Below are 55263 nucleotides of genomic sequence, written 5' to 3'. Positions count from 1 at the left end.
ATGCGGCGCACGCGCGGCCGGCCGGTGGCGGCGGGGCGCGTTCGGAAAAATGATGCGATGGCCTATGGCGTCATCCTGAGCCTGTTTTCGGTCATGCTGCTGGGGATGAACGCCAACTGGTTCGCGGCGGGGCTGCTGGCCCTGACCATCGTCTATTACGCCGGCTTCTACACCCTGCTGCTGAAGCGGCGGACGCCTCAGAACATCGTCATCGGCGGGGCGGCGGGCGCCTTTCCGCCGGTGATCGGCTGGGCGGCGGCGACGGGCGAGGCGCCGTGGCAGGCCTGGCTGCTGTTCCTGATCATCTTCCTGTGGACCCCGCCGCACTCCTGGGCCCTGGCCCTCTATTCGGCCGGAGACTACGCCAAGGCGGGCATACCGATGATGCCGGTGGCGCGGGGGGCCAAGTCCACGCGGCTGCAGATCCTGATCTATTCGCTGATCTTCGTCGCCTCGGCCGTGGCGCCGGCCCTGGTGGGCATGGGCGGGCTGATCTACGCCGTGGTGTCGGTCGGCGGCGGCCTGGCCTTTCTGGGGCTGGCCTGGCGGCTTTACCGGTCGCGCGCCGGCGACGAGTCCGACAAGGCCGACACGGTGGGACGCGAGGCCGCATTGTATGAGGTCAAGGTCCAGGCCAAACCGGCGCGGGATCTGTTCGCCTTTTCGATCCTGTATCTGGTCGCCCTGTTCTCGGCCTTCCTGGTCGAGGCGATAGCCGGCCTGGGAGTCTGAGCCATGCGTCTGACGCCTGAAGAATTGCGCGCCCGCAAACGGCGCAACGTCTGGATCGCGGCCGCCCTGGTGGCCTTCATCGTCCTGGTCTTCGCCACCACCGTCCTGCGTCTGCAGCAGAATCAGGCGGCCGAACGCGCCCTGTTGGAGGCGGCGACGACGGCGGGGCCGCAATGAGGAAGCCGGGCCGTCAGAATCTGATCGCCATCCTGTGCGTCCTGGGCGTCATGGGGATGACGGGCGCGGCCTTCGCCGCCGTGCCGCTTTATCGGATGTTCTGTCAGGTCACAGGCTTCGACGGCACGGTGCGGCGGGCGGACAAGGCGCCGGACACGGTGCTGGACCAGACGGTGCTGGTGCGGTTCGACACCAATGTGCGCGGCGGCCTGCCGATGACCTTCCGCGCCGAACAGACGACCCAGAGGGTGCGGATCGGGGCCACGGGCCTGGCCTATTTCGACGTCACCAACACCTCGGACCAGCCGATCCAGGTGCGGGCCGGATACAACGTCGTGCCGGAATACACCGGCCCCTATTTCCAGAAGCTGCAATGTTTCTGCTTCCAGGATCAGACCCTGGCGGCGGGCGAGACGCGCCAGTTCCCGGTCCAGTATTTCATCGCCCCCGAACTGGCCACCGACCGCGAGGCCAAGGGCGCGCGCGAAATCACCCTGAGCTACACCTTCTATCCGTCGGTCGATGCGCCGACGGGGCCGAACGCCTGATGGCCCGTCCCGGCGTCGACTTTCCCGGCGTCGGCTGCGGTCTGGTGATTCAGCGGGCCGACGGACAGGTGTTGCTCTGCAAACGAGTGAAGGCGCCAGAGGCGGGGCATTGGAACATCGTGGGCGGCAAGGTCGATCAGGGCGAACGGTCCGCAGACGCCGCTCGGCGTGAGGCGGAGGAGGAGAGCGGCCTGACGATCGGCGCCGTCGACTTCCTGTGCTGGACCGAAGAGATCATCGCGACGGACGGGCAGCACTGGCTGTCGCTGATGTATGTCACGCGCGATTTCGCCGGCGAGCCCCGGCTGACTGAGCCGGACAAGCTGTCGGACATCGGCTGGTTCGCGCTCGACGCCCTGCCGCAGCCGCTGTCGGTGTTCGCGGCCAAGGCGTTCGCCGCCCTGGAGGCGCGGCCTTAGCGCCACCCCCAACCCCGTGACCCTAGGACTCGTCCCGATTCCGGCGGAAAGGCGGCGATCCACTGGCGTGTTGCAAAGGCCGGCGTTATAGCTGGCCAATAAGGCGAGTTCATCGCCAGCCCAAGATAGAGATGAAACGCATGGCCGACGCGCACGCCGCTCCGCATCACGACTATCACCTCGTGCCGCCCAGTCCGTGGCCGCTGGTGTCCTCGATCGCCGCGACGATCATGTTCATCGGCGCCGTCATCTGGATGAAGGGGCTGGCCCCGGCCGAAAACGGTCCGATCGCCGCCAACTTCCTGGCCGAGGGCAAGCCGGGCGTCTTCTTCGCCGGTCTGGCGGGGGTGCTGGTGTCGATGTTCGGCTGGTGGTCGGACGTGATCAAGGAATCCAAGGGCGGGGACCATACGCCGGTCGTTTCGATCGGCCTGCGCTACGGCATGATCCTGTTCATCGCGTCGGAGGTGATGTTCTTCGTCGCCTTCTTCTGGATGTTCTTCGACATGGCGCTGTTCCACGAATCGCGCGCCCTGACGCCGGAAGTCGGCGCCTGGGCCGACACCGCCAAGGCCTGGTCCACCTGGCCGCCCAAGGGGGTCGAGGTTCTGTCGCCGTGGCAGCTGCCGCTGCTGAACACCGTGACCCTGCTGCTGAGCGGCTGCACCGTGACCTGGGCCCACCATGCGATCCAGGTCGGCGACCGCAGCGGCGCCAAGCTGGCCCTGGTCCTCACGGTGATCCTGGGCGTCTTCTTCACCTGCGTTCAGGCCTACGAATACAACCACATCCTGCACGAGCACCTGTTCTTCAACGAGGAAGCGGTCAACTCGGGCCTTTATGGTTCGATCTTCTTCATGGCGACGGGCTTCCACGGCTTCCACGTCCTGGTGGGGACCATCTTCCTGACCGTCTGCCTGATCCGTCTGCTGGGCGGCGACTTCACCCCGCAGAAGCATTTCGGCTTCGAGGCGGCGGCCTGGTACTGGCATTTCGTGGACGTGGTCTGGCTGTTCCTGTTCGCCTTCGTCTACGTCGTCTTCGGTTGATCCCGGACACCACGGACAAGATCCCGGCGGCGGGGGGCGAGCCATCGTCTCCCGCCGTCGCCGTTTCCGCCGTGCGGGCGGGGCTGAAAGGGCGCTGCCCGCGCTGTGGTCAGGGGCGGCTGTTTGCGGGCTTTCTGAAGGTGCGGCCGGGATGCGACACCTGCGGCCTCGACTTTTCGACCATCCAGACCGGCGACGGCCCGGCCAGCTTCATCATGCAGATCGCCGGCTTCGCGGTCGGCTTCTCGGCCCTGGTCGTTGAGATCAAATACCATCCGCCGATGTGGCTGCATCTGGTCGTCTGGCTGCCGCTGGTGGTCGTCCTGTCGCTGGCCCTGATGCGGCCGGGGCGTGGGCTGATGATCGGTCTGCAATACAGGAATCAGACGTGAGGCGGTTTCCTTGGATACTGACGCTGGCGACGGCTGCGGCCCTGGTCCTGCTGATCGGCCTGGGTCTGTGGCAGGTCGAGCGGCTGAAGTGGAAGGAAGGGCTGATCGCGGCGGCCGAGGCGGCGGCGGCCAAGCCGCCTGAGCCCCTGGATCAGGTGCTGGCGGACGGCGACCTGGAGTTCAGGAAGGCGCTGATCGTCTGTCCGGGTCTGGCGACCGCCCCCTATGTCGAGCTTCAGTCCATCCATGAGGGCCAGGCGGGGGTGCGGCTGATCTCGGCGTGCAAACCGGCGGGAGCGGCTTTCAGCCTGCTGATCGACCGGGGCTTCGTCGCCGACGGGGTCTCGGCCCGTCCGCGCGTGATCGAGACCAGCCTGCCCCTGGTGCTGATCGGCGAGTTCCGCCGCTTCGATCCGCCGGGCGGGCTGACGCCGGCCCCGGCGAACGGGCGCTTCTATGCGCGCGACACCGCCGCCATGGCCCAGGCTCTGAAGGTTCAGGGGTCGGTGCGGCCCGAGGCGGTGTTCGCCGTGACCCAGACCAATCCCGAGTTTGCGGCCCTGACGCCCTCCGCCCCGCCCGCGGCCTTTTCCAACAATCATTTCGGCTACGCCCTGACCTGGTTCGGACTGGCGGTCGCGCTCCTGGGCTTCTATGTCGCCTTGCTCCGACGTCGGAATAAGAAGGACATCTCCTGACCGCTTCCCTGCACACCCTGTCCAACGGCGTCCGCGTCATCTGCGATCCTATGCCCGGCCTGAAGACCCTCGCCGTCGTCGTCACCGTCAAGGGCGGGGCGCGGTGGGAGCCCGAGGATCGCTCCGGCTGGTCGCACCTGCTGGAGCATCTGGTGTTCAAGGGCGCCGGCGACATGGCCGCCCGCGAGATCGTCGAACGGATCGAGGCCGAGGGCGGCACGATCAACGCCTCGACCGGCTATGAGCGGACCAGCTTCGAGGTGCGGGGGCTGGACGGGTCGCTGCCGCTGGCCATGCAGGTGCTGTCGGACCTGGTGTTCCGCCCCACGCTCGACCCGGCCGAGATCGAGCGCGAAAAGGACGTGGTGGCCCAGGAGATCGCCGAGGCCTTCGACACGCCCGACGACCATGTGTTCGAAATGGCCCAGACGCGAGCCTTCGCCGGCCAGCCGCTGGGGCGGCCGATCCTGGGCTCGGTCGACAGCCTGAAACCGGCGGACAGGGCGGCGGTCGAGGCCTGGCGCGCGCGGCTCTATTCGCCCGACCGGATGGTGGTGTCGGTGTCGGGCGCGGTGGAGGAGGGCGAGCTGCTGGCCCTGGCCGAGCGCTGGTTCGGCGAGGCGGTAGCGACCCCTGTCGAGGCGCCGGCGCCGGCCTTGTTCGTCGGCGGCCATGCGGCCCTGACGCGCAAGATCGAACAGGCCAATCTGGTGTTCCAGCTGCCGGCCCTGTCGGCGACCGATCCGGCCCTGTCGGCCATGCGGCTGTTTGGCGAAATCCTGGGCGGGGGCATGGCCTCGCGCCTGTTCCAGAGCGCGCGCGAGGAGCGGGGCCTGGCCTACGCCATCGACGCCTATCAGGAGCCCTATGAGGACGCCGGGGTGCTGGGCATCTACGCTGGGGCGGCGGCGGACCGGGCGAAAGAGCTGGCCCAGGTGGCGGCGGGCGAGGTGCGGGCCCTGGCCGAGACCGGGCCGACCGAAAAGGAGCTGTCGCGCGCCAAGGCGGTGATGAAGGCCGGTCTGTGGATGTCGGACGAAAACCCGATGAGCCGGGCCGGCCGCAACGCCGCCCAGACCCTGATCTTCGGCGCGCCCCGCTCCAGCCTGTCCATGACCGAACAGCTGGAAGCGCAGACGGTGGCGGACGTGCGGGCGGCGGGAGCACGTCTGTTGGAGGGACGACAGGCGGCCAGCGCCGTCCTGGGACCGAAATCGGCGGCGCCGGCGGGCGAGGCCTTCGCGGCGGCGCTGTTCAGGGCCTAAGGGGAACATCCTGCGTCGTCATCGGTTATGCTGACGCTTGACCCTCACAATCCGGAGCCGCCCCATGTCCGTCCGCGTCGCCTTGATCGTCGGCAGCCTGCGCAAAGGCTCCTATTCGCGCGCCGTCGGGCTGGAGATGAAGGCCATGGCCGCGCCCGAGCTGGAGGTGGAGCCGGTCGAGATCGGCGATCTGCCGCTGTATAATCCCGATCTGGAGACGGAGACGCCGCCGGCCGCCTGGACCCGGTTCCGGGCGGATATGGCGGCGGTTCAGGCGGTGCTGTTCGTGACGCCGGAATATAATCGCTCGATCCCTGGGGCGCTGAAGAACGCCCTGGACGTCGGCTCGCGCCCCTATGGCGACAGCATCTGGGCGGGCAAGCCGGCCGCCATCGTCAGCGTCTCGCCCGGCGCCATCGGGGCCTTCGGCGCCAACCACCACCTGCGCCAGCCCCTGGTCTTTCTGAACATGCCGACCATGCAGCAGCCCGAAGCCTATGTGGGCAATGTCGCCGGCCTGCTGAACGAGGAGGATGGGAGGCTGAAGAACGAGGGGACGCGGGAGTTCCTGAAAGGGTTCCTCGACGCGTTCGCGGGGTGGATCGAGAAGACCAAATAGTCTCGCCCGGATGACGGCGTTTAAAGAGGGCGGACGCCCCAATTGAAAACGGCGGCTCCTTTCGGAGCCGCCGTCGCCATATCAGCTGTGAAGCTGAAATCAGCCGATGGTTTGCAGCTGGCCAGCGGATTCCTTGCCCGAACGCTTGTCGCGTTCCAGCTCGTAGGAAACCTTCTGGTTTTCATCCAGGCCGCGCAGGCCCGCGCCTTCGACGGCCGAGATGTGGACGAAGACGTCCTTGCCGCCGTCGTCGGGTTGGATGAAGCCGTAACCCTTGGTCGGGTTGAACCATTTGACAGTGCCGGTAGCCATTTTGAGACCTCCGTTAGAAGTTGACCGAGGGAACGTCCCTGCGGCCTGTCGGGTCTGAATGGGATCGGCCTGGACTCATGCGTTCGCAAGGAGAGTGGGCGTTACGCAGAGAGATCGACGAGGCTTATTAGCGCAGGCTTTTCCGACAAAAGCAAGGCGGGGCGAATTATGGCGTCTGAGCGGCGGAACAGCTGCGCTTCCAAGGCGTTGTTACGGCTCACGAAAGGTCTTCCGTCATGAATCGCACCCATGTGGTCGAGCGCGCCTATCAGCTTGCCCGCACCCCCGAATGTCTGAACACCGGCGATGTGGTCAAGGCCCTGTCGGCCGAGGGCTATTCCAGCGCCGACATTTCGCACTTCCAGGGCAGTTCGATCCGGGCGGACCTGAACCGCATCTGCAAGCAGACGACGCCCGAAGCGGCCTGACAGAAGCGGCCTGACAGAAGCGGCCTGACATCAGGCCAGGCCGTCGACCGCCGGCGCCTCGGCGGCGCTGTCGGGAAAGACGTGCGTGTCCAGCTGGGCGCGGTCCACGCCCAGGTGATCGCGCAGCACGCCCTTGAACACGGCGCGCACGTCCAGGGTGGGCGCCAGGTCGCGCCCCTCGAACAGACGGTTGTCGGCCAGGCCGGGCCAGTCGCCGATCAGGCCGCCCGGTCGAACGGCGCCGCCCGCCAGGATCAGCGAAGACGCCGTGCCGTGATCGGTGCCCCCCGTGCCGTTGGCGCGGGCGGTGCGGCCGAATTCGGTGGCCACCGCCACGACCGTGCGCCGCCAGTCCTCGCCCAGCCCGTTCTCCAGCCCGGCGATCAGCCGGTCCAGGCCGGTGAGCCGGGTCTGGAGCTGCGCCCTCTGGCCGGCGTGGGTGTCCCATCCGTCCAGCGACAGGGCGACGACGTTCGCCCCCTCGGTTCCGGCCATCAGCCGCGCCACCGCCTGACCCAGGGCCTGGGCGTCGTTGCGACCCACGCGCCCGCCGTCGCCGTCGAGGGCCGCGCGTTCCTCGGTCGCCAGGCCGCGCGCCAGGCTTTGCCCCAGCAGCGGATCCTCGACATAGAGGTCTTGCAGCAGGCCGGCGATCCGGTCGTCCTCATGCACTCGTCCCCCCGGCGCCCAGCCGGAGACGGGCGCCTCGCCGCGCAGGATCAGGGGCGTCTGAGCGCCGATCGACAGGCCTTTCAGCCTCTGGCCGCCCGCTGCGACGATGGCGCGGTTCAGCCAGCCGTCGTCCTGACGGCGCAGGGCTTCGCCGCCGTTCTCCAGAACGTCCTGGGCGTCGAAATGCGACCGGACCCGCACGGGCAGGGCCACGGCGGGGGCGAACCTCATCTGGCCGCGGCCATGGAGGGCGTGCAGGGTCGAGAGGGCGGGGTGGAGGCCGAAGCCGTCGCTCAGCGCTAAAGCCCCGTCCGCCGATCCCGGCAGGGCCACCGCCAGGCCGCCGCGCAGGGCCGCATAGTTCGGGTCGGCGTAGGGGACGGTGACGGACAGTCCGTCCATGGCGCCCCGGGCGATGATCACGATCAGTTTGTTCTCGGGCGTCCTGGCCTGGGCCGCCGTTCGGCCGGCGAAGGCCAGGCTGAGGCCGGCGGCGGAACCGGCAAGAAAGGCGCGGCGGTGGAGGGGCGAGAGGGTCATCGGCGCTGGAACTCCGGCGACATCAGAAGAAGGGTCAGGGCCTCGGGCCGACTCTCGGCCCGGGCGACGGCCGAGCGGGTGCGCTCGCCCATTCGGCGGCCCAGGGCGGAGAGGGCGACGGCGTTCACATCGGTGACGACGGCGGCGCCGGCGGTGGTCCGCGCCCAGTTCAACCGCTTGACCAAGGCGTCGGGCCCGGCCCAGTCGGCGGCCGTGTCGGGCCAGCCCTCGGGTGACGGCGGCGCGAAGGGCGGCTGGCCCATGGCGATCAGCGCCTGTCGCAGAAGCGCGGGGCGTCGGGGGCCTTCATCCAGAGCCCGTCCGGCCGAGACGACGAACTCATAGGGCGTCTTGATCTTGGCGGCCTGGGGCGTCCAGGTCTCGGGCGCTTCGATCAGGGCGCGGGCGACCTCAGCCAGATCGCCTTGAGATCCGGTCCAGGCGGCCTCGAGCCGAGCGACCAGGGCCGGGGGCGGATCGTCGGCGACGAAATGGGCCGCGATCCGCCGCGACAGCCGCTTGGCCGTGGCCGGATGGCGCGCCAGATCCCGCAATATGGCCTCGCCCTGTCGGCGGCCGGTCTGGGCGTAGGTCCGGCCCATGACCGTTCGGACGCCGGGTTCGTGAATCTCGGGGCGGAAGACGAAGCCGCCGCCGTCCGCCCTTTGCCGATCCTGCTGGCGGGGGATCGACCATCCCGTCAGGGCGCGGGCCAATTCGGTGACGTCGGCCTGATCATAGCCGCCGTCGGCGCCGACCGTGTGCAGCTCCAGCATTTCGCGGGCCAGATTCTCGTTCAGCCCCAGCCTGCGGCGCGCGCCGGCTCGGCTGTCCGGTCCGGCCGACCGCGCCTGATCAAGGTACAGAAGCATGGCCGGATGCTGTTCGGCGGCGAGGACCAGATCCTCGAACCGGCCGAAGACATGGGGGCGAATGGCTTCGCGCTCATAGGTGTCGACGAAGGCGCCGGCGGTGAATTTGGCGGCCGAGACGGTCAGGGCGTTGGCCCAGAACAGGGCCCAGCGCTCGGCGAACCCCTGGTCGGTCTCCAGGCCCAGCCGAACGCGATCCAGAAAGCCGCGGGCCGTGTCCTCGGTTATGGCGCGCCGCGCCGCCTGCCGGGCCTGACGCGCGGCCTCGGCCGTCGGATCGGGCGCGCCGCCGGGCGCCGCCGCCTCGCGCCGGCCGGTCCCGCTGGCCTGATAGGCCAGGAAGGCCTCCATCCGTTCAGCGGTCGAGACGGCGGCGCCGGAGGGTTGGGGCGCACCTTCGGCCCGGATCTGACCCAGCGCCCAGCCTCTGGGATCGGCGGCGACGCGGTCGATCTCGCCGGGACGCGCGCCCAGGCCCAGCCGGGTCACGGCGACGGCGGCCTCGAAGGCGGATGCGGCCATGGGTGGTCTCCTTGCCGGCTTTGTCCGTTCAACGGCTCCAAGGCGGAATCTCCGTCGCCGGAAGCCTGCGGCCGGGTTTCACCCCTCGCGTTCATGCTTTACGCTGGAGGCGATGGCGCTGCTGGACTGGATGAGCGATGTGGCCGGGCCGGTTGTCCGGGGCGAGGGCGTGCTGCTGCGCCCCCCGCGCGCTGCGGACTATGGGGCGTGGTCGCGGTTGCGCGACGGGTCGCGCGACTATCTCCAGCCGTGGGAGCCGGCCTGGCCCGAGGACGATCTGAGCAAGGGCGCCTTTCGACGCCGGCTGTCCATCTATGCGCGGGAAATGGAGCTGGGAAACGCCTGGCCCTTCTTCATCTTCATCGAGGACGGCAAGACCCTGGTCGGAGCCGTGACCCTGTCGAACGTGCGGCGCGGCGTGGCCGAGACGGGCACCCTGGGCTATTGGATCGGTCAGCCCTTCGCTGGGCGCGGCCATGGAACGGCGGCGGTGCGCGCCGTGGTCGCCTACAGTTTCGAGCGGCTTAAACTGCACCGTTTGGAGGCCGCCTGCCTGCCCAGCAACCACGGATCGCGTCGCGTTCTTGAGAAATCGGGTTTTCGGCACGAGGGTCTGGCCCGCGCTTATTTGAAAATTAACGGCGATTGGGCAGATCATCTGCTGTTCGGCCTCGTGGAGGACGAGTTTGATCGCGGCGACCGGGGGTCGTCTTGAGGGAACGACAGCTGTGAACGCGCGACCCCGCTCGCTGGCCTGGGACGCCACCGCCGCCATCGAGGCCCTGGCGGCGGCCGATACGGCCCTGTGGGTCTGGACTCCGGCCGAGGATCAGCTGCGTTTCACCGGTGCGACCCGCGCCCTGGGGCTGGGGCCCCTGGCGCCGGAATGTTCGGGCGCCGGCTTTGTCGCCTCGACCCTGCCGCAGGATCGGTCGCTGGCCGAGAAGATGCTGAAGCCGCAGGAGGAGGGCGCCGAAATCGCGGTGCGCCTGCGGATGCGCGGCGCCGAGACCTGCCTGTGGCGCGGGGTCTGGCTTGAGGACGGCCTTCGCGCCGCCGGCGTCGTCGCGCTGGAGGCCAAGTTCACCGGTTCGGACCGCGACACCCTGACCGGCCTTCTGGACCGTCGCGCCTTCATCGCCCGCGTCGGCGAGGTGCTGACCCAGGCGGGCGAATATGAATTGGTCGTCGGCGACGTGGACCGTCTGCGTCGTCTGAACGAGGCCCTGGGCCATGAGCGGACGGATCTGGTGCTGTCGGCCCTGGGGTCGCGCTTGGCCGCCGCCTTCCCCAAGGACGCCGCCGCGGCGCGGATCGGCGAGGACGAGTTCGCCATCATCGTGCCCAAGACCGCCTCTCACACCAGCTATCGGGTGCGCGAGGCGCTGGAACAGCCGCTGCGGGTCGCGGGTTTCGACATCTATCCCACCGTCTCGATCGGCGCCGTCATCGTCGAGGGCGGGCCGGATGCGCCCGACGCCTCAGAACTGCTGCGCCGGGTCGAGCTGGCGGTGGAATCGGCCAAGGCGGCCGGGCGGGGCGGGTCGGCCGCCTATGGGCGCGCCCTGGAAAGCGATTCCCTGAGCCGACTGGCGCTGGAGGCGGATCTGAGAAACGCCTTCGTGCGCGGCGAGATCACCCCCTTCTTCCAGCCGATCGTGAACCTGAAGACCGGCGCCGTGGCGGGCTTTGAGGCCCTGGCGCGCTGGCGTCATCCCCGGCGGGGCCTGGTGCCGCCGGACGAGTTCCTGGGCCTGACGGCCGACCTGGGGATGATGAACGACCTGGGTCTGCTGATGATGACCCAGTCGGCGCGGCAACTGGCGGAGTGGATTCAGCGCCATCCCCTGGCCGGAAAGCTGTTTTGCAGCGTCAACCTGTCGGTCGGCGAGATCGAACGGCCGCATCTGTGCGAGGACGTGGCGCGGGTGATCAAGGAGGCGGGCCTGCCCCGCGGCGCCCTGAAGCTGGAGGTGACCGAGGGCGACATCATGCGCGACACCGCCCGCGCCGCCGAGGTTCTTCAGTCACTGAAGGACGTGGGGGCGTCGCTGGCGCTGGATGATTTCGGCACCGGCTTCTCGTCGCTGTCGTACCTGGCGCGCCTGCCGTTCGATACGCTGAAGATCGACCGCTATTTCGTCCTGACGATGAACAAGGACGAGGGCTCGGCCAAGATCGTCAAGTCGGTCGTCAACCTGGGCCGCGACCTGTCGCTGGAGGTCGTCGCCGAAGGGGTCGAGAACGCCGAACTGGCCGCCCTGCTGCTGGAAGCCCAGTGCCACTACGGCCAGGGCTTCGGCTATGCCCCGGCGCTGCCTGCCCAGGAAGCCGAGGTCTATCTGGCCGAAAGCCTGGCCGACGGCACGGCGCCGCTGAAGCAGCGGTCGGCCTAGGGCGTCAGTCCGGTTCTCGACCCACGCGAATGAGCGCGCCGTTGGGGTCGCTGACGGCGAACTCGTACATGCCCCACGGCTTCATTTCCGGCCCGACGCCGATGATGAGCTCACGCACCTTTTCGGCGGCGGCGTCCACATCCTCGACATAGAGGTAGAGGCCAAGGGCGTTGTCCTCGATCCTGGCGGGCCAGCCGGGCGTGAGGTTCAGGTGAAGACGTCCTCCACGTCCATCTTCCATCAGGCGATAATCGCCATAGTCGCTGACGACCGTGAAGCCGAGGCGGCGATAGAAGGCTTCGCTGACGTCCATGTCGCGTGCGGGCACGATGGCGACGACGTGATGTTGTGCGGTCATTGGCGGCTCCGATTAAGGGTCGATGATGCCGTGTGTCCGATCCTCGCGAAACCCGCGCGGCCAGCTATTCGGCCGTTTCCGGACAGTCGGCCCATCTTGTCCGGAAACCCTGGAAAGCCCTGACTGCTGCGCCTCGGGTCGTCTAGGTTGTCTGCATGATCGAGGACGAGACACAGGGGGGGGACGGGCGCCGCAAGAACACGCGGCAGGCGATTACCGACGCCCTGATCCGCCTGATGTCTGATCGGCGGTACGCCGCCATCCGAACGACGGATCTGATCCAGGCCGCCGGCGTCGGGCGGTCGACCTTCTATGAGCATTTTCCCAGCAAGACGGCAGTGCTTGAAGCCGTCGTGGAGCCGATCCTCGCGCCCTTGGCGCTGGCCGGCGCAGGACGGGGCAATACCGCGCGCTTGCGTATTATGTTGGATCACCTTTGGGAAAGGCGCGCGCTCGTTCGTCACCTCTTCGAGCCCCCATTGTCGGCGCGGCTTCAGCGCAGACTGGCCGCGATGATAGAAGGGTTTGCCGAATCGCGTGTCGCTGAGGGGGTTCCGGCGTCGCTTGCCGCCAGAGGTGCAGCGGCCCGCCAACTCGTTATGTTGCACACATGGCTGGTCGGCGAAGTTTCTTGCGGTTCAGACGCCCTCGCCAAGGCCCTTGTCGGCGTTCGTTGAACGGGGAACAGTGAGACCCATGACCGACGCCAGACTGGAAATCGCCGCCGGTTTCGCCACCGCGCAAGGGCCGAAGGCGGACAATCAGGATTTCGGCGGGGTGCATCTGGGCACGGCGGCCGAGCAGCGCGAGCATGGGGTCGTGGCCGTCATCGCCGACGGGGTGTCGGGATCGAAGGCTGGGCGGATGGCGGCCGAGCTGACGACGCGCAGCTTTATCGACGGCTATCTGGATCAGAACCCGCTGAACGGCATCGCCGCCAACGGGATCAAGGCGCTGAGGGGCTTCAACCGCTGGCTCCATGCGCGGGGCAAGATCGATCCGGCCATGGAGGCGGCGGCGACCACCTTCACCGCCCTGATCCTACGGGGACGTGAGGCGGTGGCGCTTCATGTGGGGGACAGTCGGGCCTGGCATTTCCGCGACGGGGTGCTGACCCGGCTGACCGAGGATCACACCCGGGCCCAGCAGGGGCTGAGCCATGTGCTGTACCGCGCCGTCGGCATCGAGGCGGACGTGAAGCTGGACGTGCGCCATGTGGAGCTGCAGCCGCACGACCGGTTGATGCTGACCACGGACGGGGTGCACGGGGTGCTGGACGAGGCCGCCCTGGCGCGGCTGCTGGCACGGCGTGGATCGCCCGACGCCGACGCCCAGGCCATTCTGGACGAGGTCGCCGAGGCGGGGGCGCGCGACAACGCCACCGTCCTGATCCTCGACGTCATTCGGGTCGGGGCGCCCGACTGGGAGGCGATCACCGCCGAGGCCGAGGGCCTGGCCATCCTGCCGCCGCCGAAACAGGGCGAGGCGGTGGACGGGTTTCATCTGGAGCGGCTGGTCGCCGACGGCCGCTATACGCGGCTGTTCCTGGCGCGGTCTGGCGAAGAACGGGTGGTGCTGAAGTTTCCAAAGCCGGCGGCGGTGTCGGAACGGGGGGCGAGGACGGCCTTCCTGCGCGAAGCCTTCATCGGCCGGCGGATCGACAGCCCCTTCGTCGGCAAGGTGCTGACGCCGGATGCGGGGCGCCAGAGCCGGCTCTATATCGTCCAGCCCTTCTATCAGGGCCAGACCCTGCATGCCCGCCTGGCCGAGGAGGGGCCGTTCGAGATCGCCGAGGGGATCGGCGTGGCCCTGAAGCTGGCGCGGGGGGTGGCGGCCCTGCATCGGGCCGGGGTGATCCACCGCGACATCAAGCCGGACAATGTGATCCTGGAGGCGAACGGCGGGCTGAAGCTGGTCGATCTGGGCGTGGCCCGGCTGAAGCGGGCCGAGGAGTTCGCCGAGGCCGAGGCGCCGGGCACGGCCGGTTTCAAGGCGCCCGAAATGTACGACGGCGAAAGCGGGAGCGCCGCCACCGACCAGTTCGCTTTGGGGGTGACCCTGTACCGGCTGTTCACCGGCGCCTATCCCTGGGGCGAGGTGGATCCGTCGGACGCGCCGCGCTTCGACCGCGCTCCGACCCCGCCCGGGCGACGCCGACCGGACATGCCCGCCTGGCTGGAGGCCGCCGTCCTGCGCGCCGTCGCCGTCGATCCGGACGAACGGTTCGAGGACATCGAGGAACTGATCCACGTGCTGGAGACCGGCAGCGCGGCGGCCGCCCCGGCCCCCCGCCCCCTGTCGCTGATTGAGCGCGATCCGGTGCGGTTCTGGCAGGGGGCTTGTCTGGTTTTGGTTCTGCTGCTGCTGATTTCGCTGGCGACACGCTAGGGGGGAATGCGCCCGGTGTCATTGTGGTGCGCGCAAGTATTCAGCGTCGCAAAATATGCATTCTTACTTAGGTAACTGTGGTGGAGATGTAAACGCTGTCGCCTTAATCGTGGAGCAGGACGGTTGCATGGCTAAGGCGTCTCAGCGAGATTATATCTCAATTTTCAACTCGAAGGAGACATAGTCTTGCGTGTATCCGCGCCCCAGACTAGGGGATTGGAAAATGCTTAGTGATTGACGGCGGCCTTTCCGTCAGCCTGTTCAGCGTGGTCCTTACGTATGCAAGATGCCATTGTCGAGAGTAAATTGGAACAGTTGAGTATCGGGGCGTCAGACGGAGAGAATGTGAGCCAAAGGTCCTTGACGCAACTGTTGATCAGCCAAAAGACGGCACTAGTGGCGCGCCGTTTTACAGCGCGCGCCGCCCGTCTCTTCAAATCCGCCGGCTATACGAACGCCCAAAGAGCTCCTCTTCGCGTCCTGAAGACCGCGCCCGACGGCATGACCCAGGCGGAGCTCGCCGCCAGTCTTCAAATCTCGGAACCGACCCTGTCGCGTCGCGTCGCGCGTCTGCTGGCCGACGGGCTGATTTCCAAACAGCGTCGACCCGGCGACGGCCGGGCCAATACGATCAAGCTGGAGCCTCGGGGCTATCAGGCGCTTGAACAGTCCGAAGCCATGGCGGCGCGGGATCGCGACATCCTGTTCCAGGGCCTCTCTCAGGAAGAGCTGGACATCGCCTTGAAGGTCTTGAGCCTGCTGGCCGCGCGCATCGCCGCACCTCTGAACGGCGCGCTGAACGAGGATGCGCAACCGGACGAGGAGGAGGACGCGGACGGGGACGCCTGATCGGCGATCAGGCCCGCCCGCCCTGGGCTGACAGCCGGCCGGCGTCCACGCCCATGCGCGCCAGGGCGCGGGTCCATTTGGTCTGGTGATCGCTATCGAAGATCAGGTCCAGGTCCGCTTCCGTGGTCAGCCAGACGTTATCGGCCAGTTCGTCTTCCAACTGCCCCTCGCCCCAGCCGGCGTAGCCGAGCAGCAAGGTGGCGTGGCGCGGTCCCATGACCGTATCCGTCATCGCCGCCAGGGCCTCGCGCGTCCCCGTCATGGCCAGGCCGTCGCCGAAGGGCAGGGTGTCGTCCCCCACGCTCCAGTCGTCGGTGTGCAGGACGAAGCCGCGTTCGCGCTCGACCGGCCCGCCCATCAGAACCGGACGGCCTACGGACTGTTCCGGCGCGGGCGCGTCCAGCTTGTCCAGCACCGCCTTCAGATCGATTCCCTGGGCGGGCCGGTCCAGCCTCAGACCCATGGCGTGGTCCGGCCCATGGGCGCAGATCAGAATTACGGCGTGTTCGAACCGGGGATCGCCGATGCCGGGCATGGCGACCAGAAGACGGCCCGTCAGGGAGGAGGCGTCGGTCATGGTTTCCATAATCGGGGCTGAATGGGCCCGGCGCAAGCGCGCCGAGCTTGTCTTGGCGGCGTCGGCCGCTATCTGTCGCAGGCGCACCCAAGCCAACCCGCGCGGAGAGATTTCATGACCATCCAGATCGGCGACCGCATTCCCGAGGCGACCTTCGCCCAGGCCACGGCGGAAGGCCCCAAGCCCGTCAACACCGCCGACGTCTTCGCCGGCAAGACCGTGGCGCTGTTCGCCGTCCCCGGCGCCTTCACCCCCACCTGCTCGGCCCGTCACCTGCCGGGCTTCAAGGACAATCTGGACGCCTTCAAGGGCAAGGGCGTCGACGTCGTCGCCTGCCTCTCCGTCAACGACGCCTTTGTGATGAAGGCCTGGGCCGAGAGCCAGGGCGTGGAAGACGGCTCGATCGTCATGCTGGCGGACGGCAACGGCGAACTGACCCGCGCGCTCGGCCTGGTGCTCGACGGCTCGGGCTTCGGCCTGGGCGAGCGGTCGCAACGCTATTCGATGCTGGTCAAGGACGGCGTCGTGACCGAGCTGAACGTCGAACAGGGCGGCGAGTTCAAGGTCTCCTCGGCCGAGCATCTGCTGGCCCAACTCTGATCGGGATCGGGCCGCGCCGACGCCTCGCATTTTGAGCGCGGCCCAACACGCATGACGACGGACGTCTTCAGCCCCGAGAAGCGCAGCGCGGTGATGCGCCGCGTCAAGGGGCGGGACACCTCGCCCGAACTGGCCGTGCGCAGGGTGCTGCGCGCGGCCGGGATCGGCTATCGGCTAGGCGGCCAGGGGCTGGCGGGACGGCCGGATCTGACAATGAAAGGGCGGCGGGTCGCCGTCTTCGTCCACGGCTGCTTCTGGCACGGCCATGACTGTCCGCGAGGATCGCGCAAGCCCAAGGCCAACGCCGACTACTGGGGCGGCAAGATCGCCCGCAACCGCGCCAGAGACGCGCGATCGGCCGAGACCCTGACGGCCGACGGCTGGCGGGTGGTGATCGTATGGGAGTGTGACCTGCGCACACCCGATTTCGCCGCTCGGCTGGTCGCCGAGATCAAGGGTCAGGCCGCGTCGACGTCTGAGGTCGAAGGCTGAGGCGTTGCAGCGCCTGCGTCCTGGGCCGCGTCGTCCAACACATGCTGTAGCGCTGCGAACAGGGCCGGCGGCGTCAGGGGCTTGGAGACGAAATAGGCCATGCCGGCGGCTTGGCAGGCGGCGATGTCTTCCGGCGCGGAATCCGCCGTCACGGCCACAACGGGTGTTCGGGCGTTCGGACCGTCGCCGGCGCGCAGCCGGCGGGTGGTCTCGCGCCCATCAAGCTCGGGCATGCGCACGTCCATGAAGATGACGTCGAAGACGACTTCGGCGCAGCGTTGCAAGGCGATCACCCCGTCGGAGGCGGTGACGATGTCGCAGCCCAGGGGCTCGAGGATCAGCTGAACCGCGCGACGGTTGATGTCGTGGTCATCGACCACCAGCAGCTTCAACGGACGGTCGGCCTCTTCGGGCGGAGGCGGCGCGGCCGGCGTCTCGACGGGCGGCGTCTCGGCGGCCGGCGCTGGGACGTCTTCGGCAGGGGGCGCAATAGGCGGAGCGGCAAGGGGCAGGGCCAGCGCGTCGGGGCGGGCCGTCAGCCCCCGGGCCGCTGGAGCCGTTCGCTCCGTCGCCCGGCCGGCCGGCAGGAACAGAGACACGGTGAAGCGCGCGCCCTGGCCGGGGGCGCTGCGCGCCGTCAGCCGTCCCCCCATCAACTCGGTCAGATCCCGGCTGATGGACAGGCCCAGGCCCGAGCCGCCGAACTGTGCGCCGACGCCTTCGGCCGTCTGATCGAAGGGGTTGAAGAGGCGCTCCATCTGCTCGGCGGTCAGGCCCGGACCCGTATCGGCGACTTCGAACAGAAGGGCATAGCCGGACGGCTCTTCCGGCCAGGCCTCAAGGCGCAGGGTGATCTGTCCCTCGGCGGTGAACTTGACCGCATTGGACATCAGATTGTTCAGCACCTGACGGATCCGCATGGGATCGCCTTTGACGTCGCGCGGCATCTGGGCGGCGCCCTCGACCCGCAAGGTCAGGCCCTTGGCCTCGATCGGTCCGCGCCACAGACGCAGGGTCTGGGCCAGCATGGCGCGCAGATCGAAATCCACCACCTCGACCTTCATCCGGCCGGCGCCGATGCGGGTGTGGTCCAAAAGATCGTCCAGCAGGGCCTTCATCATGAGGCCCGCGTCGGTGATCAGGGCGGTGTTGGCGCGAGAAGCGGCGTCGGCCGCCTGAAGCTCGGCCGCGCCGGTCAGGATGGCGCCGATCGGGGTGCGCAGATCATGGCCGATCGCCGCCAGGAAGGCGGTATGGGCCGCCAGATTCTGTTCGGCCTGCCGCCGCAGCCGATCCGCCTCGTCGCGCGCCCGCTGGCGCTTTTCGGCCGTCTCGCTGATGATTTGCCAACTGAGCACGGTGAAGATGACGAACATCACCACGGCCGCAGAGGCGGTCATGATGACCGAGACGCCGGCCCCGAAATGGGCGGCGAAGAACGGCGTGGACAGCAGATACAGCATCGGCGGCGAAAGGGTCGCAGCCAGAAGCATCTTGGATCGGGGCGCGTTGATCATCGAAAACAGCATCTGCGCCGGCAGCATCAGGGCCGCGCACAGGCCGCCCATTGCGCCGCCCATCAGCCACATGGGAATGGACAGGCCGCCGAAGGTCGCGGCGCTGATCAGGATCGCGGCGCAGGTCGGGATTTTCCGTAGGCGAGCGTCGGGCGCGCGTGAAGCCATGCGCAGGACCGCCCATTCCACCGTCTGGGCCAGGCCGTAGATCAGCAGCCAGAGCAGCGAGAGCCGCCAACCCAGCATCGGCGTCACGACCAGGGCGGTCGCCGCCGCCGTCGCCAGCCGTTGCGCCGCCTGTTTGGCGCGGAAGCGAGACGCCACAGTCCAGCCACTCACAGCCGTTGGGACCATGTTCGTCTGTTGCATTCCGCTTCCCATCGGCGCGAACGGTCTTCGTTCGTCGGGCCACAGGATGCGCAGATCGAAACTAACGCTCCGTCAACGGCCCGATCCCACGGCGGCGGAAACGGTGGAAAACCCGTCGGCGCGCAGGCGGGCGGCCAGGTCGCGCTTGATCGCGCCGACCAATCCCGGTCCCTGATAGATCAGGGCGGAATAGATCTGCACCGCCGAGGCCCCCAGGCGAAGGCGAGCATAGGCTTCGGCCCCGCTGTCGATCCCGCCGACGGCGATCAGCGGCAGACGGCCTTGCGCCGCCTCGGCCGCCGCCCGCAGCGCCCTTTCGGCGAAGGGACGCAAGGGAAGACCCGACAGGCCGCCGCTCTCTCCGGTCTGGGGCGAGCTTAGGGTTTCGGGGCGTTCCAGGGTGGTGTTGGAGACGATCAGCCCGTCGATCCGATGGGCCAGGGCGGCCTCGACGATCATGCCGATCTCGCCTGCGACCAGGTCCGGCGCGATCTTCAGAAAGACCGGCGCGCGGTCGGACCGGGCCGTCGGCCGGGCCGCCTCGATCCGACCCAGCAGATCGTCCAGCTGGTCCCGCCCCTGCAAGGCGCGCAGGCCGGGCGTATTGGGCGAGGAGATATTGACCGTGAAATAGGCGGCCCGGCCCGCGAGGCGCTGAAGCCCGGCGACATAGTCGGCCGCCTTGTCCTCCGTATCCTTGTTGGCGCCCAGATTGGCGCCGACGACGACGCCCTGGGGGCGTCGCTCAAGCCGGGCGGCGAAGGCGTCCAGCCCGGCGTTGTTGAAGCCCATGCGATTGATGATCGCCTGGTCTTCCTGCAGTCGGAACAGCCGCGGCCGGGGATTGCCGGGCTGGGGCCGTGGCGTGACCGAGCCGCATTCCACAAAGCCGAAGCCAAGCCGCGACAGGCCGCCCAGCGCCTCCCCGTTCTTGTCCAATCCCGCCGCCAGGCCGATCGGATTGGGCAGGTCGAGGCCGGCGATTGTCGTGTGCAGGATCGGATCATCGACCGGGGCGGCGGGCAGGGGCGCCAGGGCCAGACCCTGGATCGCCAGCCGGTGCGCGGTTTCCGGGTCCAGACGGCGCAGGCCGGCCGCCAAGCCGTCGAACAGGTTCATGCCGCATCCTCGAACCGCATGGCCCCGTCCTCGGCTACGGCGAAGGGGCGGCTGGCGGTGACGGCGGCGACGGGCAGGGGGGCGTAGAGATGGGGAAACAGGGCGCCGCCGCGCGACGGCTCCCACACCAGGGCTTCGTCGAGCAGCGCCAGATCGATCGTCAGCAGCATCAGATCGGCCTGACCAGCGTAGTGGCGGCGCGCGGTCTCGACCAGTTGATCGGCCGTCGACATATGGATGTAGCCGTCGGCCAGATCGACGACGGAGCCTTCGTAGCGACCCTCCGCCACTGCGCGGCGCCAGTCGTCCGAGGTCAGGATCTTGTAGGCGACGGTCATGCCGCCCCGCCCAGGGTGCGCGGGGTCAGAAAGCCTTCGTAGGTGCAGCGCCCGGCCGCATCGACGGTGAACAGGGCCGCCGCCCCGGTCGGAAAACCCCCGGCCAGGCGATCGAGAATGGCGGGCGAGGCCGCGCTTTCCGACAGATAGTCGCCGGCCAGCGCATGGACCCCCGGATTGTGGGCCAGAACCAGCAGACAGCCGGCCTCTTCCTCGCTGGCCTCGACGAAGCCGCGCAGGACGTCGGCGGGGGCGTTGTACAGGCGCGGCTCGTCGCGCACCTCCACATCGCCGAAGGCGTCATGCATCTGCTCCCAGGTCTGGCGGGTGCGGACCGCCGAGGATACCAGGGCCAGATCGGGCTTCAGCCCGCGCTCAGCCAGGGCCCGCCCCATCAGCAGGGCTTCGTTGCGTCCGACGGCGGACAGGGGGCGGGCTTCATCGCCGCCGGACGGGCTGTTCGGCTCGGCCTGGGCGTGCCGCATGAGGATCAGTCGATGCATGGGGCTTCGCCATAAGGCCGTTCGCAGGCGGCGACCAGATGGAACGACGTCAACTCCCCGTCAGAAGCGATCAGCCGAGCGGCCCGTCGTGCGAGACGGAGGCGGCAGGCTGAGGCGCAAGCGCCGCCTTGGCCGGGACGCGCTGGGCCTTGCCGCTGGGGCGGATGCGGGCGTAGGCCTGACGCGACGCCTCCAGCAGGATCAGACCGGCCGCGCCCGGCGCGATCCGACGGCCGACCTGTTCGAAACCGTCGGCCAGGGGCAGCAGGGGCGACCAGGGCGGAACATAGAGGGTCTGAGACCAGGCCGTCGGCTCCAGCCCCGCCTCGCGGACCAGCCGTTCCAACTGGCCCCGCGTGAACGGTCGGCCGTGGCCGAAGGGGGTGTTTTCGGCGCGGGACCACAGCCCGCCCCGCGCGGCGGCCGCCAGGATGATGCGGCCGGTCGGCGCCAGGGCGCGCACCGCCTCCAGCAGCAGGGCCGTCGGGTCGTCGGCCTCTTCCAGGGCGTGGACCAGCAGGATGCGGTCAAAGGCGCCGGCGGCGAAAGGCAGGCGGCGGTCATCGACCAGCAGGCTGCGGTTGCGGCCGACGCTGGGCCAGTGTTCGACCCCCTGGCCGCCGGGCATGGCCGCCACGACCCGTCGCGCCCCGACGAAGGCGTCCAGCCAGGGGGTGGCGTAGCCCAGGCCCAGAACGTCGCAGCCTGTCGCCTCGCCCCAGGCGTCCTCCAGCCGACGCGCCAGCAGTCGACGAGCCAGGGCGCCGGTCGGCTCGCCGTAGAAGGTTCGAAGCTCGTCGATGCTGCGCCGCATGTCGCCACCATAGGCCGCCGGGGTCCGTCCTGCTAGAACGTCGCCATGACCCTGGACGTTCATCTGTTCCCGTGCCGCAGCGACAACTACGGCTTTCTGATCCGCGATCGGGCGACGGGAACCGTCGCGGCGGTCGATACGCCGGACGCGGCGCGCATCCTGCAAGAGCTGGACGGCCTGGGCTGGGGGCGGCTGGACCTGATCCTGAACACCCACTGGCATCCCGATCACACAGAAGGCAACGAAAGGCTGAAGGCCGAGACGGGCTGCGAGATCGTGGGGCCGCAGGAGGTGGCGCGCGTGGCGCCGCTGGACCGCGTCGTCGGCGATGGGGACACGGTCGCGGTGGGCGAGACCCGGTTTGAGGTCACGGCCACGCCGGGCCACACCCTGGGCCACGTCGCCTATCGGTCGGTGGAGGCGGGGGCGGCCTTCGTCGGCGACACCCTGTTCGCCCTGGGTTGCGGCCGCCTGTTCGAGGGGACGCCCGAACAGATGTGGGCCAGCCTTCAGACCCTGGCGGCCTGGCCGCCGGAGACGGTGATCTGGTGCGCCCATGAATATACGGCCGCCAATGCGCGCTTCACCCTGAGCCTGGACCCCCGGCCCGAGACGGCCGCCCACGCCGAGGCGATCTTTGAGGCGCGGGCGCGGGGCGAGGCGACCGTGCCCACGACCCTCGAGACGGAACTGCGGTTCAACCCCTTCCTGCGGGCGGGTGACGCAGAGCAGTTCGCCGCGCGTCGGGCGGCCAAGGACGGCTTCAGCGGCTGAGGACGTCGTCCGCCACCAGGCGCACGATCCGCGCCGAGGACGGGCGGCCCGCGACGCCGGCGCGCGGCTCGATCACGATCCGCAGGGTGCCGCGGCTGAAGGCGGTCTGGCTGGTGCGCCCCTGATCGACGATTTCGATCCGCCGGATGCGGTTGGCTTCGGACCGAAGATTGGGCGAGCGGGCCATGCGGACGATGGCGTCCACGGCGGTGGACAGGGCGTCGGCGGCCACCGCCTCCGATCCCGGCTGGATATCGACATCGACCACGACCAGGCGCCCCAGAGCCCGGCTGGCGCGGTCGCTCTGGCGGACGATGTAGTTCCACAGCTGAACGGCGGTCAGGCCCGGCGCCAGAAGGGGCGCGGCCTCGCCGTTGCGCGACACCGGCGATCCTTGCGGCGCGGCGGTGGTGTAGAGGGTCATGCCGCCGTCGGGCGTGACGCGCAGAATCTGATCGCCGTTGTCGTTGCGATAGATGATGTCGCCGCGCGGCGCGGCGGTCGGACGCAGCACCCAGATCTCGGTCGACTGCTCGAACCGCATCAGGGGCCGGGCGCCCGTCACATCCAGCACGAAGGCCTGACCCGTGCCGGAGACGTAGCGGGCTGACGGGGGCAGGTTGCGGCGCGACTGGGCGTGGCAGTCGGCCGGCAGGACGGCCGGGGCGGCGACGGACAGGCCAAGGGCGACGACGGCGGCAAGCGCCGTCGCAGTCCCGCGCGGCGATTTTTTCGCCCAGGCCGATCCCGTCAACATCATGAGACTATGGATGAAACCGTCACGCGGCGGATTTTGGGCGAAGCCCGTTCACCCGACCAGGTATTGGCCGCCGTTCAGCGACAGGGTGCAGCCTGTGACATATCCAGCACGCTCGCCCACCAGCCAGGACACCATGTCGGCGATCTCCTCGCCCTTGCCCAGGCGGCCGACGGGAATCTGCGACACGATCGATTCCAGAACCTTGGGGTCCATGGCGCCGACCATTTCGGTGTCGATATAGCCGGGGGCGATGCAGTTGACGGTCACGCCCTTCCTGGCGTTTTCCAGCGCCAGGGCCTTGGTGAAGCCGATCATTCCGGCCTTGGCGGCGGAATAGTTGGTCTGGCCGATCTGACCTTTCTGACCGTTGATCGAGGAGATGTTGACGATCCGGCCGTGGCCCCGGTCGCGCATGCCGTTGATGACCTGGCGCGTCATGTTGAAGACGCTGTCCATATTCACCCGGATCACGTCGGACCACTGGTCGTGGCTCATCTTGTGGAAGAAGCCGTCGCGGGTGATGCCGGCGTTGTTGACCAGGATGTCGATCGGACCCAGTTCGGCCTCGACCTCGCTGACAGCGCGGGCGCAGTCCTCGAAACTGCCGACATTGCCCTTGACCACCATGACGCCCAGGGCGCGGGCGGTGGCCTGGGCCGCCTCGTCATTGCCGGAATAGCCGGCGGCCACCCTTATGCCGTCCTCGCTGAGGCGTTGAACGATCGCCTTGCCTATGCCCCGGGTTCCGCCGGTCACCAATGCTACGCGCGCCATCCGTCCGTCCTTGTTTCCTCGCGTCCGTCTGTTGCGGACTGTCGCTCAAGGTGTAGCCGCGCAGGGGTTGCGGATCAAAGGCCGATTTCCCCTGCGGCGCCTTTACGCCTGTTCAGGCGCGTCAGGCCGCCATCTTCGCCATGTCGATGACGAACCGATAGCGGACGTCGGACTTCAGCATCCGCTCATAGGCGTCATTGATCTGGTCCGGGGCGATGGTCTCGATGTCGCAGACGATGCCGTGTTCGGCGCAGAAGTTCAGCATCTCCTGGGTCTCGGCCATGCCGCCGATCAGAGAGCCGGCGATCCGCCGCCGACGCCACAGCAGGGGCACGGCGAACACCGGCAGGCCCTCGGTGGTCAGCCCCAGCATGACCATGGTCCCGTCGCGGGCCAGAAGCTGGGTGTGGGCGGCGATCTCGTGGGTCGCCGAGACGGTGTTGATGATGAGGTCGAAGCTTTCGGCCGCCGCCTTCATCGCCGCCTTGTCGCTGCTGATCAGGAAATGTTTGGCGCCCATCCGCTCCGCATCGGCCTTCTTGCGGTCGGAGGTGGACAGGACGGTGACCTCTGCGCCCATGGCGGCGGCCAGCTTGACCGCCATATGGCCCAGTCCGCCCAGGCCGATGACCGCCACCTTGGAGCCCGGTCCGACCTTCCATTCCTTCAGCGGCGAATAGGTCGTCACGCCGGCGCACAGCAGGGGGGCGGCGACGTCCAGCGGCAGGCTGTCGGGAATGGTGACGACGAAGTGCTGATCCACCGTGATATGGTCGGAATAGCCGCCCTGGGTGATGGTCTCGGCCGTGCCGCCCTTCCTGTCCTTGGCCCCATAGGTGCCCGTGAAACCAGGCACGCAATATTGCTCAAGCCCCTCGCGGCAGGATGAACATTCGCGGCAGCTGTCGACCATGCAGCCGACGCCGACGCGGTCGCCTTCCTTGAAACGGACGACGTTGGAGCCGACGGCCTTGACCACGCCGGCGATCTCGTGGCCCGGCACCAGGGGATAGGAGGCGGGTCCGGTCTCGCTGCGGGCCATGTGCAGGTCCGAATGGCAGATGCCGCAGTATTTGATGTCGATCAGCACATCGTCCGGGCCGGGATCGCGCCGCTCGAAGCTGTAGGGGACCAGGGGCTTGTCGGCGGCGGTCGCGGCGAAGGCGCGGGTGGCGATCGGCATGGGGAGTCCTTCAGGCTTCGGGGCGTGGCTGACAGATGCGCACCGCAGGCGCCGCCCGCAAGGCCAGCCCTATTTGAGCTGGGCGATCAGAGCCATGGCCGCCGCCGGATTGCGCGCCTTGGCCCCCGAGATGAAATAGGCGAAGACCTCGCCGCGCTCGGCCCAGGCGCGGACCTGGTCGGCGACGCCGGACAGTTCGTCGGCGGTCATGCCGGTCGGTTCGTCTTCGCGGCTGGACATCAGCCGGGCATAGGAGAAGTCGGCGGTGGGCTCGTCGATCTGGGGCCAGGTCGGCTCTTCGTCATCGACGGCGTAGACGATGGCGACGCCGTATTTGCGGGCCAGGTCATAGAACTGTTCGGTGGCGAAGGTCGGATTGCGGACCTCCAGGGCGTGGCGCAGGCGGACCCCGTCCTTCTCGGGCGGCAGCAGCTTCAAGAAACCCTCGAAGTCCTCTGGATCGAACTTCTTGGTCCCCATGAACTGCCAGTTGATCGGCCCCAGCCTGTCGCCCAGTTCGGTCAGCCCCTGCGACAGGAATCGGTCGAAGCTCTCGCCGCCTTCGGACAGGACCTTGCGATTGGTGCAATAGCGGCTGGCCTTGACCGAGAAGACGAAGCCGTCCGGCGTCTCGTCGCGCCACTTGCGCCAGGAGTCGGGCTTGAAGGTGGAATAGTAGGTGCCGTTGATCTCGATCGAGGTCAGTTTCGAGGCGGCGTATTCCAGTTCGCGCTTTTGAACCAGGCCCTCTGGATAGAAGACCCCGCGCCAGGGCTCATAGGTCCAGCCGCCTATGCCGATGTGGATGGGATGGGTCATGGTTCGCTCCCTTCGTCGTTCGATCCGACCTCAGAGCCATCGGATTGCCAATCCTCAAGCGCGTGCCGAATGCGTCGGATAAACACATCCGCATCGTCGATCCGATAGAGGACGGCATGGCTCTTGTAGAACATCACGTGAGCGTCCGCGCTTAACTCGGGCCGAGCGGCTCCGAGCCGGGGGAAGTCCGTAAGCAAATCCAGTTTTGCGAACAGGCCCTCGATATAGTCATCGGCCTGACGGCTCCTAAACAGTTCCAGACCTTGCAAATAGACCTGCTGCAAGTCCGCCCGCGCCTCGCGGCTCAGGCGAAGCATTAGGAGGCGCGGCGCAACTGGGCGCGCAGTTCCTCAATCACTTCACGCGGAGACTGATCGGAAACGCCAGAGGCGTCGGCCTCTGCGATCAGCCTTTGCCAATGGGCGATCTTTTCCGCCTTGACCTGCTCTCGGCGGATAAGGTCGCGGATGACGTCGGAGGCGTTGGCGTAGCGGCCCGATTGGGCCTGTTCCTCGACCCAGGCCTTCATCGGGTCGGGCAGGGAGATGTTCATCGTAGCCATGGGCGGTCCTTCCCTATCGCGGCAGAGGATGGACCTTTGGCAAACTTTGTCAATTTCCACCCCCAAGGGACGATCGGCCGAAAAAGGGTGTCCGAACTGTCCGATGTGTCCGATTTGTCCCTCAGGACGGGGCCTTACCCCGCTCGCACGTCAGAGGCGGTCGCAGGGGCGGCCATCAGGGCTTGAATGCCGCCCAGCAGGGCGGCGGCGGTGACGGGCTTGGAGACGTGCAGATCGGCGCCGGCCGCCAGGGCCTGACGGCGGTGGTCGTCCATGGCGTTGGCGCTGAGCATGATGACGGGAGTGCGCCTGCGGCGGCTCGCCTCCACCCGGCGAATGGCGCGTGTCGCCGTCAGGCCGTCCATTTCCGGCATCTGCATGTCCATCAGTACCAGGTCGAAGTCCTGGCTCTGGAAGGCCTCAAGGGCCTGGAGCCCGTTGTCGACCGTGACGATCTGCATGTCGTGCGCGCCCAGGATCAACTGGACGACCCGCTGGTTGACGGGGTGATCTTCGGCCAGAAGCACGCGGAGCGCGGGCAGGGGCGCGGCGATCTGCGTCGCCCGGCCGCGTGTCTGGACATCGTAATCACCCAGGCTGCTGACGCGCGGCAACGGAATTTCGACCGTGAACCGGCTGCCGACGCCCGGTGTCGAGGCGGCTCTGATGCGGCCGCCCATCATCTCCGTCAGGGCGTGGCAGATCGACAGACCCAGGCCAGTCCCGCCGAAGCGCCGGGTGACGGTGCTGTCGGCCTGAGTGAACCGCTCGAACAGGCGCGCGGCGTGGTCGCAGGAAAAGCCCACCCCCGTATCCTGCACCGTCAGGCTCAGCACGGTCAGGCCGTCGGAGTCTTCGCACACCCGGACGTCGACTTGGACGCCGCCGTGCTGAGTGAACTTGACCGCATTGGACAGGAGATTGTCCAGAATCTGGCGGATTCGCAGACTGTCGCCGACGAAGACGCCGCGGGCGTCGGCGTCGCGCCGCACCTCCAGGGTCAGGCCCTTGGCCTCGGCCCGCAGCCGCGCCACGTCCAGGCCGGCCTCCAGCGCCTCGTCCAGGTCGAAGGGGCGGGTCTCCAGGTTCAGCTGGCCGGCCTCGATCTTGGATACGTCCAGAATGTCCGAGACCAGGCGCTCCAGCGTCACGCCCGAACTCGCGATCAAGGCGACCATCTCGGCCTGTTCTGGGCTGAGGTCGGTCTTCGACAGGGCGTCGACGATTCCGATGACGCCGTTCAGCGGCGTGCGGATTTCATGGCTCATATTGGCCAGGAAGTCGGATTTGGCCTGGTTTGCGGCTTCCGCTGCGGCCTTGGCCTCCATCAGGGCGCGCTCAGCCGCGACCTTCTGGGTGACGTCGCGCGCGACGCCGAAGATCCGGTTCCCCAACCGCTGGGCGCGCCATTCCAGGGTGACGTAGCGGCCGTCCCGGTGGCGATACCGGTTGATCTGGCCCAGAACGGGATCACCCGGCCGACGGCTGACGACCTCGGCCATGGCCTCGCGCGTCGCCTCCTGGTCGTCGGGATGGATCAGGCTGGGCAGGAGGCGGCCCACCAACGCCTCGGGACGATAGCCGAGCACGGTGAACCAGGAGGCGCTGGCCTTGAGCACGGGCCCGTTGATGTCGCGCACCACCAGCAGATCCAGCGAGACGTCGAAGAAGGTGTCGAGATCCAGCTCCGGCGCCCTGCGAGGGGCGTCAAAGGGCGCGGCAGGCGTGAGCGAGTCTGCGATCGAGCGGCTGGTCATTGTTCGGCTTACCCGTATGGGACACGCCGTACAGCTTGCGGGTTAAGGACGCCTTTTCATCAGTAGGCGAAATCGGCGTAAATCCGCTTCACATCGCCGCCCCAGGGGCCGTGGTACAGGTCCAGCAGCCGTTCAGCCGGGGTGATCCCGCTGTCGGCGATGTCTTCCAGTTCGGACAGATAGCCGCGCTCGTCCACCATGCCGCCCGAGAAGCGCGCCCGGTTCTTCAGGCCCTGTTTGGCGATATTGACCAGGTCCACGGCGATGTCGCGCACGCTGCGGCCCGCGACCTCGGCCTTCAGGCCCAGGCGGGTCACGTCGCGGCGCAGGCGCTCGTGGTCGGCGATGTCCCAGTCCTTGACCAGGTCCCAGGCGGCCGCCAGCGACGGCGCGTCGTACAGGACGCCGGCCCAGAGGGCGGGCAGGGCGCAGATCCGGCTCCACGGGCCGCCGTCGGCGCCGCGCATCTCCAGATAGGCCTTCAGCCGCACCTCGGGGAAGAGGGTGGTCAGGTGGTCGTTCCAGTCCTTGATGGTCGGATAGTCGCCGGGCAGGGCGGGCAGTTTCCCGGCCTGGAAATCACGGAACGACTGGCCCGAGGCGTCGACGTAGCGGCCGTCGCGCTTGGCGAAATACATCGGGGTGTCCAGCGCATAGTCGGCGTAGCGCTCGAAGCCGAAGCCGTCCTCGAAGACGAAGCCCAGCATGCCGGTCCGGTCCGGGTCGGTGTCGGTCCAGACATTGGCGCGGGCCGACAGGAAGCCGTTGGGCCGGCCCTCGGTAAAGGGGCTGTTGGCGAACAGGGCCGTGGCGATCGGCTGAAGCGCCAGGGAGGTGCGGAACTTCAGCACCATGTCGGCTTCGGAATCGAAGTCCAGATTGGCCTGGATGGTGCAGGTGCGCAGCATCATGTCCAGGCCCAGCGACCCCACCTTGGGCATGTAGGCGCGCATGATGTCATAGCGGCCCTTGGGCATGACCGGCGTCTGCTCGCGCGTCCACAGAGGGTCGAAGCCGACGCCCAGGAAGCCGACGCCCAGCTGGTCGGCCACCTGTTTGACCTCCATCAGATGCTGGCCGGTCTCGTTGCAGATGTCGTGGATGGTCAGGAGCGGGGCGCCCGACAATTCGAACTGTCCGCCGGGCTCCAGGCTGACCGAGGCGACGAAGCCCTCGTCGTTCTTGCGCTCCAGCCCGATCAGAAAACCGTTCTCCTCGACCGGCGTCCAGCCGAAGCGCTGCAGCCCCTCCAGCATGGCCTTGATGCCGTTCGGGCCGTCATAGGCGGGGCGGGCCAGGGTGGTCTTGTCGAAGCCGAACTTCTCGTGCTCGGCGCCGATGCGCCACTGGTCCTTGGGCTTGATCCCCTTGGACATGGCTTCGATCAGGGCGGTCCGGCTCAGCGGCGCGTTGTCGGTCATGCGTCAGTCCCCTTCGGCGCATCAGCGACCGTCTGTCGCGGCTAGATGGGCGAGGTTGAGGCAAGGCTCAAGGGGGCGGGGCGTATTCCGGAACGGATCGCAACGTCAAAAATCCTCCCCCTCTGGGGGAGGTGGCTCGGAAGCGCAGCGGAGAGACGGAGGGGCGCTGCGGCGTCGGGCCCCTCCACCCCCGCGCAAGGGCGCGGCGGTCCCCCTCCCCCAAGGGGGGGAGGAATGAGGAGGAATGGCGTCTCTCAGCGGTCCCAGTCGCCGACCGCCGCCTGCCACAGGGTCATGGCGGCGATGGCGGCGGTGTCGGCGCGCAGGATGCGCGGGCCGAGCGAAACGGCGGTGGTGAAGGGCAGGGCGCGGAGCCGTTCGCCCTCCTCGGGCGAAAAGCCGCCTTCGGGGCCGATCAGTATGGCCCATTTGGCGGCCGGAGGAGACGCCTGGGTCAGCGCCCGGATCGCGGGCGCGCCGCCGGTCTCGTCGCAGAACATCAGGCGGCGGCCGTCCTCCCAGCCGTCCAGCAGGGCGTCCAGCTTGATCGGGTCTTCGACGGCGGGCACGTCCAGGCGGCCGGTCTGTTCGGCGGCCTCCTCGGCGATGGCGTCCAGCCGGTCCAGGCGGATGCGGTCCGCATTGGTGCGTTTCGTCAGCACCAGCCGCACCCGGCGGGCGCCCAGTTCGGCCGCCTTCTCGACGATGGTCTCGACCCGGGCCTTCTTCACCACGGCGACGATCAGCTCCAGGTCCGGGCCGAGCGTCTGGGGTCGGGTCTGGGCCTCGGCGCGCAGGATGACGCCCTTCTTCAGCACCTCGGCGATCGCGGCGCGCCATTCGCCGTCGCGGCCGTTGAAGACCAGCAGTTCGTCGCCCGCCTTCAGCCGCATCACCTGGGTGAGGTAGCGCGACTGGTCCAGGGTCGGGGCGACGGCGGCGCCGGGCGACAGGTCGCCGGTCACATAAAGACGTATCATGGGTCAGGTCTCGATCGCCGCAGGGGCTCAGCTGCTCATCATGTCCTGGGCGAACTCCAGGTCCATCTTCTTCATACGCTTGATCTCGTCGCGCAAGCGAGCCGCCTCTTCGTGCATGCACTCGGTCAGGTTATCGGCCATCCATGGTCAGGTGGCGACCGGGGCGCGGCAGCCGGCGCGGCTTGCCGGAGGATGACGAACGATCAGGGGATAGCTTGGCCGCCGAAATGGAGACCGCCGCGCTCAACTTCTTCCTTCTCCCCTTGCGGGAGAAGGTAGCCCGCAGGGCCGGATGAGGGGTCGGTTCGGCGTGGACCGTCAGGGCTGGTGCAACCCCTCATCCGACCTCCCCTCGGGACAAGCCCGAGGGTCGCCCACCTTCTCCCGCAAGGGAAGAAGGAGTCCCACCTCCACCCCCTCCGGCACGCCCACCGCCCGGCGCCACTCCTGCGGGTGCAGACGCGCCATCTCTGCATCCAGTCGGTAAAGCGGCCTCAGCGCCCCGTCCTCGTCCCAGAACGCCTCGGCCCAGACATACCCCATCTCCACCGCCCGTTCCCGGTCCCGCGCCGCCGCCTCGGGGCCCAGATGGTCGGCGCGCCAGCGATACAGCCACGGAATATGCCAGTGCGGCGCCCGCATCAGCCGCTCGTCCTTCATCGCCTCGACCAGACATTCCGCCAGCGCCCGCGCATCCGCCAGGCGCGCCTCGAAGGCGTCGCGCCGCCCCTGCACATAGGCGCCCCAGCCCTCGGCCGGCTCCACCGGCCCCGCCTTCGGCTCGGGCCGCGCCCAGCCCTCCGCCTCGCGCCGCTTCCACAGGGCGTGCACCCCCACATCATACCGCCGCGCCACCGACCGCGCGGTCTCCCCATCCTCCCACGCCTTGCGCACTTCGGCCCACACGGCGTCGGATCGGATCTTGCGGTGAATGCCCTGGCTCATGCCGCCACGGCCTAAACCGCCGTTACGCCAAACCCGGACGCAACTCTCTTCCTTCTCCCGCAAGGAGAGAAGGGGTCAGAACGGGGATGAAGGCCGAGGGCCTGGCCCGCGCCGCCATTCGTTCAAATGGCGAGATCACCTGTATTAGTGCACTTCAGAAATTCGTCCAGGCTCCAAATCAACCTTTGTAAGCCCGAGGTGTCGAGCGAGAATTCCATACCTTTCTCGAATAGATGAGGCGTCATTTGTCCCTTGCTGACTCAAACGGTCATACTCAAGGAGTTCGAATGATGCTCCTTCATAATCAAACTCTGCTTTGACCCTGTTTTCTGAAAGTTTGGCACGGAAATCCAGAAGGGCTCGTCTGTTCAGTCGATCCATTTCATTGTATTCAAGGGCGCTTCGAAATATTAGGTAGTATATAACTAAATTTCCCTGAGCAGATAATAGTTCGTCTCGATCCATAAATATCTCGCTCATCGCGTCAACTACGTTAGACACTTCCGACTCTAGGGAGGATGTAGTGTCTGACGATTGTTTGTTGTTTTTCACTAGGGCGTCGAGATAGACGCGCTTGGTATCTATAAGCCGCTTGTTTTTCTTGAGGCTATCTTCAGTCAGGAGGAAGCGGGCGGCTGCTTCCTTATGCTGGTAGCGTCTATTGGTTATTCGCAACTTTTCAGTGAAAAATCGCCTAGCGCAAATTCGATTTATGACGCCGACCATTTCTCCACCGATGGCGTTGCGTTTCTCGGCGGCGTTTAGAGGAACTGCTTCATTAAGCCGAGAAAACATGTCTTCTATAAGTTCGTCTTCATCGCCCTGAGTGCTTACAAGCACGACGGGAAGAACAAATGAGTCAAACTTGATGCGAATTTTGGGATGGCTTACAGCTATGTCAGCGTAGCCGAGGTTTCTTAGGTCTATCGAATTGTCTCTTTGATATTCAACGTCTGGACCGAGCGAGAAGCCTCCATCCATAAAGTCCCATATCGTTTCCAGGCGCTGCCTACCGTCAATGATGGCGTAACGTTTTCCGGTAGCCAGCATGCGTTGGCTGTCGTATTGATGAAAATAAAGTTTCGGAATATCGTAGTCGTTGAGTATTGAGTCTATCAATAACCTCTTCTTCTCGATCGTCCAAACTCCTCCTGCTCTTTGATACGGAGGCGTTGTCTCAATCTCATCGCGCTCCGAGTGGAGCATCATGACTGTGCTGTTCTTTAAGGGCGATGTTTCAACGTAACTCATCACATCGAATCCCGTATAATTGATCCGATGCTGGCCATCTCAGGGAACACCGTAAAGCGATTAATGTGAAGCATTGATAGTTCGGCCATTATTTCCTCTCGGGCTCTGGCCGGAATGTGGTATTTTGTTACGTGAGATCCATCGCCAACCTCTTCGAGAGGGGTTCGTCCGTTGTGATGTATTGTGAATGCCCCCATTTGAGCTTGAATGCGAGCGTTATTCCGAGTCGCTATTGCTGCAACTGGCGAAAGAACAATACGTTCGTTTTGACGAAGACTCTCAAATGAGTATGACTGGAGTTCTTGATCTTCAAATGCAGGGATATAGTTAGGTTCATGCGGGTCAACTATATTTGCATTCATGTTTAATGCGGTCGGTTTTAGGTACCATAAAGCAGAATCAACGCCATCAAGTGATGGGTCGTCGTATAGCGCGAAATAAAGCGCTATGAGTGGGCTTTCCGTCCAGTCCAGTAATCTTGTGGGAACACCGTAGTGTTGCATGAGAAATAGCCAGTCGAAAGATTCTCGTGGGGAGCGTTCAGTTAGCATTGCGGCGCTTTGACGAAAGCGACTTATGAGCGTGCCCTCAGACGTATCTGTTTCCTCCCGTAGGAAACCAGGAAGTAACTTCCAGTCATGTGAGGCGTGGCCTCTGAACCAAAGCGCTCCCGTATGGTCAGAGTGGTCCGCCCGTAGTGCTGCTAGCAGGTCGGCAATAGACGAGACTTGAGCCAATCGATCCCCCGGGTGTCAGTGCAACTCACGCTAGCAGGGATCTCGTGGCTTGCAAGTTCTCTAACCATCGGGGGCGGGTGCTTTTACCGCCCCTTCCTAAACGCCTCCGCCTTCTCCGCCGCCGCCTCCCTGCGCCACTTCTTCGGCGCCGACTTGTCCACCTCTTCGCCCGCCCCCGTCAGGGCCTCGTTGGCGAATTCCAGGTCCAGCAGCTTCATGCGCTTGATCTCGTCGCGCAGGCGGGCGGCTTCCTCGAACTCCAGGTTGGAGGCGGCCTCGCGCATGCGGCCTTCCAGGTCCTTGAGCGCGGCCTGGAAGTTGGAGCCGACGAAGGGTTTGGAGGCCTCGGCCACGCCGGGGCGGGTCAGGCGGTCCATCTCGCGGGACTCATAGGGGCTGTCGAGGATTTCCTTGATGTCGCGCTTGACGCTCTCGGGCGTGATGCCGTGTTCGGCGTTATAGGCCATCTGGCGTTCGCGGCGGCGGTCGGTCTCGGCGATGGCGCGCTCCATCGAGCCGGTCATGCGGTCGGCGTAGAGGATGACGCGGCCGTCGACGTTGCGCGCGGCCCGGCCGATGGTCTGGATCAGGCTGGTCTCGGAGCGCAGGAAGCCCTCCTTGTCCGCGTCCAGGATGGCGACCAGGCCGCACTCGGGGATGTCCAGCCCCTCGCGCAGCAGGTTGATGCCGATCAGGCAGTCGAAGGCGCCCAGACGCAGGTCGCGCAGGATTTCGATCCGCTCCAGCGTGTCGACGTCGGAGTGCATGTAGCGGACGCGGATCCCCTGCTCATGCATGTATTCGGTCAGGTCCTCGGCCATCTTCTTGGTCAGGGTGGTGACCAGGCTGCGATAGCCCTTGGCCGTCGTCGCCTTGACCTCGTCGATGACGTCGTCGACCTGGTTGCGCGTGGCGCCCGAGACGGGGCGGATCTCGACCGGCGGGTCGATCAGGCCGGTGGGGCGGATGACCTGTTCGACGAAGACGCCGCCGGCCCGCTCCATCTCCCACGGGCCGGGGGTGGCCGAGACGTGGATGGTCTGGGGGCGCATGGCGTCCCATTCCTCGAACTTCAGCGGGCGGTTGTCGATGCAGGAGGGCAGGCGGAAGCCGTATTCGGCCAGGGTCGACTTGCGGCGGTAGTCGCCCCGGAACATGCCGTTGATCTGGCCGATGGTGACGTGGCTCTCGTCCACGAACAGCAGGGCGTTGTCGGGGATGTATTCGAAGAAGGTCGGCGGCGGCTCGCCGGGGGCGCGGCCGGTCAGCCAGCGGGAATAGTTCTCGATGCCGGCGCAGCTGCCGGTGGCCTCCATCATCTCCAGGTCGAAACGGGTGCGCTGCTCCAGCCGCTGGGCCTCCAGCAGTTTGCCGTTCTCGATCATCCAGTCCAGCGTCTCCTTCAGCTCGGCCTTGATGCCGGTGATCGCCTGGTTCAGCGTGGGGCGGGGGGTCACATAGTGGCTGGCGGCGTAGACGGTGATCTCGTTCAGCTCGGCGGTCTTCTTGCCGGTCAGGGGGTCGAACTCCTGGATCGCCTCCAGCTCGTCGCCGAACAGGCTGAGGCGCCAGGCCCGGTCCTCCAGGTGGACCGGGAAGATTTCGATCACGTCGCCGCGTTTGCGGAACATGCCGCGTTCGAAGTTCAGGTCGTTGCGCTTGTACTGCAGCGCGATCAGGTCGGCCCGCAGCTTCGCCTCGTCGATCTGGTCCCCCACCTTCAGCGTGAAGGTCATGGCCGTATAGGTCTCGACCGAGCCGATGCCGTAGATGCAGCTGACGCTGGCCACCACGATCACATCATCCCGCTCCAGTATCGCCCGCGTCGCCGAGTGCCGCATCCGGTCGATCTGCTCGTTTATCGAGCTGTCCTTCTCAATATAGGTGTCGGTGCGCGGGACATAGGCCTCGGGCTGATAATAGTCGTAGTAGCTGACGAAATATTCGACCGCATTGTCCGGGAAGAAGCTCTTGAACTCGGAATAGAGCTGGGCCGCCAGAGTCTTGTTGGGGGCCAGGATCAGGGCCGGGCGCTGGGTCTGTTCGATGACCTTGGCCATGGTGAAGGTCTTGCCCGAGCCGGTGACGCCCAAGAGCACCTGATCCCGGTCGCCCGCCTCGGCCTGGGCCACCAGTTCGGCGATGGCGGCGGGCTGATCGCCGGCGGGGGTGTATTTCGTCTCCAGCCGGAAGCGCCCGCCCTTCTTGGCCCCTTCGCGCGAGGGGCGGTGCGGAACCCAGTCGGCCGGGGCGGCGACCGGCTCCTCCGGCGTCAGGCGCGGACCCGTCGCCGGGGCGAACATCGGCATTTTCCCGGTGTCGCGAATGAAGGCGGCCGCCGCCTCCCGCACGCCGGGATCGGGCACATGGACGGGTTTGGCGGGGACGGGCTTGGCGGGCTTGGCCGCAGCGGGCTTCGGCGTCGAAGAACGGTTCATGAACAGAACTTAGTGCGGCGACTTCAAGGGCGCCAGAGAGCCGAAGAGCGCCTGTAGCGCCCAGAATGTGGCGCATGCGGGCCAAAAAATGGCGACAAAACGTCACTACGCGAAAAGAACATGCTTCGATATGCCGCGACGTGGCTGCTGTTTTGCGGTTTTTCGTCGCTAATCGTACGTTTGTGCGACTTTTTGGTTGCGGCCCGTATTCCTGATCCTTAACAGAGTCACAGAACTGATACATTTGATGTATCGGTGATATATACCTTTGTTACCCGGCTACCGATCTAAGTAGTGTATCAATACTGTTTGTGAATGGGGCGTATGCGTACTCGTAAAAACACTCTTCTTTCTTCGACGATTGTCGGGGGATTGGCCGCTTCTATCTCGGTCTTGGCCGCTTCTGGCGCCTTGGCCCAGGACGCCGCCGTGGTTCAGGACGGAACGGCGGCCCAGGACGGCTCCGCCCAGGTCGAGGACATCGTCGTCATCGGCTCGCGCATCCGGCGTGACAACTACAATGCGCCCTCGCCGACCCAGGTGGTGACACGCGAAGAGGCGACCCTGCAGGGCTTCGCCTCGACCACTGAGGCGCTGCAAAGCACCGCCGTCACCGGCGGCACGTCCCAAATCAACAACGCCTACGGCGGCTATGTCACCGACGGCGGCCCCGGCGCCAACACCATCGGCCTGCGCGGCATGAGCCCGAGCCGGACTCTGGTGCTGCTGAACGGCCGTCGCGTTTCGCCGGCCGGTTCGCGCGGTTCGGTCGGCGCGGCTGACCTGAACGTCCTGCCGACCGCCATGATCGACCGGGTCGAAGTCCTGCGCGACGGCGCCTCTTCGGTCTACGGCTCCGACGCCGTCGCCGGGGTGGTCAATATCCAGACCCGCCAGAACTTCGAAGGCCTGGTCTTTGAAGGACAGCGCAACGAGCCGCTGGAGGCCAATGGCGCGGGCGGTTCGACCCGTCTGTCGCTGACCGCAGGCGTTCGTGGCGATCGCTGGCGCGCCGCCGGTTCGATCGAGCGCTACGAGCGCGACGAACTGACCCTGCGCGACCGCGAGTTCACCCGTTGCCAGACCGACGGCTTCCGCAACGGCCAGGACTATATCGACCCGCTGACCGGCCAGTCGAAATGCTATCCGGTCACCACGACCGGCTCGAACGGCGTGACGATCAACACGATCGCCACGGGCGCTACGACCGGCGTCGCGGCGCCGGGCGCGACCGGCACGACCTTCAACCGCTGGCGTCCGAACTCGGCCGTCACGACCGGTCTGGTCGGCTTTGAAGGCGTGGGCGGCCCGGGCAACGACCTGAACGTCCGCGACACCTTCGAAGACCGGATGCTGAACGAGTCGCTGATCTCGCCGGTCGAGATCACCACCCTGTACGGCGAAGCCGGCTATCAGTTGAACGCCCTGGGCAATGCTGAAATCTACGGCGAGGCCCTGTTCAATCAGCGCAAGTCGTCGCAAACCGGTTACCGCCAGCTGGCGCTGGACTACGCCGTCGGCAGCCCCTTGATCCCCGCCAATCTGCAGGGCAGCGTCGCCTTTGGCGACCAAGGGCTGAACCAGGGCCAAGACGTCGGCGTGCGCGCCTTCATCGGCTACGGCAACGATCACTCCGAACAGGAAGTCGATTTCGGCCGCTACGTCGCCGGGATCAAGGGCGACTTCTTCGTGCCTGAATGGCGCTATGACGCCTATGTCAGCTATTCGCGGTCCAAGTCGACCTACACCAGCGAACAGTTCCTGACCGACAATCTGATCGCTTCGCTGGACGTGGTCAGCGACGGCGCGGGCGGCTTCCAGTGCGCCGCCCTGGCGTCGAACCCCGGCTGTGTCGCGGCTCCGGCCCTGACGACCCAGACCATCGGCGGCGTCCTGCCGCAGGACTGGAAGGACTATGTCTTCCGTCCGGTGACCGGCACGACCGAGTTCATCGAGAAGGTCGCCAGCATCGGCATCGACGGTCCGCTGTTCAGCCTGCCCGCCGGCCGTGTCATGGGCTTCTTCGGCGCCGAATGGCGTGAGTCCGAGATCGACGACACCCCGGGCCTGGATAGCCAGCTGGGCAACACCTACAACTATTCGACCTCGGCCATCACCCGCGGTTCGGATTCGGTGAAGGAAGTCTTCGGCGAGATCGAGGCCCCGCTGCTGGTTGATCTGCCTGGCGTTCGCGAGCTGACCCTGAACGGTTCGGCCCGTTACACCGACTATGACTCCTACGGCGACGACACGACCTACAAGGTCGGTCTGGTCTATCGTCCGATCGACTGGATCACGGTTCGCGGCACCTACGGCACCTCCTACCGGGCCCCGGCCCTGTTCGAACAGTTCGTCGGCGCCACCAGCGGCTTCCAGTCGAACTCGATCGACCGCTGCAACGACTACGGCGCGCCGGGCGTGAACCCCAACCGCGTCGCCAACTGCGCGTCCGAAGGCCTGGCCGGCGACTTCCAGTCCACCAACAGCGTCCGGGTGATCACCGCCGGGGGCGCTGAGGCCGGTCTGTCGGCCGAGACCTCGACCAACATGACCCTGGGTCTGGTCGTGCGTCCTCCGATGCCTTCAAGCTGGGGCGACCTGGCCTTCGCCGTCGACTACTATGAGATCGAGGTCGAGAACGGCGTGTCGCGCACCGGCGCAGGCGAAATCCTGACCCGCTGCTACGACTCCAACCCGGAAGACTTCGCCGCCGACGCCGGCTTCTGCCGCCTGGTGTCGCGTGATCCGGCGGACAACAGCCTGACGGTCTCGGACAGCTACGTGAACCTGGCCACCGACAATGTGAAGGGGCTGGACTATACGGTCCGCTATCGCAAGGACGTCGGTCCCGGCACGGCCCTGCTGAACCTGGCGATCACCCAGTACACGGAGATCTCCAACAAGCTGTTCGAGGAAGACCCGCTGGTCGACTACACCGGCATGGTCAACAATCCGGAGTTCACCGGCACCGCCGACGTCTCCTATGCTTGGGACCAATGGCGCGTCCGCTACGGCGTCGAATGGATCCAGGGCACCGACAGCTACGCCTACTATGAGGAAGATCCGGTCACCTCGGACTACGACCTCGCGGTGGACGACTACTGGCTGCACAACGCCTCGGTCCAGTATTCGGCCGACGGCTGGACCGCCACCCTGGGCGTTCGCAACCTGTTCAACGAAAACCCCCCGACCATCTCGGCGGGCGTGTACAACCGGGTCGGCAACGCCCCGCTGTACTCGGGCTACGACTACCTGGGCCGCACGGCCTTCGTGAACCTGACCAAGTCCTTCTAAGGCGACGTCAGCGCGACAAGAACGGGGCGGCGGACTTCGGTCCGCCGCCCCTTTTTGCGATCGAAGGCGATTATACCGTCATGTCAGGAACCAGGGTCCAGATGCGTCGCAGCGGCAGTTCGGCGCGTATGTCGGCTGGAAGGTCATCGTAATGGGTCAGCAGGGCGTCAACGATCTGTTTGCGGTCCCAAAGCCGCACTCGGAAGTACAGCTCATTCACACGTTTTCGTACTGGCGGGCTAAAGCCGGACCAACTGACCAAAAGGCCATGATCGGCATGAACGTCATGGATGCAGCCGATCAGTCCTTGAAGCGTCGGCTGGTCCACCACTATGCCGCCGGACTTGACTTGAACGACAAGCTTGGGGCCGCTCAGGCCGAGGGCGCCCTGGCCTGCGACGATGTCGATGCCTCGATCCGGCCCGGGTGGCGACACCTCGACTTGATATCCCTGAGTTCCTAAAAGCGCGGCGATCAAGCGCGTGAAGGCGTGGCCTGCGAACTGGCTGGATATGCGCCGCTCGATCTGGTCGCGCGCCAACTCGGCCAGGTCCGCGATATCGGACGTTTCGGCGGCTTCCTCCGCCCCGGTTTCCGGCGTCGATGACGGCTTGGTCGAGGGCAGAGCGGCTGCGCCGGGGTCCACGCCGGTCTCGACCGCAGCGAGCAGGCGCGCCAGCGCTTCGTTGCGGCTGATCTCGCACACCGTCTGCGACGCGCCGAGACTATACAGCAGATCCTGTTTCAGAGCGTCGCGCGGCAGATCCGTGCGCAGCCATTCCACACGACGGGCGGGCGCCCCGGCCTCGGTGTGGATATAGCCGGGCTGAAGCCTGCCGACGGCGAGACGACCGGTGGTCTTCAAGGGCGTCACCACCAGATCGCCTGCAACGGCGACGTTCTTCAACTGGTTCAGCTGAGCGGCCCAGTTGCGCAACGTGCCCGGCTGTTCGTCCGGCAGGGCCTGGTGCAGGATGGACAGCACCGCCTCGCGCGTGTCGGCAGGCGTCAGGTCCGGCAGCTCCCATCCCGTGACCAATTCCCCGGTTTCCAGGGCGTGGGCCTCCTGTTCGCCGAACTTGCCGAGCCGCACCATCCATAGTCGAGGCATTGATCAGGTCTCCGTCAAGCCGCGCGGCGCGCGGCATAGGTTCCGCCGGGCAGGGCGCTGATCCAGCCGTAGCGGACCAGGGTGGACAGGGCCTGCACCACCCGCTGTTCGATCCGCTTGCCGCCGCCCTTGAAGGCGCGCGACACGGCGGCGGCGTCCATCGGGCGGTTCGCCGCCTGAAGCACGGCGTGGGTCAGGGACATGGACGGCTTGGCCGCAGCGGGCTTCGGCGTCGAAGAAGGGTCATGAACGAAACTTAGCGCGGGACGGACGGTCTCGCCATAGCGCCGCAGGGCCGCGAGGGTTGCGGGCGGTCAGCCGTCGAGCCGCGCGGCCTCGGCCTCGATCCGGCGGCGCCAGTCCGCAGCCTCGTCCGGGGGCAGGACGGCCAGCATCTTGGGCACATTGCGCTCCATCCGCGCCGCCTTCATGTCCGCATCCCAGGGCCAGACCTCGGCCGCCTGCAACATCTCCAGCGTCCGCCGCAGGGTGTTCACCGCAATGGGATAGGGCACGACATAGGCGGGCGCCGCCGGGGCGGGGTCGCCGAAGAGGTCGGGTTGGGTGGCGGACATCGGGGGTCAGAAGGCGGCGAAGGCGTCTTCGTCCACGGTGACTTGTTCCACCATTTCGACAGTCACGCCCAGGCGACGATCCTTCAGCAGATCACAGAGGGCGTCTCCATCGACCAGGTCGATGGCGGGGGCGCCGTCGCGCGTGGCCTCGCGCCGCGCATCGGCGGTGAAGGTCCCGGTGGTGATGATCAACCCCTTGTCGGTGCGCCCGACCATGGCGCCGCGAAAGTCGCGCACGGCGCCGGCGCCGACCGAGCCGGAATAGCGTTTGCATTGGAACAAGACGTGGAAGGACAGCAGATTGACCCGCAGCACGCCCGTGCCGTCGATCCCGCCGTCGCCGGACTTGCCCGTCACCTCCACCTTGATGAAGCCGAACTCGCGCAACAGACGCTGGCATAGGCGTTCGAAGGCGGCGGGCTCCAGCGCGAGCAGGAGGGCCATCAGACGGTCCTTCCAGTCTCCCTCCAAATGCTCGTCCTCCATCAGTTCGAGAGGCGGGCTGTCAGAGGCGCCCTGTTTGGCCTTTCGAGCATAGTCGCGCTGAACCTTCTTCGGGATGGCCGCCACTTCCTGCGGCGTCATCGCGGCGCCCAGCGGCGTCAGGGTCCAGACGCCGCGCTGGCTGTTGGTGACGGCGCCGCCCAGCTTGAGCCAACTGCGCGCGAAGCCCAGCCGTTGTTCGACCACCAACTGGTTCCACTTGCCATGGCGCAGGCTCATCTGCTCATCCGTCAGCCCCATATGGGCCGCGATGTCCTCCAGCATTTCGGCATTGGTCAACGAACGGCCATGCGCCTTCAGACGATCAATGATCGGTTGCATGAAGGCTTCAAAAGACGGGACGGTGGTCGGCGAGGTCATCAGTCTTCGGTCTTCTTCTGGTCGCGGGCGCTGGTCGGCAGGGCGGACATGGCGTCGGTTATGGCGAGGGTTTGCAGGCTGACGGTCACGACGCGGGCCAAGAGGTCGATCACCGTCTCCTTGTAGTCGGCGAAGCGGTAGGTGTTGAACTTCTCGCGGATGGTCGGGTCCTTGGGCGTCTTTTCCTTGTGCTGGTCCAGCACCCAGTCGATGGCCGAGCGGTTGCCCAGCCGATAACTCCAGGCCTCGGTCGGTATGCCCGACAACTGGGTGTCGGCGTCCAGCACGACGACGCCCTTGTCCGGATCGGACTTCAGCTTGACCGCCGGGGTCGTGCCCTCGGCCCGTTTGGGGTCGGGCGCATCGGTGCGGGTCAGGGCGAAGGGTTCGACGGCCTCATAGCCGATGTGCAGGTCCAGCAGGGCCTGGCCCCAGTCGCGCCAGCGACGGAAATCGGGATAGAGGGGAATACGCGGGAACTCGCGCTTCAGGTTCAGGGCGTAGGTCTCGCGGTACACGGGGTCGTGCAGCACCGCATAGACATAGGCGAAGATGTCGTCCTTGGTGATCGCGGCGGCCTTGCCGTAGCGGTCGATGAACTGTTTCAGCGCCCAGCTTGTCACATTGTCGATCTGGTCTTTTCCTACAAACCGATAGCGACCGGTGTATCGATAGCCGTCAACCGCCGCACCAAAATGTCGGTCAATCGGTAGTGCCGAAGCAAGAGAGCAGTAGCCTGAACGGAAACCAGGATCGCTAAAAGCGATGACAAAATTTACTCGGCCTTTTAGAAAGAAATCGTCTGCCCGAAATTGGTACGCATTAAGGCAACGATCAAAATAAAGATGCCGCTTTGAGAAAGGGCGATAGTTTACCTGCACGATCGCGTTATCCGAGTAGGTAACTTTTTCTCCTTGTCGAATGTGGCGTTCGGATTCCCGGTCCCATTTCACTGAGGTATCGATGGCGCCTCCAGCTCGGCGGGATTCATATGCGTCCACAAGCCTGCGGGCTTTTGCCTTCAGAGTGTCTTCAGAGATGCTGTAGACCCACTCATCTTTTTTCGTTTCGATACCGTTTGATACGAGTTCGAACAGCCCCCCTTGAGGCCCCCCGGTAAGCGGCAGGAAAGCGTCCCAATCGTTGTGAGTCTGGTCCAACCAGTGATGTTGTTTGTCCGGCTGGATCGTATCTACTGTTAGCTGGTGTAACCCGCCGATGGACGAGATGGCCTGCAACTTTTCCTCGGCCGTTTCCATCTCGGGTCGCCGCGCATAGCGGATGACGGCCCCGCCCTTGTGGCCCTTCTTCTTGACCAGGAAGACCATGGCGACGCCGGTCTGGATGCCGAAGACATTGTGCTTGGTTCCCGACAGCTTGGGGTTGTCGCGCACGTCGCCGCCCAGGTCGAGGACCCAGATTTCGGCGAACTCGCGCGCGATCACCTTGCGGAAGCCGTCGTAGGCGGCCTTGGCGAAGGGCTTGCGGCCGATGATGAAGGCGATGACCCCCTCGTCCTTCACCCGGTCCGAGGCCCAGCGGACGAAGCGGGTGTACATGTCATAGACGCTGTTCTTGTTCTGGGCCGTGCCTTCCTTGACATAGGTGGCGCTGATCCGCTGATCGACCCGGTGGTAGGGGCGGTTGGCGTTGTTCTGGTTGTAGTTTTCCTGCCAGGCGTTGTAGGGCGGATTGCCGATGACGATGCTGATCTTGCGGCTGTTCTGACGCCGCACCCGCTCTGAATTCTCGTCCGAAATCGTGGCGAACAGGTCGTGCTGGTGGCCGGAATAGATGCCAAGCGCAGCAACGTTATCCAGGGTGTCCACGAAGCACAGGCCCGGGAACTCCTCATACTTGCCCACGATGGCGGCGTAGGTCGCCTCGATGTTCAGATTGGCGACGTAATAGGGCAGGATCGCCACTTCGTTGGCGTACAGCTCGGTCAGATATTTGTAGGCCAGCTTCTCCGGCCGCCCCCGGAAATGCTCCATCAGTTCGACGATGAAGGTGCCCGTGCCGGTGGCGGGGTCCAGGATGTTCACGTCCCGGTCGATCAGTGACTTCTTGAAATGCTTCTCGCACAGCCAGTCGGTGCTCTCGATCATGAAGCGCACGATCTCGTTGGGCGTATAGACCACGCCCAGCTTGTCGGCCGCCTTGGGGTTGTAGACCTTGTAAAAGTTCTCGTAGATCGCCTTCAGGAAGCCCTGCTTTTCCGAATGGGAGCTGATCAGGGCGGCGGTCGAGCGGATGGCGGCGTAATAGGGCTCCAGCGCCGCCAGGGTCTGACGTTTGACGTCGCCGCGCCAGAAGCTGGAATCCAGGGCGTGTAGGGCCTTGGCGACATTGTTCTCGTGGTGGAAGTCGTCATTGCCGAAGACACGGGCGAAGATGTCTTCCGTCAGGATGTGCTGGATCAGCATTTCGCGCACATCGTCGGCCGTCACCGACGGATTGATGGCGGTCTTGGCTTGTTTCAGGAACGCCGCGGCGTCGGCCTGATAGGCGGCGTTGGTCGCCTGGGCCTCGTCAATGCGGCGGCGCAGTTCGGTCAGAACGGCCGGCAGATCGGCCTTGAACTGGGCGATGGCCTTTCTGAACTCGGCGATCTCGGGCCGCTGCCAGCCGAAGAAGAGTTCCAGCAGGCGCTGAAGCTCGGGCCCGTCGTCGGTCTTGCAACGCATGACCTCGGCGCCGTTCTGAATCAGCACGGCCTGGGTCGAATCCTCGAAGATGATGTTGGTGTTGGGGTAGCCGCGCCTGAACTTCTTGGCGATCTCCTCGTCCAGATCGTCGTCCGCGTCCTTGGCTTCCCAATAGCCGAAGGGCACGCGCAGATCGTGCATCAGGGCGCCGTCCACATAGTTGCGGACCTTGGCCGTGGTGATGATCTCGTGCTCGGGGATGAAGACAAGGTTCTGAGACCGGCCCCACTTCTTCAGCAGGTCCTTGAACGCCTCGCGCACTACGGATTCTCGCTGAGCCCCAGAGACGCGCTTCAGCGTCGCCAAATCGTTCAGATATTCCGTGATCAGCAGTTGGCTCATTGACGTCCCCCGGAGTCCGGCGACCTAAGCCCGCTTCGCCCTGGCGTTGCAAGCCTGCCGAAAGGGCGAGGGCTTGACTCCCTCACACAGTATGTCCCATACACTGTGTGTCACACACTATGTGGCGCATGGAGATCGGCGGGTGAGTCAGGATGAGGAACTGCTGTTCGAGAGTCTGCGGCTGGAGCTGCGGCGAGGGTCTTTGATCCTGGCGGTCTTGGCCAGTCTGAGGACCGAGCAATACGGCTATTCGCTGCGGGTCGCCCTGAATGCGGCGGGCGTCGAGATGGAGGAGAGCACCCTCTATCCGCTGCTGCGCCGGCTGGAGAGCCAGGGGCTGCTGGACAGCGAATGGCGCGAGGAGGAGCGGCGCAAGAAGCGCTTCTACCGCCTGTCGGCGCGGGGCGAGGTCCTGCTGGCGCGGCTGGCGGCCGAATGGCGGGGCCTGTCGGCCTCGCTGGAGAAGATGTTGTGATCAAGGGGACTGAGGGAGAAAACGGGATGGACCTGGTCGAACGGTATCTGAAGGCGGTGGCGGCCCAGCTGCCCAAGGCGACGCGCGACGACATCGTCGCCGAGCTGCGCGACGAGATCATGGGCCGGATCGAGGCGCTGGAGGCGCGACTGGGGCGGGCGCCCGGCGACGAGGAGGTCGAGGCCCTGCTGCGCGAGGTGGGCCATCCGCTGACGGTGGCGGCGCGCTATCGGTCCGGGCCTCAGTCGCTGATCGGGCCGGAGCTTTATCCCTGGTGGCTGTTCGCGGTGAAGACGGCCCTGGTGGTGATGGGCTGCGTCACCCTGATCGGCCTGGCGGTGCGGGTGCTGGTCGGGGACATCTATCTGGGCCAGGCCATCGGTCAGAGCTTCGGCGCCCTGTTCAGCGGGGCGGTGACGGTGATCGGGGTCGTCACCCTGATCGGCTTCGTGCTGGAGCGGCAGGAGAAGAAGCCGGACTTCATCGCCAAATGGCGGGTCAAGGATCTGGGCCTGTTCGAACTGGGCGGCGACCTGGACGCCGAGACCTGGGGCGAGCGGCTGGCGCGCGGTCGCGATGCGGCCCGAACGGCCAAGCCGGGGCCGGCGGTGCCCAAGAGCGCCGAGATGTCGCCGGCGGCCAAGGCCGTCGCCAGCGCCATCGCCTGGGCGGTTCTGCTGCTGTGGTGGACCGGCCTGTTGCCCATGGCCTCGATCCGGCCGGAAGACCTGGCCGGCAGTCTGGACGGGGTCGATTACGGCCGCATCCTGGTCCAGATCGTCGACGCCGCCTATTGGCCCGTGACCCTGTTCGCTGCGGCGCGGGTGGTGTTCGACCTGATGCGAGCGGCCTCGGGCGGCAATGCGCGGCTGACGGCCGTGGGCGACATCAGCTTTGGGGCGGCGGCGGCCTGGGGCCTGTTGTGGCTTTGGTTCTGGTCGCCGCTGAGCCCGGTGATCTGGGTCGGGACGGCGACCGATTTCTTCGACCGGGTGCGGAGCCTGTTCGACCGGACCGGGGACCACGGCGGCGAACTGGCCACCCTGTTGATGATCATCGTGGTCTGGGCCTTCGTCGGCGAGGTCTGGCGCGTCCTGCGCGGCGTGGGGCGGATGATCGTCGGACGGTGTTGAACCTCCGGCCGCCTTCGCCGTTGCAGTTGAAACGGCGGCGACGGGCGGCCGGGTCGGGGCTTAAGCGTGACGTTACAACAGGGTCTGGCCTTCGGCCTGGTGGGGCTGACGGTCGCAGCCTTCATCTGGGGAAGGTTCCGCTATGATCTGGTCGCCTTGGCGGCCTTGATCGCGGGGCTGGCGATCGGGGTCATTCCGGCGGACGCGGCCTTCGAAGGCTTTTCCAACGACGTCACGGTGATCATCGCCTGCGCCCTGGTGGTCTCGGCCGCCTTCGCCAAGTCGGGCATCGTCGAAATGGCCCTGAAGCGGATCATGCCGTATCTGAAGACCGAACGGTCGCAGGCGCCGGTGCTGACGGCGGCCGTGACCCTGCTGTCGATGGTCACCAAGAACGTCGGCGCCCTGGCCATCATGATGCCGGTGGCGTTGCAGGTCAGCCGACGCACCGGCACCAAACAGTCGCGCCTGCTGATGCCCATGGCCTTCGGCGCCATGGCGGGGGGAATGGTCACCCTGGTGGGCACCGCCCCCAACATCCTGGTCGCCGAGGTGCGCGAGACCATGACCGGCGAGCCGTTTCGCATGTTCGACTATGCGCCCGTCGGCCTGATCCTGACGGCGGCGGCCCTGGTGTTTCTGGCCTTCGGCTACAGGCTGCTGCCCAAGGACCGGACCGGCACCATCGGCCTGTCGGCGGCCCTGTCGGCCAACGCCTATCTGACCGAGGCTCGCGTGCCCGAGGATTGGCTGATGGAGCCGCGGCCGATCAACGCTCTGAAGGCCCTGGCTGTGGACGACATCCAGGTCATGGCCCTGATCCGCGATGGCAAGCGCAAGACGCGCCCGCGCGGCAACACCATCGTCCGCCCCGGCGACACCCTGTTGATCAAGGGCGACCAGGAGGCGCTGGAGGGCTTCATCGACGCCGCCAAGCTGAAGCTGGTGCGCGGCGACCGGCCGGTGTTGCTGGAGGAGGCCAAGGACGAGGTCAGTCTGGCCGAGGCGGTGATCGGGGCGGATTCGAAGCTGGTGGGGCAGTCGGTGCGGTCGCTGGATCTGTACGGTCAGCACGGGCTGAATCTGCTGGGCGTGTCGCGCAGCGGCTATGAGCTGACCCAGCATCTGCGGACGGCCAAGCTCCAGGCCGGAGACGTCCTTTTGCTCCAGGGGTCGGAATCGGGCCTGCCCGGAAAACTGGCGGACCTGGGCCTGCTGCCGTTGGCCGAACGGGAGATGCGCCTGGGCGGACAGAGGCGAAAATTCCTGCCCGCCCTGGTCCTGACGGCGGCGATGGTGATGGTGGGCTTCGGCCTGATCCCGGTCTCCATCGCCTTCTTCGGCGCGGCGGTGATCATCGTGGCCCTGGGCGGTCTGAAGATGCGCGAAGCCTATGCGGCGCTGGACGGACCGCTGCTGGTGCTGATCGCCGCCCTAATCCCCGTCTCGGACGCGATCCAGCAGACGGGCGGAGCCGATCTGATCGCCGGCGGACTGCGGTCGGTGTTCCAGGGCATTCCGCCCGTGATCGCGGTGGCGGGAATGATGTTTGCGGCCATGGCGGTGACGCCCTTCCTGAACAACGCCGCGACGGTTCTGGTGGTGGCGCCGATCGCCGCGACCCTGGCTCAGCAGCTGGGCTATCGCCCCGATCCCTTCCTGATGGCCGTGGCCGTGGGGGCGGCGTGCGACTTCCTGACCCCCATCGGACACCAGTGCAACACCCTGGTCATGGGGCCGGGCGGCTACAAGTTCTCGGACTATCCCAAGCTGGGGGCGCCGCTCAGCCTGCTGGTGCTGATCATCGGTCCGCCGGCCATTCTGCTGTTCTGGCCTATGTAGGTCCGCAGAAAGGCGACCGGTCCGGCCGGTCGCCTCCTCCGCAGTCAGGCCGAGCGGGGGGGCGAAGCCGGCGTGCAGGCCAGGCGGCCGTCGTCATTGCGGATCGCCGCGCCCCGGCAGCTGCGGACGCTGAGGGTCGACGAAACGGACTGACCGTTCTTGGCGATGCAGCGGGCGCGCAGCCGATCGCCGTTCAGAGTGATCCCCCGGCAGGTCTCACGATAGGCGCCGACCGGCAGGGCGCGCCCCGAGGCGGCGGGTTCCGGGCTGACCCTGTCCTGGGCGGCGGCGGTGAAGGCGACGAGGACGGCGCCGGCCCCCAGGACGGCGAGCGTGGAAAAAGGTAGGCGAACCAAGGCGTGACTCCCATTGTTTTATAACTGCGCCTCTGCGTGCGCAGGTGAGAGGTTATGTCGCATGGGGTCTCAGCGAAACCCCCGTTCTCGGATGGAATTCTCACGCTCATCCATGGCCGAAAACCGCGAGACAGGGGCGGCTGAAACGCCCATTCTGCGCCGATGGAACAGACCCTGGATTCGGAAGCCTGCTGGCGGGCGCTGAGCGCGCGCGACGCCCGGTTCGACGGGCGGTTCTTCACGGGGGTCACCTCGACCGGCATCTACTGTCGGCCGGTCTGTCCGGCGCGGACGCCGCGGCGAGAGAATGTGGTGTTCCACCCGACTGCGGCCTCGGCCGAGGCGGCGGGGTTTCGGGCCTGTCTGCGCTGTCGGCCCGAGACGGCGCCGGAGATGGGCGCCTGGCGCGGCACGTCCAACACCGTCAGCCGCGCCCTGGCCCTGATCGAGGCGGGCGCGCTGGACGACGGGGACGCCGAGGCCCTGGCCGAGCGGCTGGGGGTGGGGGAGCGGCACCTGCGGCGGCTGTTTCGCCAGCATCTGGGCGCCGCCCCCGTCAGCGTGGCCCAGACCCGGCGGGTGCTTCTGGCCAAACAGCTGATCCATGAGACCGAACTGACCATGGCCGAGGTGGCGATGGCGTCGGGCTTCGGCAGCGTGCGCCGGTTCAATGAAACCTTCCAGGCCCTGTACGGGCGCCCGCCCTCGGCCCTGCGGCGGCGCAAGGCGGCGGAGGAGGGCGGCGGGCGCGTGACCCTGAACCTGGCCTATCGCCCGCCTTATGACTGGGACTTCGTGTCGGCGGCCTTGGCGGCGCGTGGGGCGGCCGACGAAACCACGGCGGACGGCGCCTGGACGCGGCGGCTGCGCAAGTCGGTGGATGGGACCGAGGGCGCGGTGACGGTGCGCCCCGGCGCGCTCGGCAAGGTTGTGGTCGAGGCCCGCATCGACGAGCTGAAGGCCCTGCCCGGCGTTCTGGCGCGGGTGCGGCGCGTGTTCGACCTGGCGGCCGATCCGGAGGCGATCACCCGCGACCTGTCCGCTGACCCCGAACTGGCGCCGGTCCTGGCCGCGCGGCCGGGTCTGCGCCCCGTCGGCGACTGGATCGACGACGGAGAGGACGCGCCCAGCGACCGGCTGACCGGCGCCGACGCCGCCCTGACGGCGCGGGCCGAGCGGTGGCGGCCGTGGCGCGCCTATGGGGCCCTGTATTGGAACATGATCAAGGAGATGAGCCATGACTGAACCCGCGACGGCGGCCTCGGACCTGACGCTGGATCGGTTCGCTTCGCCTCTGGGCGAGATTCTGGTGGTGACGGACGCGGACGGGGCGGTGCGGGCCCTGGACTTTCACGACTATGAAGACCGGATGCGGCGGCTGCTGCACCGCCATTACGGGCCGGTCTCCCTGAGGACGGGACGAGCGGAGGGGGTGCGGCGGGCGGCCGACGCCTGGTTCGCCGGCGAACTGAGCGCCTTCGAGGGATTGGAGGTGCGGACCGGCGGCGGGGCCTTCCAAAGATCGGTCTGGGCGGCGCTGCGCACCATTCCGGCGGGCGAGACCTGGACCTATGGCCGGCTGGCGGCGGCGGTCGGATCGCCCAAGGCGGCGCGGGCCGTGGGGCTGGCCAACGGCGCCAATCCGGTGGCGATCATCGTGCCGTGCCACCGGGTGATCGGCGCGAACGGCGCCCTGACCGGCTACGCCGGCGGGGTGGAGCGCAAACGCTGGCTTCTGGCGCATGAGCGGGGCGCCGACCGGTTCAGCGTGGCGTGAACCGGTCCGGCGCCAAGGCGGCGGGGGTGAAGCGGGCCTGACGCACCGCCCCGTTGAAATAGTTCAGCCGATTGATCCGGCAGCCGACGGAGGCCCGTCCCGGACCCTGGGGCTTGAAGGCGATCGGATGTTCGCCCTGCAAAACGCCGTCGACATAGGACCGGTACATCGTTCCGTCGAAGGTCTGGGCCACATGGAACCACTGTCCGCAGGGGTACAGCCGCTCTGGGAAGATCAGGGTGTGGTTGTAGCCGGGGCCGCGGGTGAAGGCGTCCAGGTACCAGCGGTCGCGCACGACGCGGATTTCGAACAGGAAGCGGGTCTGGGACGGGGGCTGGCCCGCCGGCGCCTCTTCCGCCAGATGGAACCACCGCTGTTCGAAGGCGCCGCCGTCGGGACGAAACAGGGCCTCGAAGGTGAAGGTCTCGGCTCCGGCCAGCGGATGGCTGTCGATGAACAAGGCGTCGTCCACCCCGTCAAACCGCACAGCCCGGCCATAGGGGCTGTCGATCAGGGCCGGCGCACCCTCCACCGTCGTCCGCTCGCCGCCGATGTCGGCCAGCCGGTCGAAGGTCCAGACCGTCTGCCGGGCCGGCGCCCCCGACAGGGTGGCGCAGCCGCTGAGGGCCAGGGCGCCCGCACCCGACAGGACGGCGCGGCGATGGGGAGGGGCGGGATCGGACATGGCGACCGTCTTCCCCTCTGGGTCAGGTCCCGTCAAGGAACAGGCGGCAGGCGGGGTTGGTGGTTTCGTCGACGTAGGGGTAGCCCAGGTCGGCGAGGGCGGCGGGCCCGGCCAACGGCTCCAACCCTGCGGGAATCATCGTCCCCTGCCACCGGGTGATCGGCGTGAACGGACCCTGACAGGCTGTGCGGGCGGGCTGGAGCGGAAGCGCTGGCTGCTGGCCCATGAAGCCGGACCTCGGTTGCTTTAGGACTTGGGCGCTCCGGAAGGGAGCGGCGCGACCACCTGGGGTTCGGTCGGCGAAGCCCCGGCTTTCAGTTGGTCGATATACTCAAGTTCGCGCTTGGCGTTGGCGTCTTCGGGATCGAGTTCGAGCGCGGCCTCGTAGGCGGCCTTGGCCTCTTCCAGTCGGCCCAGTTCGATCAGGCTGAAGCCGCGTCGGCGATAGAAGGGGCCGCGATGCAGGAGCATCAGCAGGTCAGGAGAGGCCAGGGCGTCGTCGGCCAGGGCCAGGGCTTCCTCCCAGCGCGCCAGTCCCTGAAGGGCAGCGATCTTTTCGCTCAGCAGCATCCAGTTTTGCGGCTGGATCTTCAGCGTGCGGTCCAGATAGGCGATGCCTTCTTCGTAGCGCCGCGCTTCGACGGCTTCCGAGGCGAGCATCAGGGTGATGTCGCCATAGACGTTGGGCATGGCGGCTGCGCCGCTCCCCGGCTGCTCCATCTTTGAGCCGGATGCGGCGAGGGCGGTCAGCATGATCAGGACGTCGCCGGGATCGCTGACCCTGATGATGGTGCGCTCGTCTTGTTCGACCACCTGGCCATAGTCGGTCGGCATTCGGTCCAGCGCCTGGCGCAGGGCGGGTAGGTGCCGCGCGAGAGCCGAATGTCCGCGCCGCTGGAAGTCGGCACTGGCGCGCAGGAACAGGTCGTGGTCCCGTTTCTCCTGTCGCGACATTTCCGGAGCATTGGCGGCGGTCGCCGCCGTAACAGCCAGCGCGGGGCCGGTCGTCATCGCAGCGGTCGCGAGCGCCGCGGCCGCAGCCAGAACCTTCAACATGAGTGTCGTCTCCCTCTCCCTGTCGCCAGCTTAGTCACAACCAGAAGGATTTGACGAGGACTTGCGCGAGACGATCGCAGGTCGCTTGTCGTGAACGGTCCAGGCGGCGTGGGTCATGGTCGATCAGGGCGTGGTTTAGATGAAGCCGATCAGGTCCCGTCAAGGAAGAGGCGGCAGGCGGGGTTGGTGGTTTCGTCGACGTAGGGGTAGCCCAGGTCGGCGAGGGCGGCGGTCAGTTGGGCCTGTTCTTCGGGCGGGACGCTGATCCCGGCCAGGACCCGGCCGACGTCGTCGCCGTGGTTTCGATAGTGGAACAGGGTCAGGGCCCAGGCGGGCTGGAGGCTGTTGAGGAAGCGCAAGAAGGCGCCGGGCCGTTCGGGGAACTGGAAGCGCAGGATGCGTTCGTGGGGCAGGCCGACGGTGCGGCCGCCGACCATGTAGCGGACGTGCAGCTTGGCGGTCTCGTTGTCGCTCATGTCCTCGACGGCGTAGCCGCCGGCGCGGAGGGTCGCGATCAGGTCGTCCTTTTCCTGCCCTATCGCCTCGCGCGCGGCGCGCGGCTGGTTGAGGGCGGCGTGCGGACCGTTGTGCAGGGCCACGCCGACGAAGATCTGGGCCTGGCCGTCGCCGGACCAGCGGTAGTTGAACTCGGTGACCGAGCGGCCGTCCAGGCTGTCGAGGAAACGGCGGTAGTCGTCGCGGTCGTCCTTCATGGCCACGGCCAGCAGGGCCTCGGCGCCCTCGCCGATCTCAGCCCGTTCGGCGACATGGCGCAGCCGGTCGAAGTTGACGTTGGCGCCGGAGTTGACGGCGATCAGGGCGCCCGATCCGGGATGGGCGGCGGCCCAGGCCTTGAGCCCCGCAAGCGCCACGGCGCCCGAGGGTTCGGCGACGGCGCGGCTGTCGTCGAAGATGTCCTTGATGGCGGCGCAGATGGCGTCGGTGTCCACCAGGACGATCTCGTCCAGCAGATCCCTGCACAGGCGGAAGGTCTCGGCCCCTGCGCGGCGCACGGCCACCCCGTCGGCGAACAGGCCGACCTCGTTCAGGGTGACGACCTCGCCGGCGTCGACGGCGGCCTTCATCGTGGGGGCGTCGACGGGCTCCACGCCGATGACACGGGTCTCGGGGCGCAGGAATTTGAGGATGGACGCAACGCCGGCGGCCAGCCCTCCGCCGCCGATGGGGACGAAGACGGCCTCTATGGGGTCGGCGTGCTGACGGGCGATCTCCAGCCCCACCGTGCCCTGGCCAGCGATCACGTCGGGATCGTCGAAGGGGTGGATGAAGGCGGCGCCGGTCCGACTCTCCAAATGGCGGGCGTGGGCGTAGGCCTCGTCGAAACTGTCGCCGTGCAGGACCACTTCGCCGCCCAGGGCGCGCACGGCGGCCACCTTGATGCCGGGGGTGGTGGTCGGCATGACGATGGTCGAGGGGATGTTGCGGCGGGCGGCGGCCAGGGCCACCCCTTGCGCGTGATTGCCGGCCGAGGCGCAGATCACACCCTTTGACAGTTCGGCCTGGGACAGGCCGGCGATCTTGTTGTAGGCGCCGCGAATCTTGAACGAAAACACCGGCTGCAGATCTTCGCGCTTCAGCAGGACGGGCCGTTCGAGACGCGCCGAAAGGCGACGCAGCGGATCGAGGGGCGTCTCCTCCGCCACGTCATAGACGCGGGCGGTCAGGATGCGGCGGATGGTGTCTTGCATGGAAATGCCGGGAAGTCGGTATTCTGCGGAATGAAGTCGGCCGTTGTCTAGGCGAGCCTGCCGGGTTTGGGAACGGTTCTTGCCGTCTGCGGCGACGGTTATCGGTGCAAGAACTGGTGGCGAGGTGTTGAAATAGCCCGGCGGCGCCCCGGCATCGCGGGCGTCAGGCGGCCGAAGCGCGCAGAAGGCTCCCGTCGGAGGCGGAGCAACCGGGGCCGCTTGACGCGCCGAGTAACCTATGGGTTATATGTCACCTGTAGGTGACGCGGGGCCATGATGGACGATCGGGAAAGACGTGAGGTACGGGCGCGAGAGCGGAGGCGCACACAGCGTCTCGCGATCTGCGCAGGCCTGGGCGGAGTTGGACTGGCCCTGCTGGTGACCGGCCTTCTGGTCATGGAGGAGTGGCCGGCGAACCCCGAGAAGGGGCGTCTAATCGGCGGCGTGACGATGGTGGCGGGCGTCGCCGCCATCATTGCGAGCGCCTTCTTCGCGCGGCGTTTCCTGCCGAATGCTGACACCTACAAGCTACAGACCGGCTCCGCCTATCGCGACAAGGTCCAACGGCAGCGGGCGCATTCCATGGCCGTCATGCCGATCACCGGCGCCTATCTGACCTTCCTGTCGGTCAAGGCCGGTTGGGGCTTGGCGTCGGGCGCGCCGGGGGGCGTGGATTATCTAATGGTCGTGATGGGGCCCATGATCGGCGGCCTCATGCTGCTGATGGTGGCCGGTCTGGACAATCGGCGCGACAAGCGGATGAAACGACTGCTGGACGACGAACTGACGCTGTCATTCCGACACAGGGCGCTGGCTACGGCCCTGGGCGTCGCCGCCGTCGGGATGGTCGGCGTTTTTGCCCTGGGGCTTTGGCGACCGGCTGCGGCGGTCGCGGCCTTGCCGGCCCTCCTTTACCTGACAGGCACGGCGGCGGTGCTGCGCTATTATCTTCTAGACCGTGAGGCCGACCGTGGGTGAGGCGGACGGGAATGCGGAGCGGTTCGCTCTGTCGAGAACGCGGGCGCGGGCGCGGTTGAAGCGTATGAAGCGCGAGGGCTTCCTGCTGGGCGCGCTAGCCCTAGCCGCCTTCGGATTGATGATCGTGGCGGCGCAACTGAAGGGCTCCGCGCTGTTGTCGATGGCGGCGTTCGGGTTCGGTCTGGCTGTTCTGGGTCTGACGGTGGTTCTGGCTGTCGATCTCGGGGGGCGGCTCGAAGTGGATCGCGAGGCCGTGAAGGGCGGACTGGACAAGGACCAAGCTCAAAGCGCCGAGGCCTTGGGCATGGTCTTTTTGGCGGCGCTTGGTCTGCTTTATACGACCTTCGGAGTGGATGCGGCTTGGCGGATCGCGTCCGGCGGGGGTGACATCG

General features: G+C 66.8%; 58 protein-coding genes and 1 pseudogene (2 of these 59 only partly in view). 27 read left to right on the top strand and 32 right to left on the bottom strand.

The window, feature by feature from the left end:
• The 9 genes from cyoE to BSP_RS15485 form a co-directional block, all read left to right on the top strand.
• Positions 1-732 carry the 3' portion of a heme o synthase gene (gene cyoE / locus BSP_RS15520; protein ID WP_227975990.1) on the top strand. The gene continues 237 nt to the left of window position 1, outside the view, so 732 of the gene's 969 nt are visible here — the last part of the coding sequence; its start codon lies beyond the left edge, outside the window; the stop codon is at positions 730-732.
• A 3-nt stretch (positions 733-735) separates the two neighbouring features.
• The gene (locus BSP_RS16255) at positions 736-909 is read left to right on the top strand and encodes a hypothetical protein (protein ID WP_182714420.1); all 174 of its coding nucleotides are present in this window, start codon (positions 736-738) and stop codon (positions 907-909) included.
• Complete coding sequence (locus BSP_RS15515) at positions 906-1457, top strand: cytochrome c oxidase assembly protein (protein WP_152950928.1); 552 nt, start codon at positions 906-908, stop codon at positions 1455-1457. The genes BSP_RS16255 and BSP_RS15515 overlap by 4 nt, the downstream gene beginning before the upstream one ends.
• Positions 1457-1876, top strand: a complete 420-nt coding sequence (locus tag BSP_RS15510; RefSeq protein WP_152950927.1) for an NUDIX domain-containing protein — start codon at positions 1457-1459, stop codon at positions 1874-1876. Before BSP_RS15515 ends, BSP_RS15510 begins: the two co-directional genes overlap by 1 nt.
• Positions 1877-2016: 140 nt before the next feature.
• A complete protein-coding gene (locus BSP_RS15505) occupies positions 2017-2925 on the top strand; it encodes a cytochrome c oxidase subunit 3 (RefSeq protein WP_152950926.1) in 909 nt (302 codons plus the stop codon).
• Positions 2922-3317 (top strand): DUF983 domain-containing protein, encoded by a 396-nt coding sequence (locus BSP_RS15500; RefSeq protein ID WP_152950925.1) that lies wholly within the window; start codon positions 2922-2924, stop codon positions 3315-3317. The genes BSP_RS15505 and BSP_RS15500 overlap by 4 nt, the downstream gene beginning before the upstream one ends.
• The gene (locus BSP_RS15495; RefSeq protein WP_152950924.1) at positions 3314-4015 is read left to right on the top strand and encodes an SURF1 family protein; all 702 of its coding nucleotides are present in this window, start codon (positions 3314-3316) and stop codon (positions 4013-4015) included. Before BSP_RS15500 ends, BSP_RS15495 begins: the two co-directional genes overlap by 4 nt.
• Positions 4016-4065: 50 nt before the next feature.
• Entirely contained in the window at positions 4066-5280 is a 1215-nt protein-coding gene (locus BSP_RS15490) for a pitrilysin family protein (RefSeq protein WP_152950923.1), read from the top strand.
• A 64-nt stretch (positions 5281-5344) separates the two neighbouring features.
• Complete coding sequence (locus BSP_RS15485) at positions 5345-5899, top strand: NADPH-dependent FMN reductase (RefSeq protein ID WP_152950922.1); 555 nt, start codon at positions 5345-5347, stop codon at positions 5897-5899.
• A 99-nt stretch (positions 5900-5998) separates the two neighbouring features.
• Here the strand turns inward: BSP_RS15485 and BSP_RS15480 are convergent, their stop codons facing one another.
• Positions 5999-6211, bottom strand: a complete 213-nt coding sequence (locus BSP_RS15480; RefSeq protein WP_008260410.1) for a cold-shock protein — start codon at positions 6209-6211, stop codon at positions 5999-6001.
• 236 nt (positions 6212-6447) lie between these two features.
• Between BSP_RS15480 and BSP_RS15475 the strand changes: the two genes are divergently transcribed.
• The gene (locus BSP_RS15475) at positions 6448-6639 is read left to right on the top strand and encodes a hypothetical protein (RefSeq protein WP_007443424.1); all 192 of its coding nucleotides are present in this window, start codon (positions 6448-6450) and stop codon (positions 6637-6639) included.
• A 30-nt stretch (positions 6640-6669) separates the two neighbouring features.
• Here BSP_RS15475 and BSP_RS15470 read toward each other — a convergent pair whose 3' ends face one another.
• Positions 6670-7851, bottom strand: a complete 1182-nt coding sequence (locus BSP_RS15470) for a DUF1501 domain-containing protein (protein WP_152950921.1) — start codon at positions 7849-7851, stop codon at positions 6670-6672.
• On the bottom strand, positions 7848-9245 hold the full coding sequence (locus BSP_RS15465) for a DUF1800 family protein (RefSeq protein ID WP_152950920.1): 1398 nt from the start codon (positions 9243-9245) through the stop codon (positions 7848-7850). Before BSP_RS15465 ends, BSP_RS15470 begins: the two co-directional genes overlap by 4 nt.
• A 112-nt stretch (positions 9246-9357) precedes the next feature.
• On the opposite strand from BSP_RS15465, the gene BSP_RS15460 reads away from it, so the two are divergent.
• Both BSP_RS15460 and BSP_RS15455 read left to right on the top strand, forming a co-directional pair.
• Positions 9358-9960 carry a GNAT family N-acetyltransferase gene (locus tag BSP_RS15460; RefSeq protein WP_152950919.1) on the top strand — a complete coding sequence of 201 codons (603 nt, stop codon included), beginning with the start codon at positions 9358-9360 and terminating at the stop codon, positions 9958-9960.
• A 13-nt stretch (positions 9961-9973) separates the two neighbouring features.
• On the top strand, positions 9974-11641 hold the full coding sequence (locus BSP_RS15455) for a bifunctional diguanylate cyclase/phosphodiesterase (RefSeq protein ID WP_152950918.1): 1668 nt from the start codon (positions 9974-9976) through the stop codon (positions 11639-11641).
• Positions 11642-11645: 4 nt separating this feature from the next.
• On the opposite strand, the gene BSP_RS15450 is transcribed toward BSP_RS15455, so the two are convergent.
• On the bottom strand, positions 11646-11999 hold the full coding sequence (locus tag BSP_RS15450; protein WP_054766588.1) for a VOC family protein: 354 nt from the start codon (positions 11997-11999) through the stop codon (positions 11646-11648).
• 155 nt (positions 12000-12154) lie between these two features.
• On the opposite strand from BSP_RS15450, the gene BSP_RS15445 reads away from it, so the two are divergent.
• The 3 genes from BSP_RS15445 (at position 12155) to BSP_RS15435 (ending at position 15236) form a co-directional block, all read left to right on the top strand.
• A complete protein-coding gene (locus BSP_RS15445) occupies positions 12155-12676 on the top strand; it encodes a TetR/AcrR family transcriptional regulator (RefSeq protein ID WP_054766587.1) in 522 nt (173 codons plus the stop codon).
• 19 nt (positions 12677-12695) lie between these two features.
• Positions 12696-14387 (top strand): bifunctional protein-serine/threonine kinase/phosphatase, encoded by a 1692-nt coding sequence (locus BSP_RS15440; protein ID WP_152950917.1) that lies wholly within the window; start codon positions 12696-12698, stop codon positions 14385-14387.
• A gap of 396 nt (positions 14388-14783) precedes the next feature.
• The gene (locus tag BSP_RS15435) at positions 14784-15236 is read left to right on the top strand and encodes a MarR family winged helix-turn-helix transcriptional regulator (protein ID WP_054766585.1); all 453 of its coding nucleotides are present in this window, start codon (positions 14784-14786) and stop codon (positions 15234-15236) included.
• Positions 15237-15243: 7 nt separating this feature from the next.
• On the opposite strand, the gene BSP_RS15430 is transcribed toward BSP_RS15435, so the two are convergent.
• Entirely contained in the window at positions 15244-15813 is a 570-nt protein-coding gene (locus tag BSP_RS15430; protein WP_152950915.1) for a YqgE/AlgH family protein, read from the bottom strand.
• 114 nt (positions 15814-15927) lie between these two features.
• Here BSP_RS15430 and BSP_RS15425 point away from each other — a divergent pair, with 114 nt between their 5' ends.
• Both BSP_RS15425 and BSP_RS15420 read left to right on the top strand, forming a co-directional pair.
• Entirely contained in the window at positions 15928-16413 is a 486-nt protein-coding gene (locus BSP_RS15425; protein ID WP_054766584.1) for a peroxiredoxin, read from the top strand.
• Between the two features lie 51 nt (positions 16414-16464).
• A complete protein-coding gene (locus tag BSP_RS15420) occupies positions 16465-16905 on the top strand; it encodes a very short patch repair endonuclease (RefSeq protein WP_054766583.1) in 441 nt (146 codons plus the stop codon).
• Here the strand turns inward: BSP_RS15420 and BSP_RS15415 are convergent.
• From BSP_RS15415 to BSP_RS15395, 5 genes are all read right to left on the bottom strand, one after another.
• Positions 16872-18791 (bottom strand): ATP-binding protein, encoded by a 1920-nt coding sequence (locus tag BSP_RS15415; RefSeq protein WP_152950914.1) that lies wholly within the window; start codon positions 18789-18791, stop codon positions 16872-16874. The genes BSP_RS15420 and BSP_RS15415 overlap by 34 nt on opposite strands.
• A 72-nt stretch (positions 18792-18863) precedes the next feature.
• Entirely contained in the window at positions 18864-19910 is a 1047-nt protein-coding gene (locus BSP_RS15410; RefSeq protein WP_152950913.1) for a quinone-dependent dihydroorotate dehydrogenase, read from the bottom strand.
• On the bottom strand, positions 19907-20248 hold the full coding sequence (locus BSP_RS15405; RefSeq protein WP_152950912.1) for a DUF952 domain-containing protein: 342 nt from the start codon (positions 20246-20248) through the stop codon (positions 19907-19909). The genes BSP_RS15410 and BSP_RS15405 overlap by 4 nt, the downstream gene beginning before the upstream one ends.
• A complete protein-coding gene (locus tag BSP_RS15400; RefSeq protein WP_054766579.1) occupies positions 20245-20751 on the bottom strand; it encodes a histidine phosphatase family protein in 507 nt (168 codons plus the stop codon). Before BSP_RS15400 ends, BSP_RS15405 begins: the two co-directional genes overlap by 4 nt.
• A gap of 70 nt (positions 20752-20821) precedes the next feature.
• Complete coding sequence (locus BSP_RS15395; RefSeq protein WP_152950911.1) at positions 20822-21565, bottom strand: class I SAM-dependent methyltransferase; 744 nt, start codon at positions 21563-21565, stop codon at positions 20822-20824.
• A 45-nt stretch (positions 21566-21610) separates the two neighbouring features.
• Here BSP_RS15395 and gloB point away from each other — a divergent pair, with 45 nt between their 5' ends.
• Positions 21611-22339, top strand: a complete 729-nt coding sequence (gene gloB / locus BSP_RS15390; RefSeq protein WP_152950910.1) for a hydroxyacylglutathione hydrolase — start codon at positions 21611-21613, stop codon at positions 22337-22339.
• Here gloB and BSP_RS15385 read toward each other — a convergent pair.
• From BSP_RS15385 to uvrB, 13 genes are all read right to left on the bottom strand, one after another.
• Positions 22329-23099: a DUF4908 domain-containing protein gene (locus tag BSP_RS15385; protein ID WP_054766576.1), complete on the bottom strand. Its 771-nt coding sequence runs from the start codon at positions 23097-23099 to the stop codon at positions 22329-22331. The genes gloB and BSP_RS15385 overlap by 11 nt on opposite strands.
• A 48-nt stretch (positions 23100-23147) precedes the next feature.
• Positions 23148-23873 (bottom strand): acetoacetyl-CoA reductase, encoded by a 726-nt coding sequence (gene phbB / locus BSP_RS15380; RefSeq protein ID WP_054766575.1) that lies wholly within the window; start codon positions 23871-23873, stop codon positions 23148-23150.
• A gap of 121 nt (positions 23874-23994) precedes the next feature.
• Positions 23995-25056, bottom strand: a complete 1062-nt coding sequence (locus tag BSP_RS15375) for an NAD(P)-dependent alcohol dehydrogenase (protein WP_152950909.1) — start codon at positions 25054-25056, stop codon at positions 23995-23997.
• 69 nt (positions 25057-25125) lie between these two features.
• The gene (locus tag BSP_RS15370) at positions 25126-25875 is read right to left on the bottom strand and encodes a DUF72 domain-containing protein (protein WP_152950908.1); all 750 of its coding nucleotides are present in this window, start codon (positions 25873-25875) and stop codon (positions 25126-25128) included.
• Entirely contained in the window at positions 25872-26192 is a 321-nt protein-coding gene (locus BSP_RS15365; RefSeq protein WP_152950907.1) for a type II toxin-antitoxin system RelE/ParE family toxin, read from the bottom strand. Before BSP_RS15365 ends, BSP_RS15370 begins: the two co-directional genes overlap by 4 nt.
• Entirely contained in the window at positions 26192-26437 is a 246-nt protein-coding gene (locus BSP_RS15360) for a type II toxin-antitoxin system ParD family antitoxin (protein WP_054766571.1), read from the bottom strand. Before BSP_RS15360 ends, BSP_RS15365 begins: the two co-directional genes overlap by 1 nt.
• A gap of 134 nt (positions 26438-26571) precedes the next feature.
• Complete coding sequence (locus tag BSP_RS15355) at positions 26572-28194, bottom strand: ATP-binding protein (protein WP_152950906.1); 1623 nt, start codon at positions 28192-28194, stop codon at positions 26572-26574.
• Between the two features lie 59 nt (positions 28195-28253).
• Positions 28254-29615 (bottom strand): glutamate--cysteine ligase, encoded by a 1362-nt coding sequence (locus BSP_RS15350; protein ID WP_152950905.1) that lies wholly within the window; start codon positions 29613-29615, stop codon positions 28254-28256.
• Positions 29616-29869: 254 nt separating this feature from the next.
• Positions 29870-30595, bottom strand: coding sequence for a 16S rRNA (uracil(1498)-N(3))-methyltransferase (locus BSP_RS15345; protein ID WP_152950904.1), 726 nt, complete (start codon positions 30593-30595; stop codon positions 29870-29872).
• Positions 30596-30913: 318 nt separating this feature from the next.
• Entirely contained in the window at positions 30914-31540 is a 627-nt protein-coding gene (locus BSP_RS15340; protein ID WP_152950903.1) for a hypothetical protein, read from the bottom strand.
• Positions 31541-31684: 144 nt separating this feature from the next.
• On the bottom strand, positions 31685-32791 hold the full coding sequence (locus BSP_RS15335) for a DUF262 domain-containing protein (protein WP_152950902.1): 1107 nt from the start codon (positions 32789-32791) through the stop codon (positions 31685-31687).
• Positions 32791-33528, bottom strand: a complete 738-nt coding sequence (locus BSP_RS15330) for an FRG domain-containing protein (RefSeq protein ID WP_152950901.1) — start codon at positions 33526-33528, stop codon at positions 32791-32793. The genes BSP_RS15335 and BSP_RS15330 overlap by 1 nt, the downstream gene beginning before the upstream one ends.
• Positions 33529-33611: 83 nt before the next feature.
• Complete coding sequence (gene uvrB, locus BSP_RS15325) at positions 33612-35966, bottom strand: excinuclease ABC subunit UvrB (RefSeq protein WP_152950900.1); 2355 nt, start codon at positions 35964-35966, stop codon at positions 33612-33614.
• A 393-nt stretch (positions 35967-36359) separates the two neighbouring features.
• On the opposite strand from uvrB, the gene BSP_RS15320 reads away from it, so the two are divergent.
• Complete coding sequence (locus BSP_RS15320) at positions 36360-39260, top strand: TonB-dependent receptor domain-containing protein (protein ID WP_227975989.1); 2901 nt, start codon at positions 36360-36362, stop codon at positions 39258-39260.
• A 70-nt stretch (positions 39261-39330) separates the two neighbouring features.
• Here the strand turns inward: BSP_RS15320 and BSP_RS15315 are convergent, their stop codons facing one another.
• The 5 genes from BSP_RS15315 to BSP_RS15295 form a co-directional block, all read right to left on the bottom strand.
• Positions 39331-40371, bottom strand: coding sequence for a restriction endonuclease (locus BSP_RS15315; protein WP_152950899.1), 1041 nt, complete (start codon positions 40369-40371; stop codon positions 39331-39333).
• Positions 40372-40385: 14 nt separating this feature from the next.
• Complete coding sequence (locus BSP_RS15310; RefSeq protein ID WP_152950898.1) at positions 40386-40574, bottom strand: hypothetical protein; 189 nt, start codon at positions 40572-40574, stop codon at positions 40386-40388.
• Between the two features lie 111 nt (positions 40575-40685).
• Positions 40686-40946: a hypothetical protein gene (locus tag BSP_RS15305; protein ID WP_152950897.1), complete on the bottom strand. Its 261-nt coding sequence runs from the start codon at positions 40944-40946 to the stop codon at positions 40686-40688.
• Between the two features lie 6 nt (positions 40947-40952).
• Positions 40953-41810 carry a restriction endonuclease gene (locus BSP_RS15300; protein ID WP_152950896.1) on the bottom strand — a complete coding sequence of 286 codons (858 nt, stop codon included), beginning with the start codon at positions 41808-41810 and terminating at the stop codon, positions 40953-40955.
• Positions 41810-44860 carry a type ISP restriction/modification enzyme gene (locus BSP_RS15295; RefSeq protein WP_152950895.1) on the bottom strand — a complete coding sequence of 1017 codons (3051 nt, stop codon included), beginning with the start codon at positions 44858-44860 and terminating at the stop codon, positions 41810-41812. Before BSP_RS15295 ends, BSP_RS15300 begins: the two co-directional genes overlap by 1 nt.
• A gap of 142 nt (positions 44861-45002) precedes the next feature.
• Here BSP_RS15295 and BSP_RS15290 point away from each other — a divergent pair, with 142 nt between their 5' ends.
• From BSP_RS15290 to BSP_RS15280, 3 genes are all read left to right on the top strand, one after another.
• Positions 45003-45335, top strand: a complete 333-nt coding sequence (locus BSP_RS15290; RefSeq protein WP_152950894.1) for a PadR family transcriptional regulator — start codon at positions 45003-45005, stop codon at positions 45333-45335.
• Between the two features lie 26 nt (positions 45336-45361).
• Positions 45362-46468 carry a hypothetical protein gene (locus BSP_RS15285; RefSeq protein WP_152950893.1) on the top strand — a complete coding sequence of 369 codons (1107 nt, stop codon included), beginning with the start codon at positions 45362-45364 and terminating at the stop codon, positions 46466-46468.
• 66 nt (positions 46469-46534) lie between these two features.
• A complete protein-coding gene (locus BSP_RS15280) occupies positions 46535-48310 on the top strand; it encodes an SLC13 family permease (RefSeq protein WP_194166979.1) in 1776 nt (591 codons plus the stop codon).
• A 44-nt stretch (positions 48311-48354) separates the two neighbouring features.
• Here the strand turns inward: BSP_RS15280 and BSP_RS15275 are convergent, their stop codons facing one another.
• On the bottom strand, positions 48355-48666 hold the full coding sequence (locus BSP_RS15275) for a hypothetical protein (RefSeq protein WP_152950892.1): 312 nt from the start codon (positions 48664-48666) through the stop codon (positions 48355-48357).
• 162 nt (positions 48667-48828) lie between these two features.
• On the opposite strand from BSP_RS15275, the gene BSP_RS15270 reads away from it, so the two are divergent.
• A complete protein-coding gene (locus BSP_RS15270; RefSeq protein ID WP_152950891.1) occupies positions 48829-49911 on the top strand; it encodes a bifunctional transcriptional activator/DNA repair enzyme AdaA in 1083 nt (360 codons plus the stop codon).
• On the top strand, positions 49904-50443 hold the full coding sequence (locus BSP_RS15265; RefSeq protein WP_152950890.1) for a methylated-DNA--[protein]-cysteine S-methyltransferase: 540 nt from the start codon (positions 49904-49906) through the stop codon (positions 50441-50443). The genes BSP_RS15270 and BSP_RS15265 overlap by 8 nt, the downstream gene beginning before the upstream one ends.
• Here the strand turns inward: BSP_RS15265 and BSP_RS15260 are convergent.
• The gene (locus tag BSP_RS15260) at positions 50430-51128 is read right to left on the bottom strand and encodes a LamG-like jellyroll fold domain-containing protein (RefSeq protein WP_152950889.1); all 699 of its coding nucleotides are present in this window, start codon (positions 51126-51128) and stop codon (positions 50430-50432) included. The two genes, BSP_RS15265 and BSP_RS15260, sit on opposite strands and share 14 nt — an antisense overlap.
• Positions 51129-51211: 83 nt before the next feature.
• On the opposite strand from BSP_RS15260, the pseudogene BSP_RS15255 reads away from it, so the two are divergent.
• Positions 51212-51378 (top strand): annotated as a pseudogene (locus BSP_RS15255) (methylated-DNA--[protein]-cysteine S-methyltransferase); the annotation flags it as partial.
• On the opposite strand, the gene BSP_RS15250 reads toward BSP_RS15255, so the two are convergent.
• The gene (locus BSP_RS15250; RefSeq protein WP_152950888.1) at positions 51375-52184 is read right to left on the bottom strand and encodes a tetratricopeptide repeat protein; all 810 of its coding nucleotides are present in this window, start codon (positions 52182-52184) and stop codon (positions 51375-51377) included. The pseudogene BSP_RS15255 and the gene BSP_RS15250 sit on opposite strands and share 4 nt — an antisense overlap.
• 149 nt (positions 52185-52333) lie before the next feature.
• A complete protein-coding gene (gene ilvA, locus BSP_RS15245) occupies positions 52334-53893 on the bottom strand; it encodes a threonine ammonia-lyase, biosynthetic (RefSeq protein WP_152950887.1) in 1560 nt (519 codons plus the stop codon).
• A 378-nt stretch (positions 53894-54271) separates the two neighbouring features.
• Here ilvA and BSP_RS15240 point away from each other — a divergent pair, with 378 nt between their 5' ends.
• Positions 54272-54871, top strand: coding sequence for a hypothetical protein (locus BSP_RS15240; RefSeq protein WP_152950886.1), 600 nt, complete (start codon positions 54272-54274; stop codon positions 54869-54871).
• Between the two features lie 55 nt (positions 54872-54926).
• Positions 54927-55263, top strand: partial view of a hypothetical protein gene (locus BSP_RS15235; protein WP_227975988.1) — the 5' portion only. Its footprint extends 311 nt past the window's final position; only the first 337 of its 648 coding nucleotides appear in the window; it begins with the start codon at positions 54927-54929; its stop codon lies off the right edge, out of view.

This window comes from Brevundimonas sp. Bb-A (assembly GCF_009394735.1).
Classification (GTDB): domain Bacteria; phylum Pseudomonadota; class Alphaproteobacteria; order Caulobacterales; family Caulobacteraceae; genus Brevundimonas; species Brevundimonas aurantiaca.
This window is presented reverse-complemented; position numbering and strand designations above follow the sequence as displayed.

Excerpts from the sequence above, each read along its gene's own strand:
- BSP_RS15510 (WP_152950927.1), top strand. The coding sequence starts at position 1,457 with ATGGCCCGTCCCGGCGTCGACTTTCCCGGCGTCGGCTGCGGTCTGGTG.
- BSP_RS15340 (WP_152950903.1), bottom strand. The coding sequence starts at position 31,540 with ATGAGCCAGGGCATTCACCGCAAGATCCGATCCGACGCCGTGTGGGCC.
- gloB (WP_152950910.1), top strand. The coding sequence starts at position 21,611 with ATGACCCTGGACGTTCATCTGTTCCCGTGCCGCAGCGACAACTACGGC.
- BSP_RS15355 (WP_152950906.1), bottom strand. The coding sequence starts at position 28,194 with ATGACCAGCCGCTCGATCGCAGACTCGCTCACGCCTGCCGCGCCCTTT.
- BSP_RS15475 (WP_007443424.1), top strand. The coding sequence starts at position 6,448 with ATGAATCGCACCCATGTGGTCGAGCGCGCCTATCAGCTTGCCCGCACC.
- BSP_RS15370 (WP_152950908.1), bottom strand. The coding sequence starts at position 25,875 with ATGACCCATCCCATCCACATCGGCATAGGCGGCTGGACCTATGAGCCC.
- BSP_RS15300 (WP_152950896.1), bottom strand. The coding sequence starts at position 41,810 with ATGACCTCGCCGACCACCGTCCCGTCTTTTGAAGCCTTCATGCAACCG.
- BSP_RS15375 (WP_152950909.1), bottom strand. The coding sequence starts at position 25,056 with ATGCCGATCGCCACCCGCGCCTTCGCCGCGACCGCCGCCGACAAGCCC.
- BSP_RS15480 (WP_008260410.1), bottom strand. The coding sequence starts at position 6,211 with ATGGCTACCGGCACTGTCAAATGGTTCAACCCGACCAAGGGTTACGGC.
- BSP_RS15335 (WP_152950902.1), bottom strand. The coding sequence starts at position 32,791 with ATGAGTTACGTTGAAACATCGCCCTTAAAGAACAGCACAGTCATGATG.
- BSP_RS15260 (WP_152950889.1), bottom strand. The coding sequence starts at position 51,128 with ATGTCCGATCCCGCCCCTCCCCATCGCCGCGCCGTCCTGTCGGGTGCG.
- BSP_RS15315 (WP_152950899.1), bottom strand. The coding sequence starts at position 40,371 with ATGCCTCGACTATGGATGGTGCGGCTCGGCAAGTTCGGCGAACAGGAG.
- uvrB (WP_152950900.1), bottom strand. The coding sequence starts at position 35,966 with ATGAACCGTTCTTCGACGCCGAAGCCCGCTGCGGCCAAGCCCGCCAAG.
- BSP_RS15450 (WP_054766588.1), bottom strand. The coding sequence starts at position 11,999 with ATGACCGCACAACATCACGTCGTCGCCATCGTGCCCGCACGCGACATG.
- BSP_RS15345 (WP_152950904.1), bottom strand. The coding sequence starts at position 30,595 with ATGATACGTCTTTATGTGACCGGCGACCTGTCGCCCGGCGCCGCCGTC.
- BSP_RS15285 (WP_152950893.1), top strand. The coding sequence starts at position 45,362 with ATGGACCTGGTCGAACGGTATCTGAAGGCGGTGGCGGCCCAGCTGCCC.
- BSP_RS15400 (WP_054766579.1), bottom strand. The coding sequence starts at position 20,751 with ATGCATCGACTGATCCTCATGCGGCACGCCCAGGCCGAGCCGAACAGC.
- BSP_RS15515 (WP_152950928.1), top strand. The coding sequence starts at position 906 with ATGAGGAAGCCGGGCCGTCAGAATCTGATCGCCATCCTGTGCGTCCTG.
- BSP_RS15385 (WP_054766576.1), bottom strand. The coding sequence starts at position 23,099 with ATGATGTTGACGGGATCGGCCTGGGCGAAAAAATCGCCGCGCGGGACT.
- ilvA (WP_152950887.1), bottom strand. The coding sequence starts at position 53,893 with ATGCAAGACACCATCCGCCGCATCCTGACCGCCCGCGTCTATGACGTG.
- BSP_RS15490 (WP_152950923.1), top strand. The coding sequence starts at position 4,066 with ATGCCCGGCCTGAAGACCCTCGCCGTCGTCGTCACCGTCAAGGGCGGG.
- BSP_RS15250 (WP_152950888.1), bottom strand. The coding sequence starts at position 52,184 with ATGTTGAAGGTTCTGGCTGCGGCCGCGGCGCTCGCGACCGCTGCGATG.
- BSP_RS15420 (WP_054766583.1), top strand. The coding sequence starts at position 16,465 with ATGACGACGGACGTCTTCAGCCCCGAGAAGCGCAGCGCGGTGATGCGC.
- BSP_RS15410 (WP_152950913.1), bottom strand. The coding sequence starts at position 19,910 with ATGAACCTGTTCGACGGCTTGGCGGCCGGCCTGCGCCGTCTGGACCCG.
- BSP_RS15350 (WP_152950905.1), bottom strand. The coding sequence starts at position 29,615 with ATGACCGACAACGCGCCGCTGAGCCGGACCGCCCTGATCGAAGCCATG.
- BSP_RS15270 (WP_152950891.1), top strand. The coding sequence starts at position 48,829 with ATGGAACAGACCCTGGATTCGGAAGCCTGCTGGCGGGCGCTGAGCGCG.
- BSP_RS15440 (WP_152950917.1), top strand. The coding sequence starts at position 12,696 with ATGACCGACGCCAGACTGGAAATCGCCGCCGGTTTCGCCACCGCGCAA.
- BSP_RS15295 (WP_152950895.1), bottom strand. The coding sequence starts at position 44,860 with ATGAGCCAACTGCTGATCACGGAATATCTGAACGATTTGGCGACGCTG.
- BSP_RS15365 (WP_152950907.1), bottom strand. The coding sequence starts at position 26,192 with ATGCTTCGCCTGAGCCGCGAGGCGCGGGCGGACTTGCAGCAGGTCTAT.
- BSP_RS15415 (WP_152950914.1), bottom strand. The coding sequence starts at position 18,791 with ATGCAACAGACGAACATGGTCCCAACGGCTGTGAGTGGCTGGACTGTG.
- BSP_RS15470 (WP_152950921.1), bottom strand. The coding sequence starts at position 7,851 with ATGACCCTCTCGCCCCTCCACCGCCGCGCCTTTCTTGCCGGTTCCGCC.
- BSP_RS15465 (WP_152950920.1), bottom strand. The coding sequence starts at position 9,245 with ATGGCCGCATCCGCCTTCGAGGCCGCCGTCGCCGTGACCCGGCTGGGC.
- phbB (WP_054766575.1), bottom strand. The coding sequence starts at position 23,873 with ATGGCGCGCGTAGCATTGGTGACCGGCGGAACCCGGGGCATAGGCAAG.
- BSP_RS15485 (WP_152950922.1), top strand. The coding sequence starts at position 5,345 with ATGTCCGTCCGCGTCGCCTTGATCGTCGGCAGCCTGCGCAAAGGCTCC.
- BSP_RS15360 (WP_054766571.1), bottom strand. The coding sequence starts at position 26,437 with ATGGCTACGATGAACATCTCCCTGCCCGACCCGATGAAGGCCTGGGTC.
- BSP_RS15265 (WP_152950890.1), top strand. The coding sequence starts at position 49,904 with ATGACTGAACCCGCGACGGCGGCCTCGGACCTGACGCTGGATCGGTTC.
- BSP_RS15430 (WP_152950915.1), bottom strand. The coding sequence starts at position 15,813 with ATGACCGACGCCTCCTCCCTGACGGGCCGTCTTCTGGTCGCCATGCCC.
- BSP_RS16255 (WP_182714420.1), top strand. The coding sequence starts at position 736 with ATGCGTCTGACGCCTGAAGAATTGCGCGCCCGCAAACGGCGCAACGTC.
- BSP_RS15395 (WP_152950911.1), bottom strand. The coding sequence starts at position 21,565 with ATGCGGCGCAGCATCGACGAGCTTCGAACCTTCTACGGCGAGCCGACC.
- BSP_RS15305 (WP_152950897.1), bottom strand. The coding sequence starts at position 40,946 with ATGTCCGCCACCCAACCCGACCTCTTCGGCGACCCCGCCCCGGCGGCG.
- BSP_RS15445 (WP_054766587.1), top strand. The coding sequence starts at position 12,155 with ATGATCGAGGACGAGACACAGGGGGGGGACGGGCGCCGCAAGAACACG.
- BSP_RS15310 (WP_152950898.1), bottom strand. The coding sequence starts at position 40,574 with ATGTCCCTGACCCACGCCGTGCTTCAGGCGGCGAACCGCCCGATGGAC.
- BSP_RS15505 (WP_152950926.1), top strand. The coding sequence starts at position 2,017 with ATGGCCGACGCGCACGCCGCTCCGCATCACGACTATCACCTCGTGCCG.
- BSP_RS15425 (WP_054766584.1), top strand. The coding sequence starts at position 15,928 with ATGACCATCCAGATCGGCGACCGCATTCCCGAGGCGACCTTCGCCCAG.
- BSP_RS15460 (WP_152950919.1), top strand. The coding sequence starts at position 9,358 with ATGGCGCTGCTGGACTGGATGAGCGATGTGGCCGGGCCGGTTGTCCGG.
- BSP_RS15405 (WP_152950912.1), bottom strand. The coding sequence starts at position 20,248 with ATGACCGTCGCCTACAAGATCCTGACCTCGGACGACTGGCGCCGCGCA.